The 56458-nt window shown below is 51.4% G+C and carries 65 protein-coding genes and 1 riboswitch (1 of these 66 cut by a window edge); of the genes, 14 read left to right on the top strand and 51 right to left on the bottom strand.

Annotation, left to right across the window (positions count from 1 at the left end; genetic code table 11):
* Window positions 1-341: 341 nt before the first annotated feature.
* Genes DP091_RS20460 through DP091_RS20505 form a run of 10 tightly spaced genes read right to left on the bottom strand, consistent with a single transcriptional unit; the run spans window position 342 to window position 9604 of the window.
* Window positions 342-479 (bottom strand): XkdX family protein, encoded by a 138-nt coding sequence (locus tag DP091_RS20460; RefSeq protein WP_113060019.1) that lies wholly within the window; start codon window positions 477-479, stop codon window positions 342-344.
* Window positions 480-498: 19 nt separating this feature from the next.
* Window positions 499-1083, bottom strand: a complete 585-nt coding sequence (locus DP091_RS20465; protein ID WP_113060020.1) for a hypothetical protein — start codon at window positions 1081-1083, stop codon at window positions 499-501.
* 13 nt (window positions 1084-1096) lie between these two features.
* Entirely contained in the window at window positions 1097-3679 is a 2583-nt protein-coding gene (locus DP091_RS20470) for a hypothetical protein (RefSeq protein ID WP_113060021.1), read from the bottom strand.
* On the bottom strand, window positions 3680-4225 hold the full coding sequence (locus DP091_RS20475; protein ID WP_113060022.1) for a YmfQ family protein: 546 nt from the start codon (window positions 4223-4225) through the stop codon (window positions 3680-3682).
* On the bottom strand, window positions 4222-5280 hold the full coding sequence (locus DP091_RS20480) for a baseplate J/gp47 family protein (protein ID WP_113060023.1): 1059 nt from the start codon (window positions 5278-5280) through the stop codon (window positions 4222-4224). The genes DP091_RS20475 and DP091_RS20480 overlap by 4 nt, the downstream gene beginning before the upstream one ends.
* The gene (locus tag DP091_RS20485; protein ID WP_113060024.1) at window positions 5273-5686 is read right to left on the bottom strand and encodes a DUF2634 domain-containing protein; all 414 of its coding nucleotides are present in this window, start codon (window positions 5684-5686) and stop codon (window positions 5273-5275) included. Before DP091_RS20485 ends, DP091_RS20480 begins: the two co-directional genes overlap by 8 nt.
* The gene (locus tag DP091_RS20490; RefSeq protein WP_113060025.1) at window positions 5683-5979 is read right to left on the bottom strand and encodes a DUF2577 domain-containing protein; all 297 of its coding nucleotides are present in this window, start codon (window positions 5977-5979) and stop codon (window positions 5683-5685) included. The genes DP091_RS20485 and DP091_RS20490 overlap by 4 nt, the downstream gene beginning before the upstream one ends.
* Window positions 5980-5985: 6 nt before the next feature.
* The gene (locus tag DP091_RS20495) at window positions 5986-6951 is read right to left on the bottom strand and encodes an XkdQ/YqbQ family protein (protein ID WP_113060026.1); all 966 of its coding nucleotides are present in this window, start codon (window positions 6949-6951) and stop codon (window positions 5986-5988) included.
* A 12-nt stretch (window positions 6952-6963) separates the two neighbouring features.
* A complete protein-coding gene (locus DP091_RS20500) occupies window positions 6964-7683 on the bottom strand; it encodes a LysM peptidoglycan-binding domain-containing protein (RefSeq protein ID WP_113060027.1) in 720 nt (239 codons plus the stop codon).
* Window position 7684: 1 nt separating this feature from the next.
* On the bottom strand, window positions 7685-9604 hold the full coding sequence (locus DP091_RS20505; protein WP_113060028.1) for a phage tail tape measure protein: 1920 nt from the start codon (window positions 9602-9604) through the stop codon (window positions 7685-7687).
* Between DP091_RS20505 and DP091_RS31440 the strand changes: the two genes are divergently transcribed.
* Window positions 9590-9802: a hypothetical protein gene (locus DP091_RS31440; RefSeq protein WP_181469888.1), complete on the top strand. Its 213-nt coding sequence runs from the start codon at window positions 9590-9592 to the stop codon at window positions 9800-9802. The two genes, DP091_RS20505 and DP091_RS31440, sit on opposite strands and share 15 nt — an antisense overlap.
* On the opposite strand, the gene DP091_RS20510 is transcribed toward DP091_RS31440, so the two are convergent.
* The 21 genes from DP091_RS20510 to DP091_RS20600 form a co-directional block, all read right to left on the bottom strand.
* The gene (locus DP091_RS20510; RefSeq protein ID WP_113060029.1) at window positions 9799-10221 is read right to left on the bottom strand and encodes a phage tail assembly chaperone; all 423 of its coding nucleotides are present in this window, start codon (window positions 10219-10221) and stop codon (window positions 9799-9801) included. The two genes, DP091_RS31440 and DP091_RS20510, sit on opposite strands and share 4 nt — an antisense overlap.
* A gap of 29 nt (window positions 10222-10250) precedes the next feature.
* Window positions 10251-10709: a phage tail tube protein gene (locus DP091_RS20515; RefSeq protein WP_006212529.1), complete on the bottom strand. Its 459-nt coding sequence runs from the start codon at window positions 10707-10709 to the stop codon at window positions 10251-10253.
* A gap of 1 nt (window position 10710) precedes the next feature.
* Window positions 10711-12030 (bottom strand): phage tail sheath family protein, encoded by a 1320-nt coding sequence (locus DP091_RS20520; protein ID WP_113060030.1) that lies wholly within the window; start codon window positions 12028-12030, stop codon window positions 10711-10713.
* Window positions 12031-12204 carry a hypothetical protein gene (locus DP091_RS31445; RefSeq protein WP_181469889.1) on the bottom strand — a complete coding sequence of 58 codons (174 nt, stop codon included), beginning with the start codon at window positions 12202-12204 and terminating at the stop codon, window positions 12031-12033.
* Window positions 12201-12638, bottom strand: a complete 438-nt coding sequence (locus DP091_RS20525; protein WP_113060031.1) for a phage tail terminator family protein — start codon at window positions 12636-12638, stop codon at window positions 12201-12203. Before DP091_RS20525 ends, DP091_RS31445 begins: the two co-directional genes overlap by 4 nt.
* Before the next feature lie 86 nt (window positions 12639-12724).
* A complete protein-coding gene (locus DP091_RS20530; protein WP_113060032.1) occupies window positions 12725-12865 on the bottom strand; it encodes an XkdX family protein in 141 nt (46 codons plus the stop codon).
* Between the two features lie 376 nt (window positions 12866-13241).
* Window positions 13242-14684, bottom strand: a complete 1443-nt coding sequence (locus tag DP091_RS20535; protein WP_113060033.1) for a hypothetical protein — start codon at window positions 14682-14684, stop codon at window positions 13242-13244.
* A 1-nt stretch (window position 14685) separates the two neighbouring features.
* Entirely contained in the window at window positions 14686-15252 is a 567-nt protein-coding gene (locus DP091_RS20540; protein ID WP_181469890.1) for a YmfQ family protein, read from the bottom strand.
* Window positions 15245-16399, bottom strand: a complete 1155-nt coding sequence (locus tag DP091_RS20545; protein ID WP_113060035.1) for a baseplate J/gp47 family protein — start codon at window positions 16397-16399, stop codon at window positions 15245-15247. Before DP091_RS20545 ends, DP091_RS20540 begins: the two co-directional genes overlap by 8 nt.
* On the bottom strand, window positions 16399-16857 hold the full coding sequence (locus DP091_RS20550) for a DUF2634 domain-containing protein (protein ID WP_113060036.1): 459 nt from the start codon (window positions 16855-16857) through the stop codon (window positions 16399-16401). The genes DP091_RS20545 and DP091_RS20550 overlap by 1 nt, the downstream gene beginning before the upstream one ends.
* Entirely contained in the window at window positions 16850-17239 is a 390-nt protein-coding gene (locus tag DP091_RS20555) for a hypothetical protein (RefSeq protein ID WP_113060037.1), read from the bottom strand. Before DP091_RS20555 ends, DP091_RS20550 begins: the two co-directional genes overlap by 8 nt.
* Window positions 17232-18209, bottom strand: coding sequence for an XkdQ/YqbQ family protein (locus DP091_RS20560; RefSeq protein WP_113060038.1), 978 nt, complete (start codon window positions 18207-18209; stop codon window positions 17232-17234). Before DP091_RS20560 ends, DP091_RS20555 begins: the two co-directional genes overlap by 8 nt.
* The gene (locus tag DP091_RS20565) at window positions 18206-18850 is read right to left on the bottom strand and encodes a LysM peptidoglycan-binding domain-containing protein (RefSeq protein WP_113060039.1); all 645 of its coding nucleotides are present in this window, start codon (window positions 18848-18850) and stop codon (window positions 18206-18208) included. Before DP091_RS20565 ends, DP091_RS20560 begins: the two co-directional genes overlap by 4 nt.
* Before the next feature lie 66 nt (window positions 18851-18916).
* Window positions 18917-20692, bottom strand: a complete 1776-nt coding sequence (locus DP091_RS20570) for a hypothetical protein (protein WP_113060040.1) — start codon at window positions 20690-20692, stop codon at window positions 18917-18919.
* Window positions 20693-20709: 17 nt separating this feature from the next.
* Window positions 20710-20844 (bottom strand): hypothetical protein, encoded by a 135-nt coding sequence (locus DP091_RS31985; RefSeq protein WP_015737373.1) that lies wholly within the window; start codon window positions 20842-20844, stop codon window positions 20710-20712.
* A 23-nt stretch (window positions 20845-20867) separates the two neighbouring features.
* Window positions 20868-21302: a phage tail assembly chaperone gene (locus DP091_RS20575; RefSeq protein WP_113060041.1), complete on the bottom strand. Its 435-nt coding sequence runs from the start codon at window positions 21300-21302 to the stop codon at window positions 20868-20870.
* Between the two features lie 135 nt (window positions 21303-21437).
* Window positions 21438-21845: a phage tail tube protein gene (locus DP091_RS20580; RefSeq protein WP_006212545.1), complete on the bottom strand. Its 408-nt coding sequence runs from the start codon at window positions 21843-21845 to the stop codon at window positions 21438-21440.
* A gap of 60 nt (window positions 21846-21905) precedes the next feature.
* Entirely contained in the window at window positions 21906-23369 is a 1464-nt protein-coding gene (locus tag DP091_RS20585) for a phage tail sheath family protein (RefSeq protein WP_113060042.1), read from the bottom strand.
* A gap of 2 nt (window positions 23370-23371) precedes the next feature.
* Window positions 23372-23581, bottom strand: coding sequence for a YqzN/YkzM domain-containing protein (locus tag DP091_RS20590; protein ID WP_113060043.1), 210 nt, complete (start codon window positions 23579-23581; stop codon window positions 23372-23374).
* A gap of 10 nt (window positions 23582-23591) precedes the next feature.
* Complete coding sequence (locus DP091_RS20595; protein ID WP_113060044.1) at window positions 23592-24431, bottom strand: hypothetical protein; 840 nt, start codon at window positions 24429-24431, stop codon at window positions 23592-23594.
* A gap of 464 nt (window positions 24432-24895) precedes the next feature.
* Window positions 24896-25372, bottom strand: a complete 477-nt coding sequence (locus tag DP091_RS20600; RefSeq protein ID WP_113060045.1) for an ArpU family phage packaging/lysis transcriptional regulator — start codon at window positions 25370-25372, stop codon at window positions 24896-24898.
* A 297-nt stretch (window positions 25373-25669) separates the two neighbouring features.
* On the opposite strand from DP091_RS20600, the gene DP091_RS20605 reads away from it, so the two are divergent.
* The gene (locus tag DP091_RS20605) at window positions 25670-26089 is read left to right on the top strand and encodes a helix-turn-helix domain-containing protein (RefSeq protein ID WP_113060046.1); all 420 of its coding nucleotides are present in this window, start codon (window positions 25670-25672) and stop codon (window positions 26087-26089) included.
* Between the two features lie 71 nt (window positions 26090-26160).
* Complete coding sequence (locus DP091_RS20610) at window positions 26161-26586, top strand: ImmA/IrrE family metallo-endopeptidase (RefSeq protein WP_076324780.1); 426 nt, start codon at window positions 26161-26163, stop codon at window positions 26584-26586.
* A 189-nt stretch (window positions 26587-26775) separates the two neighbouring features.
* On the opposite strand, the gene DP091_RS20615 is transcribed toward DP091_RS20610, so the two are convergent.
* Window positions 26776-27561 carry a hypothetical protein gene (locus DP091_RS20615; protein WP_258394636.1) on the bottom strand — a complete coding sequence of 262 codons (786 nt, stop codon included), beginning with the start codon at window positions 27559-27561 and terminating at the stop codon, window positions 26776-26778.
* Between the two features lie 61 nt (window positions 27562-27622).
* On the opposite strand from DP091_RS20615, the gene DP091_RS32400 reads away from it, so the two are divergent.
* The gene (locus DP091_RS32400; RefSeq protein ID WP_113060047.1) at window positions 27623-27823 is read left to right on the top strand and encodes a putative holin-like toxin; all 201 of its coding nucleotides are present in this window, start codon (window positions 27623-27625) and stop codon (window positions 27821-27823) included.
* 194 nt (window positions 27824-28017) lie between these two features.
* Here the strand turns inward: DP091_RS32400 and DP091_RS20625 are convergent, their stop codons facing one another.
* From DP091_RS20625 to DP091_RS20655, 7 genes are all read right to left on the bottom strand, one after another.
* The gene (locus DP091_RS20625) at window positions 28018-28797 is read right to left on the bottom strand and encodes an AraC family transcriptional regulator (RefSeq protein WP_113060048.1); all 780 of its coding nucleotides are present in this window, start codon (window positions 28795-28797) and stop codon (window positions 28018-28020) included.
* Window positions 28798-28803: 6 nt separating this feature from the next.
* On the bottom strand, window positions 28804-29400 hold the full coding sequence (locus DP091_RS20630) for a LysE family translocator (RefSeq protein ID WP_113060049.1): 597 nt from the start codon (window positions 29398-29400) through the stop codon (window positions 28804-28806).
* Between the two features lie 136 nt (window positions 29401-29536).
* Entirely contained in the window at window positions 29537-29896 is a 360-nt protein-coding gene (locus tag DP091_RS20635; RefSeq protein ID WP_113060050.1) for a DMT family transporter, read from the bottom strand.
* Between the two features lie 4 nt (window positions 29897-29900).
* Complete coding sequence (locus DP091_RS20640; RefSeq protein ID WP_113060051.1) at window positions 29901-30470, bottom strand: TetR/AcrR family transcriptional regulator; 570 nt, start codon at window positions 30468-30470, stop codon at window positions 29901-29903.
* A 192-nt stretch (window positions 30471-30662) separates the two neighbouring features.
* Window positions 30663-31469, bottom strand: a complete 807-nt coding sequence (locus DP091_RS20645) for an energy-coupling factor transporter transmembrane component T family protein (RefSeq protein WP_113060052.1) — start codon at window positions 31467-31469, stop codon at window positions 30663-30665.
* Complete coding sequence (locus tag DP091_RS20650; RefSeq protein ID WP_373456940.1) at window positions 31466-33148, bottom strand: ABC transporter ATP-binding protein; 1683 nt, start codon at window positions 33146-33148, stop codon at window positions 31466-31468. The genes DP091_RS20645 and DP091_RS20650 overlap by 4 nt, the downstream gene beginning before the upstream one ends.
* On the bottom strand, window positions 33141-33770 hold the full coding sequence (locus DP091_RS20655; RefSeq protein ID WP_113060053.1) for an ECF transporter S component: 630 nt from the start codon (window positions 33768-33770) through the stop codon (window positions 33141-33143). Before DP091_RS20655 ends, DP091_RS20650 begins: the two co-directional genes overlap by 8 nt.
* 90 nt (window positions 33771-33860) lie before the next feature.
* Window positions 33861-33973, bottom strand: a riboswitch (TPP riboswitch).
* A gap of 164 nt (window positions 33974-34137) precedes the next feature.
* On the opposite strand from DP091_RS20655, the gene asd reads away from it, so the two are divergent.
* Entirely contained in the window at window positions 34138-34941 is an 804-nt protein-coding gene (asd, locus tag DP091_RS20660) for an archaetidylserine decarboxylase (RefSeq protein WP_113060054.1), read from the top strand.
* Between the two features lie 75 nt (window positions 34942-35016).
* On the opposite strand, the gene DP091_RS20665 is transcribed toward asd, so the two are convergent.
* The 3 genes from DP091_RS20665 to pdxR all read right to left on the bottom strand — a co-directional run bounded on the left by DP091_RS20665 (window position 35017) and on the right by pdxR (window position 38806).
* A complete protein-coding gene (locus tag DP091_RS20665) occupies window positions 35017-35871 on the bottom strand; it encodes an SDR family oxidoreductase (protein ID WP_113060055.1) in 855 nt (284 codons plus the stop codon).
* Between the two features lie 623 nt (window positions 35872-36494).
* A complete protein-coding gene (locus tag DP091_RS20670) occupies window positions 36495-37280 on the bottom strand; it encodes a helix-turn-helix domain-containing protein (protein WP_113060056.1) in 786 nt (261 codons plus the stop codon).
* 59 nt (window positions 37281-37339) lie between these two features.
* Window positions 37340-38806, bottom strand: coding sequence for a MocR-like pyridoxine biosynthesis transcription factor PdxR (gene pdxR, locus DP091_RS20675; protein ID WP_113060057.1), 1467 nt, complete (start codon window positions 38804-38806; stop codon window positions 37340-37342).
* Window positions 38807-38930: 124 nt separating this feature from the next.
* Between pdxR and DP091_RS20680 the strand changes: the two genes are divergently transcribed.
* Together DP091_RS20680 and DP091_RS20685 are read left to right on the top strand one after the other, a co-directional pair.
* On the top strand, window positions 38931-39545 hold the full coding sequence (locus DP091_RS20680; RefSeq protein WP_113060058.1) for a pyridoxamine 5'-phosphate oxidase family protein: 615 nt from the start codon (window positions 38931-38933) through the stop codon (window positions 39543-39545).
* Window positions 39546-39670: 125 nt separating this feature from the next.
* Window positions 39671-40969, top strand: a complete 1299-nt coding sequence (locus tag DP091_RS20685; protein WP_113060059.1) for an aminotransferase class I/II-fold pyridoxal phosphate-dependent enzyme — start codon at window positions 39671-39673, stop codon at window positions 40967-40969.
* A 79-nt stretch (window positions 40970-41048) separates the two neighbouring features.
* Here the strand turns inward: DP091_RS20685 and DP091_RS20690 are convergent, their stop codons facing one another.
* Entirely contained in the window at window positions 41049-41720 is a 672-nt protein-coding gene (locus tag DP091_RS20690; RefSeq protein WP_113060060.1) for a hypothetical protein, read from the bottom strand.
* Between the two features lie 244 nt (window positions 41721-41964).
* Between DP091_RS20690 and DP091_RS20695 the strand changes: the two genes are divergently transcribed.
* On the top strand, window positions 41965-42093 hold the full coding sequence (locus tag DP091_RS20695; protein ID WP_113060061.1) for a sporulation protein YjcZ: 129 nt from the start codon (window positions 41965-41967) through the stop codon (window positions 42091-42093).
* A 130-nt stretch (window positions 42094-42223) separates the two neighbouring features.
* Here the strand turns inward: DP091_RS20695 and DP091_RS20700 are convergent, their stop codons facing one another.
* The 4 genes from DP091_RS20700 to DP091_RS20715 all read right to left on the bottom strand — a co-directional run bounded on the left by DP091_RS20700 (window position 42224) and on the right by DP091_RS20715 (window position 46799).
* Window positions 42224-43444 carry an ABC transporter permease gene (locus DP091_RS20700; RefSeq protein ID WP_113060062.1) on the bottom strand — a complete coding sequence of 407 codons (1221 nt, stop codon included), beginning with the start codon at window positions 43442-43444 and terminating at the stop codon, window positions 42224-42226.
* Window positions 43441-44193: an ABC transporter ATP-binding protein gene (locus DP091_RS20705; RefSeq protein WP_113060063.1), complete on the bottom strand. Its 753-nt coding sequence runs from the start codon at window positions 44191-44193 to the stop codon at window positions 43441-43443. The genes DP091_RS20700 and DP091_RS20705 overlap by 4 nt, the downstream gene beginning before the upstream one ends.
* Before the next feature lie 119 nt (window positions 44194-44312).
* On the bottom strand, window positions 44313-45659 hold the full coding sequence (locus DP091_RS20710) for a DEAD/DEAH box helicase (RefSeq protein WP_113060064.1): 1347 nt from the start codon (window positions 45657-45659) through the stop codon (window positions 44313-44315).
* Between the two features lie 255 nt (window positions 45660-45914).
* Window positions 45915-46799 carry a LysR family transcriptional regulator gene (locus tag DP091_RS20715; RefSeq protein ID WP_113060065.1) on the bottom strand — a complete coding sequence of 295 codons (885 nt, stop codon included), beginning with the start codon at window positions 46797-46799 and terminating at the stop codon, window positions 45915-45917.
* Between the two features lie 207 nt (window positions 46800-47006).
* On the opposite strand from DP091_RS20715, the gene DP091_RS20720 reads away from it, so the two are divergent.
* Window positions 47007-48287 (top strand): adenylosuccinate synthase, encoded by a 1281-nt coding sequence (locus DP091_RS20720; protein ID WP_113060066.1) that lies wholly within the window; start codon window positions 47007-47009, stop codon window positions 48285-48287.
* Here the strand turns inward: DP091_RS20720 and DP091_RS20725 are convergent.
* Complete coding sequence (locus DP091_RS20725; RefSeq protein ID WP_113060067.1) at window positions 48274-49026, bottom strand: alpha/beta fold hydrolase; 753 nt, start codon at window positions 49024-49026, stop codon at window positions 48274-48276. The two genes, DP091_RS20720 and DP091_RS20725, sit on opposite strands and share 14 nt — an antisense overlap.
* Window positions 49027-49173: 147 nt before the next feature.
* Between DP091_RS20725 and DP091_RS20730 the strand changes: the two genes are divergently transcribed.
* On the top strand, window positions 49174-50115 hold the full coding sequence (locus tag DP091_RS20730; protein WP_113060068.1) for a helix-turn-helix transcriptional regulator: 942 nt from the start codon (window positions 49174-49176) through the stop codon (window positions 50113-50115).
* Window positions 50116-50159: 44 nt separating this feature from the next.
* Window positions 50160-50993: a nucleotidyltransferase domain-containing protein gene (locus tag DP091_RS20735; RefSeq protein ID WP_113060069.1), complete on the top strand. Its 834-nt coding sequence runs from the start codon at window positions 50160-50162 to the stop codon at window positions 50991-50993.
* An 11-nt stretch (window positions 50994-51004) separates the two neighbouring features.
* On the opposite strand, the gene DP091_RS20740 is transcribed toward DP091_RS20735, so the two are convergent.
* Together DP091_RS20740 and DP091_RS20745 are read right to left on the bottom strand one after the other, a co-directional pair.
* Window positions 51005-51778 (bottom strand): SDR family NAD(P)-dependent oxidoreductase, encoded by a 774-nt coding sequence (locus DP091_RS20740; protein WP_181469891.1) that lies wholly within the window; start codon window positions 51776-51778, stop codon window positions 51005-51007.
* A gap of 94 nt (window positions 51779-51872) precedes the next feature.
* The gene (locus tag DP091_RS20745) at window positions 51873-52331 is read right to left on the bottom strand and encodes a chemotaxis protein CheX (RefSeq protein WP_113060071.1); all 459 of its coding nucleotides are present in this window, start codon (window positions 52329-52331) and stop codon (window positions 51873-51875) included.
* A 417-nt stretch (window positions 52332-52748) separates the two neighbouring features.
* On the opposite strand from DP091_RS20745, the gene DP091_RS20750 reads away from it, so the two are divergent.
* Window positions 52749-53651 carry a LysR family transcriptional regulator gene (locus DP091_RS20750; protein WP_071222421.1) on the top strand — a complete coding sequence of 301 codons (903 nt, stop codon included), beginning with the start codon at window positions 52749-52751 and terminating at the stop codon, window positions 53649-53651.
* Between the two features lie 58 nt (window positions 53652-53709).
* Window positions 53710-54519, top strand: a complete 810-nt coding sequence (locus DP091_RS20755; protein WP_113060072.1) for a histidinol-phosphatase — start codon at window positions 53710-53712, stop codon at window positions 54517-54519.
* 237 nt (window positions 54520-54756) lie between these two features.
* Here the strand turns inward: DP091_RS20755 and DP091_RS20760 are convergent, their stop codons facing one another.
* Window positions 54757-55674: a metallophosphoesterase gene (locus DP091_RS20760; protein ID WP_113060073.1), complete on the bottom strand. Its 918-nt coding sequence runs from the start codon at window positions 55672-55674 to the stop codon at window positions 54757-54759.
* A 96-nt stretch (window positions 55675-55770) separates the two neighbouring features.
* Here DP091_RS20760 and DP091_RS20765 point away from each other — a divergent pair, with 96 nt between their 5' ends.
* On the top strand, window positions 55771-56458 hold the 5' end (the start) of the coding sequence (locus tag DP091_RS20765; RefSeq protein ID WP_113060074.1) for an aldehyde dehydrogenase. 692 nt of this gene lie beyond the right edge of the window; only the first 688 of its 1380 coding nucleotides appear in the window; its start codon is at window positions 55771-55773; its stop codon lies beyond the right edge, outside the window.

Here is a 56458-nt window from a genome sequence, read left to right on the forward strand (position 1 = left end):
GACGTACCCTGTCACGGCCCCCGTCCCCGCCACCAGCATCTTAAACAGTTGACCGATGTGCTCATACATAATTGTTCCTCCTTTTATATGGTTTTGAAGGTGTGAAAAAGCCCTCGGAGGAGCCGAGGGCTTTTGTTGTTGATTGACTTGGTCGTTCTGTGCATGCTATCTCATAACTAAACATCACTCCGCATGCGGATCATTCTTCCGATCGCTGTTGCCCCCAGATTTTCTTGTAACTTTATAGATAAGGTTAAAATCCGGGGACAAAGGCGAACGCTCCGCTTCTCCAGCATGATTCCGCCTTCTCTTTTACACTAGGAGGCATACAACAGCAGCGTTTAGTATGCCTCGCCAGTGATGACTTCATATTCTTTCGAGGTAATCACGCCAAACGCGACATACTGTCTCAATTGAGGCTTCTGCGCCCACTTCTTTTCATAGTAGTACTTCAATCGTTCAAAATCGTTCTCGAACATCGTCTACCGCTCCTTTCGCTCAGCTATTTTCTAATGACAACAACCGCAATTCAAGCCCTACAATTTGAGCGCCCTGTGCCTCATTCTGTTGGCGCAGCTCCAAGGCCTCCAATTCCCGTGTTACCATCTCGTTACCTAAGCGATCCACTTCATTAGGCACTATTGGTTGAGGTCTGGTTAGCTCCTCGATTTCTTTCTGGGTTAGGCCTTCGATCCAAAGTTCTGGTTGTGGCGGAGAGACGAGGATCGGCATGTCACCCCGTTGCTCTTTTGGGAGTGCATGCCATTCCGATAGAGCTTCGTGATAAGAATTCTGAGCAGCGCTTACGGCAGATTCGTATGCATTCCATGCTGCGAGATCAAATCGTGGGTGGAATAAGCCGGGAGTCACCGGGATGCCGATGATGTAGCCGGAGATGTTGGATTCTGATTCGTTGGGTGACTCACCTTCTGGTTGTGCACCATCATCAACTGTTTGAAGTAGTAAATCTGCTGTTCCTTGCCCCAAGTGGGAATTAAAAGGGACGACACCGGTAAAGGTATCGTCCACGAGTGTGTCCTCTAAATAGAGGCCTTCATTAGTTACTTTAGGCATGGCTTTCATGGGATACCTCCTTTTAGTCTATTGTGAAGGGTGGTAAATTTAAGGACAACCAAGATGCTTCAGCGGATATTGTAGGGCCTACTACATAAGAGACAGAACCATCCGATGAAATTCTAATTCTGGTTACTTGTTCAGTAGACCCGTCGTAGCAAATTGTTACAAAAGTAATACTTTGCTTTGGCCGATATCCTATTGGAAGGTAAAATATTGTGCTTGGGGAACCTTTTTTTATTAATCCTCTAAGGTATACAAAACCTTGGGAGTCTTTCATGTATTGAGCTGTAGTATATCCATAATAGTGCGTGCTATCTGCATAAGGAATCCATCCATTTATCAATGTCGGTGTTATCCAACCCGGTGTATCCCTATCCGCCTTCTTATTCATCAGCACCGATACAGCGGTCGCATTTTGCTGCACGGCGTCGGTCAGCTCTTGGAGTATCAACTTTTCGTTAGCTGCGTAAGATCCAGTAAATGAAGTGCTGGGCGATTTATCCAACATCAAGTATGTGACAGAATATGCAGCGGATGCGTCGTATCGCTCTTTGTTCAGACTGGCCCATGCAGGCCCATTAGATATCTCCAAAGCTGATGCCGGAGTCCGAAAGCCAGAACTATCAGGTGTAATTCTGATACTGTCTTTGTATAATCCGATAAATGCAGCCGCGCGATTTTTCAATGGATAGGTTGCACCGTTAAATGTGGCAACTCCATTACTCGCAACGGAAGCGGCGTTATTCTCCCGAATCACGATCCCCGATCCAACTACGATCTGGTTACCGCCTTCATTAAACGTCAGCATACCTTCAGAAACGATAGGCTCGACTGTTGGAGTTGCGAGTTGGTATACGAGTTGATACGGTTTGTAATCGGCTGCTAATGTAGTTGGGCTAAAATTAGTCGCATCTGCCCATACATTTGGACCAGACGGGCCTCTCCTAACCCACCACTTTTCTCCTGTTCCATTATATGGCCCCTTATTGGTTGGATTATCCCCTACTGCCATCCCCGGATACATTACCCAGCCCATAAAATACGCCTTAATCTCGTCGGCTGTCGGCGTGTAGTTGTCGCCCCATCCGCTGTCTGTGTTGGATACGGTTAGAAACAGGAAACTTTCTCCTGGCCCTTGCCTAAATTGATCCGCTCCGGTAACAGCATTGTATGAATAAGTAAGTTGCTTGCCGTCATACTTAGTGATATAAAACCCTGCTGAAAAATCGCGATCAACTTTAGGTAACCGAATCGTCTTATATCCCGAAGCGCTACTACCGTATGAAACATCCTCAGAGCCATTCATGATAGTTTTCTTCCACTTTGCCAGCTTGAAATACTGCCCGTCCTTCTCGAACACATGGTCAGCATTCGCACCTGTTAGCGGATCGGCGTATAAGTCCGTTTGCAGTGCGAGCATGGCGTATTCGCGTGGTTTGAACAGTTTAGGCGTGTAGCCAATTGTGAGCATAGGGTTATTTACCTGCCCCACAATACCAGCGTCGATATAAACACTTAGAGTTGTATTATCACCGCTGTTAAATGCACCTCCTGTATCTGTTAAATCCAAGAGGATAGAAAAAGGCGTTTTATTATCAGTGATTCTAATCCTAGCCCCACCCACACTTTCAAACGAAAGGGTATAGTCAGTGAACGGCTTACACGAAATAGTTATGTTGGTCCAAGTGCCTTGATCATATTCAGGTTGAAGATATGAATAGGGCAAAAGTATTTTTCCCTTGTTATTAATGTGGCCCCACTCATAAAACGGCGGCAGCAGATTCTCTCCATACCGAATCGCATACGGATTTCGTACAGGCTGAACGCTATCGACGTATGGGTACTTAGCGGCGACTTGTTCAGGGATCATAGTAACAAGGGTAGCGTATTCGGCTTGCGTAATTTCATATATTCTGATTCCGTCATAGTATGCATAATCGGTAGCTACGTTTGAACCTGTGTCGAATTTTAACCTGGCTGCCGTCGTCCCTGTTCCTATGTCGCTAGGGGAAAGGCTCATATACGACAATTCAAAATTACTCGCATTTGATATTTTATTACCGAATACATTCGCACCGTTTTTATTAAGGAACGTTAGCCCTGCGCCTGAACCTACTCCCAATTTAACAAATCCGGCGATTAAGTAATACTTATCGTTCGCAATTTCCGGAGTCATTCTATAAGCGCTTCCGTAAGTTCCAGATGTCGTATTAGTAACTTTAATAGATGAACTTCCAAACATTTTATTGGTAGTATCCAATACAACCGTTGCGGCGTTTGTGGGCCATTTGCTTACGTCCTCACAATCTCCATCCCGCCCCAACAAATTCACCAACGTCCGCCCCTTAATCCCGCTCAACTTAAAAGGTGCGCTCCGCTCCGCGTTCACGATCTGAAGCCCCGGCTGCAGCACGACTTCCCTGCGCTCCTCCGTGTCCAGACGCTTTTCTAAAGCGCCGATGAACTCGCTGGTTTCACCCGCGAACTGATCTATGGCATCCGCGTTCTGATCAATATACTTCTCCAGATCGAAATACGTCGTGGACGGCGAGGTTCGATCGATTTTGTTCAACCCGATATTCGGTGTAACCGGATTCGTCATTTAGGCTCCTCCTCCCAACAATCTGTCTTGTGTTGTTGCTGATATTTCCTCAAAGGTCATGCCCTCTACCTCGGCAATGGTGAGATAACGCAGGGCGTAATCGACCGCCATATGGGCGGGTTTGATCTCCTCAATGGCCGATTTCAAGTCACTTAAATTGGGCGGAATGCCCAGCGTATCTCGAAAATGAATCGTCACTTTATATTCCGCCGGCTGGACGGATACCTCGATGCTGCCCCGCTCATAGGCTTGCGCCACATTTTTGAGCATGCTGGCAGACACCTTCCCGCTCCCACGCATCTTCGAGATAATCACCGAGCGCCGCTGCTCGATCGGCTTGGAGAGGTTCACCGGAATGTTCAAGTCCTGCTCGAACCGGGATAGCGCCCACGTAGCGGTTTCGGGATAATACTGGTCCACCTGATCCTCCAGTTCCTGCGCTAACTTGTCCAATTCAGCCCCTTCTGCCCTGGCAATGGCTTTTATTTCTCGAACATCGTGATAATAGGACGGCAGGTAACCCAGCCAGGCTTCGGCTTTACTCATCGGACCGTCACCGTCCCCAGGACAGCCACGGCTTCCGGTTCGATCGGAATGCTGTCCGTTCCTCCGTTCACGGTCAATACCTCGTAGTCGATGACCGCCGGAATATCCAAAATCACGTTGGCGATCCGGTTATACCGGACCAACGGGTCGGACATAGCCAGATCTTTCAGATACTGGCGAACACCCTGCTCAATGGCTTCCTGCACACCGTCCATTCCGGCTCCATCGAGCAGCGTAACCTGTACTTCAATATTTACTGGCACTTCAACCGCACCAACAACGGTGACAACCGAACCTACAGGCGCTACCCCCTCCCCCATGCCATCCATGGTCGGATCGATGTACTGCTGCACCGATTCCACAACGGAAGGCGTCGGCGAACGCATCTCGTTATCCAGCAGCACCACCTTGACGGTGCCCGGACCGTCCCATAAAGGAAAAGCCTTGGCCTTACCGACCCCGGCTTTCTCCCTCGCCCACAGTTCATACTGATTCCGGTTTGCACTGGTCACGGGTCGGGAGATTTTTTCGCGGTATCGGTCATACAACGCTTCGTCCGACTCGGTATCTACGCCAGGTACCCAGAGCTCCACCAGCTCCGCCTTCACCAAACCTTCTAGGTATTCCAGCGGAAGCAGCGAACCGAATCGGCGGTTGCCTTCCTTCCCGCTTGTCTCGCACTCCAGAACAAATTGCCCTGCATCCAATCGGGTGATGACCTTGTAATTCAGCGGATTCAATGAAAAACGGCTCCCTAGAGGCACATCCACCGCGGCACCGTTATTGCCTGAGAAGTGCCCCAAGAGCTGTGCTTTTGTAGACTGCTTCCGGGTCAGCCCTGACCAGGCAATGCTCCGATCCAAAAATTCGTCCGATGCCGTCGCGGCAAATTTCAGGTTCATGGAGTACCCTAATTCCACGTACATCTGGGCAAGCTCAGCCGCAGAGGGGGCCAATGCATCGTAGATGATGCTGCCTTCCCTTTTATCCATACCATCCGGGATTCGATCCAGCATCCGCTGCAAGATTGCTTCGTACGTCTGTTCGTCAACCATCCTCTCTCACCTCCTTGATCATATTGAAAGCCCCATACACGCTTTGGACCGTAAATTCCGCAACCGCCTGCTCGCCCGTAAAAGTAATATTTATATCATCGACCGACAATAAGCGGTCATCCTGCAGCAGTGCTTCCTTGATATGCCGCTCAATTTCAGCATAGGCCCACAGCGGGTCGCGGCCAATGACGGAGTCTAGCTCCTGCCCATAGTTGCTGCTGTAGATCAGATGCTCAAATCGGCGAGTCTGAAGGATTTTGACGACAGCCTGTTTAACGGCCTCAAGACCGTCAATGTGACCTGATATCGTTCCTTCCTCTAGGTTCAAGTCATACGTCAGACTAGGCTGCTCCAGCGTTTCCACAATCTCGCTATCTGGCTCCAGCATTCCTCCCTGCGGAATCATGACGGCTTCACCAACCGATCCAGCACGAGATACGTTTGGCCGCCTTGGTAACGAATGAGCAGCACCGTATCACCGATCTCCAGCCCTTTTCGAATCACATATTCCGCGCCACCAATGTTCAGCTTGTACTCGGTCATTGATTCTCCGACAACTAAAAAATCCTCCGTCAGGCTAAAACGCTGATCCACGTTCACCTCCAGAGGATGGATTGATGTGACTGTGCCGTACAGCACCGCCATCGGGTTTGTGCTCCCCACGGCGCTAAGACTGGCTTTTTTGATAATATCCAGCATCCCTGCTTACACCACCTTCATATTTAGCGACATCGTGTGCGTACCGTCCGAGAATTTATGCGTACACTCATCGATGAGATACGGCTTCAAGCCTTCTTCCGGCAGATTCACATAAATCGTGTTTCCGGCACGGACCCGTAAATCCCCGATAGCCTCAATCGACAACGTCTGCTGCTCCCTGTTCTTCAGCTCCAGTAAATTTTGCGCTAACTGCTTCAACTGAGCTGGGTTCATGTTCTCGTCAGCAACCTCGTATAACTGGAGCAGGCCCCATTGGGCAATGTTTTGTCCGTGCTGGTAAAGGTAAACATCTCGCTTCCCCGTCTGCTTGTTGTCCCGCACGACTTTGACGCGGTTGTACGTCTCATTGTCGATGCTTTTTTTATATGAAAAATCCGTCATGAGGCTGTCTTCTCCTACCGCAAGCATGAGCAGCATGTCGTTGATGTTGGTCAACGTCAGCTCACCGTACTGGTCGTAAAACATATAGTACTGCTTGGTCGCGATCAGCGTAGAATCCAAGGCCTTGCAGATGATATCGATCAGTTTCTTGTCCGCTTCCAGCATGGCAGGGATGGTATGGCCGGTATCGGCCAGCGTCCCTGTTTTCAGATTAAAATCCTTGGCAATCTTGCGAATGATATCCTCCACCTTGGCATTCGTAAACCGGTAGGTGTCGTTGCTGGACAGGTAACGCAGCTGGTCGTAAGCCATCACTTTGACCTGGGCGTCCATGCCCCACTCCTTGGAAAAAACATAGCCATAAAACAGATCCTTGTTATCCTTGCGGAATCGCACAATGTCGCCGTTCTCCACTTCGAATGCCTTGCTCTGCGCAAGACCATTATTCACATAGTTGATATCCAGACTGGCCGGCTTCGCCTGACGGCTTGTTTTCCACGTGATGTCGGTTACGATCTGCCCCAGATCCCACACGCTTCCGTTCTTGCGGTCAATCATCAGTTCAATCACGGCGCCACCTCTTTAGGGAATCTTGAGAACCCGGCCGACGGCCAGCTTCCGGACCTCATGGTCCTTGATTCCGTTCAGTTTTTGGATGTCCGCATGACGGGAACCGCTGCCGAGCAGCTTTTGGGCAATGCTCCATAGGGAATCGCCTTTGGCAACCGTATAGGAGGTTGGTTTTTTGCGGTCATCCGGTCGGTCTTTCTTCTTCACTGCTGCCGCTTTTTTGTCTTTTACCGGTACCACCTTCCGAGCCCCATAAAACACGTAGCGTTTGAGCGTAATCGAGAACTCGATATCCTCCGGCGATCCGGACATCGTATTCCAGTTGAAGCTCTCGATGGAGGCCGCCATGTTGATGCCAAAAGACTTCATCGCCCGCACCACGTTCTTGCCATCCGTACCGCTCAGCGGATCGGGAACAAGCCCCGTCATGACAAAGCGAACAGGTCGGCGGGACTCCATCCAGCCTTTAATGGTATTTACGTAGTCAATCGGCAGCTTCGGCACCTGGTCAGATCCTAGATGGACAAAGGGGTACATCCTACCCGGAAAAAAGCTTTCAAACGAAATCTCCGTCAGCTTCGGATACAGAATTGCATTCACTTCACCAAGCCCCGCTACCGTATACGATTTGCCTTCGCCGCTATCCTTCACGTCAATCCGCTCGGGGTTCACCGGAAATCGAAAAACCTCCTCCTGGTTATTGAAGCTCAGAAAAAATCCATAATCGCTCATGCTACAGATACACCCCCTCGGCACTGGACACAAACTGCTCCTCCAGCGTTCGGTTAATTCTCGACATGATCGTATCCAGATCGGCCCCGGAGTTAATATCTCCTGTTGTCATCTGCACGGTCGGTGTCAGAGTAATCATATTGCTGATTGCATTCACTTCCGCCAAGTCGCGCATCACTTTTAGATCCTCGCTCGCAACGTCCACCGAGTTGTCCACTTTCCCGATGGAATCGATGCTGCCTCCAGCAGGGGCTACCGGGATTGGGGCCGTTGGCATGGCGGGCATAGCAGGCATGGACGGGGTCGGGGTTGTTTTTGGAAGAGCAACATCGTACCCGGTTTTCCCCGTGTTGTACTGTTTTAAAAGATCCTCGCTGTTCTTGCCCAGGTTCTTATCCGGCATGAATTTATCCTTAAATGTATCCATGGAGAAATCTTCTATGCCTTTCTGTCCGGTGTCTTTGAAATTCGTAAAGTCTGCCTTATACTCAATCTCTGCAATCTGCTTGGTATCCACACCAAGGACCTTTCCAAAAAAGCCCGCTACCGCGTTAACACCTTTAATGATGCCGTTAATGACGGAAATGACAGTGTTCACCGTGTTTTGCGCCAGGTCGACAATGAAGCCGAATACGTTGCTGAATATTTGCTTAAGGCCAAGCGTCACCACTTTCCAAGCCCCGAATGCGGCCATTGCAGCGATAATTAATGAAATTAATAGCATAAGAGGATTAGCTTTGATAACCATATTAAATATTCTCATCGCTCCTGCAGCGATGTTCGTAATCGTGGCCATCACGGATTGAGCTGTCGCAAACGCGTAAGCCGATATTCTCCCCATGATCAAACTTGCATTTAACATCGCGAAAAAAACACCCACTAAAGCAATAACAGGAAGCAACCCCATAAATATAGTGATCAGATTCCAAATGGTGTTACCGACTCCCGCGATCGTTGCTTTAATGAATTCCCAGGCTGGAGGGATCATTTCAGCAATCCATAAGAATCCTTGTGCTAATAAAGATAGTCCTGAATTCAACATGCTAAAAAACGGTTCAAATGCCCCTGATTCAAACGCAGAGTTAATAATATCAAGAATAGGTATTATAGATTCAAGCGCCCCGCTCCCTATTTGAATAAAGGCATTGTTCACATATCCCAACATCTTTTGCCACTTGCTCACAGGAGAGTCCATCATTTTTTGAAGAGCTTCTTCCGTCATCCCCGATTTCTGCAGGAGTTGATCCATTGACGCTAAAAATGCTCCGAAATTGCCCTTGGATGAAACCACTTCCTTGGAAAATTGTTTGATGTTGGTTTCAGGTATCTTAAACTCTTTCGCAAGTGAACTGGTGTCGCCTTGCATCGCACTCATAATGGCAGCAGCGGCATCTCCCGAACTCTTCCCTGTAGATGAAAGCTTGCTTAAACGCTCAGCAAAACCATTTAACGTAGAAATTTCATCCGAGTTTTTGGTCATGTTCATAAAAGATATTGAGTTTCCGAGAGTTTTGTTGACATCTGCTCCAGATTTCAATGCATCCTGCTTAAATTTTTCAAACATAGCCGAGCCAACCTGTGGATCTCCTATTTTGCTCTGGATTACATTTTCCAAGTTCTGTTGTTTTGCTGCCGGTATAATGGAGACATTGGCAATGAATTTCATTTCCTTATACGCAGCTTTAATTGAACCAAGCGCACTGCCAAATTTACTTGATGCCTTCTCTCCCTTTTTCACTTCAGCATTCAGATTTTGTTGAGCTGCTGCCGCATCATTTATTTTAGCCTCAGCTTCTTTTATTTTTTTGGTCGCATGATCAAAACTCAAACCGAATATAAACGACTGCTCAAAAACGAGTTTATCCCAGTTGCTTAATGCCTTCAGGATCTTTGGTGGAACAAGTATTTGAGTGTTCGCCATTCCTTCACCCCCTTCTTCTACAACCTATCTCCGCTTCCGGACTCGCTCACGCTTCTCCTTCTCCACCCGCATCGAAATCATGGCATAGATGGCGGCCCGTTCCCGGACCGACATCGCCATAAGCTGGTGAGGAAGGATGTGCAATTCATGGAGGGCGTAGTACGCATAGTTCGCATCACCGTCGCCCTCTTTGATTAGTTTTTTACGTCATCTACCAGTTCGTTCATATCCCGGTCAAAACCGTTCAGCGCTTGCACCCGCTCTCCAAGCGCAGCGAACTCGCCGGGCAGCAGCATTTTGCGGAGCAAGGATTCTGCACCGAGAACGCCGTAGGATTTTTGCAGCTCGCTGTTTTTCAAATCCGGATAAATGACGCTCGATACCATCAGCTTCGCCATATAATCATTCGGGTCGATTTCCGGCGTGAAGACGCCATTCTTCCCCTTGACCTTACGCGTAGCCGCTTTTCGGCACTCCTGGTTCTCTTCCTCCGTGATGCTGCGCAGCTTCCAAGGCACAGGACTCCCTTCAGGATCCTTAAAACGAACAGAGACCACGAATTCCTCCGTAATCTCCGCAGACGACTGCCCAGCAAAAAACATACTAAAATCGCTCATATTCCTTCCTCCTCATTCAATGTTGAATATTAGGCCAATGGGTTAAACGGCGTCTCAATCCGCACATTCTCAAACGTGAAAGCTACTTCTTCCTCCAGCGCCTCCGCTTCGGTGTCGAGAGATGCCATAATCACGCTGTCCAGGTTGACTCCTTCCAAAATCACCGTCTGACGTCCCGTCGACGAACCCGGATCCTCATTACGTACTTCAATCATGAAGTACGCATCTTTGCCTGTTTGAATGTATTCCATCATCAACTCGCGGAACAGTGAGGTCACATAATAAATGGTCATCGTGCCGCTGCCCTTCCAGCCAATGGCTTTGTGCTGTACGGCGCGTTGGCCCATCGTTTTCAGCTCGGCTTTTTCCTTCTCTACCGTAGCTTCCAGTGTTTTAATGTAGAACATTTCCTCCATACGCTCGCCAATTTTGACGAATGCCTTGCCCTCTTGCCCGGAAATCGTGTCGTTCGCCCGCAAAAATGCCATCTTAGACCACCTTCACTTTCATGTATACTTTTTCAATTGCATCCACTGGCTGTACCTTGATATCCACAAACAGCACATCGCCTTCTGTACCCGGCGTCACCACAATATCTTCGTTCGCATCGAAATTTTGAATAGCCCCGATATTCTGCAAAGATGCAAAATACGCCGCGCATTCCGCCCAAAACAGCGTCCGGCCATCCACATTGTTGTCTACCTTCCCGATGTAGGACTTCTCAAAAATCAGCTTCAAATCATTCGCAATGCCATCCAGCACACGGACCACACGGTTTTTGGAAAAATGGCGCGCTTTGGCCGGCTCAATCGATGTAAAGCTGTTAATATCCTGCTCTACCACGGCTTTGCCGCCGCTGTAGCTGAACAGGAACTCGCCCTTCGTCAGCGCTTCTTCAATCTCTGTATGGCTTAAACGAACATCGGTATCCACCGCTTCATCGTAAGCTGCGTACGTTAGGGATTCGTTAACAGCTGCCGCAGCCGTGGCGCCAGTGACCCAGGCAACTGCCTTGACCTTGTCCACGACGGAGCCGTCAGTGAGAACAACGCCATTTTTCACGGAGATGACGCCTTCATAATCCGCAGCCGGATAGTCAGACAATACAGCTTGAACCTTTTTGCCTTCCTGCTCGCGAAGCCGCTTGACGAATGCGGTATACAGGGACTTGAGGGTTGGGTCCGCAGACAACAGACCTACAGTCTGGAAGTCTTGGACCTCAAGCGCGGCAAGGAAGTCCACATGCTCTTGGTTCGTCACGGTGCCGTTCGCGCCACCTGTCAGAGCGAATCCTGCCGTGGCCGCCAAATCGCCTGTATCCGGTGCGAAGGTCACGTACAAGTTAGGTTCCAGTTCGGCTCCACTAGCTACAAGCTGCTTGTCCACAGCTTTGCCGCTCAGCAGCGTGCTGACCACAAACTTTCCGGGATCATCCACCGCGTTCTCAACAACGATCTGGAGATCATTACCGCGTTCTCCACCATAAAGTGCGGTTGCTTTGAGACCGGCAACAGAAGCTGCAGCCTGGGCCCCGCTGTTCAAGCGGTAAAGCAAAAGCGTGCCTGCGCGCTTGAGCACTTCTTTTACCGAGAGCAACTGTGGTGATGTGATATCATATCCCAGCACCTCCACCAGATTGGTACCTGGCTGAATCGTCAGGATTTTATGAGGCTCTCCCCATGGAAGGGACAAGCCCAGTGCAGCAATCCCCCTTTCACCTACGCGCCCGATCGGCTGCTCCTGCGATGAGATTTGGGTATACACGCCTGGTCTTACTTTGTTGGGTGTTGTCCATGTTCCTCCGGCCATTTAGATGACCTCCTTTTTCAAAAATGTGGTTAACTGGTCTTTCGCTTGCTGAATGGTGTACGTCTTGCCCTCTTCGAGAATGGCGCTCAGCACATCCTTCTTGCGATTACTGAATTGATTGGATTGTGCCAACTGTTGCTTGTTGAACGCCGGTGCTGTTTCTTTTTTACTCATTTCAATCCGCCTCCCTGTTTCAATGTTTGCATCTTCATGTCGGTCTCTTCCTGATCCGTTGTCATCTGAATGACATACTCTGCGCGAAAATATCCTTCCCCCGCTGCCCCATCCTTCCCAGTTGGCCGCTCCCACGCCACTGATGAGGCACGACATGGTCGGCCTTCGACTTCAAGGGATGTTAGGGTCTCCAGCATCTCGTCCATGATCGTTGCCACTGACTTCCCTTCCACTGGTACGTAAGAGATACGGAAATGAAAACGAGCCGCATATCGATTGGTCGATATCGGCTCGAACTCGGTTAGGGTTAGTTCAGTTAGGAAGTATGGGGCTGGTGGTAGTGGTTCGGCCTCCTCTTTGGAGATGGAGGAGATGTCTTTAAATTTCGTTTGCAAGGCGCTTTTCAGAGAAGTTTGCATTTCATGAACAATCATATTTATTGTTCCTCTCTTTAACCGGATGTCTACTATTTCAAGAAGCCCCGGATAACCGAGGGCATAAAAATACGCCTCACGGCGCATTATGCTGCATAATCAACATTTGTGATTTGCTCGTTTTCTTCTGGAGTGATCATCTTTGCCACAACAAAAGTCTTTAGGCTGTCAGTGTTGTAGAACGGATGTTGGTTATCATAATAACGCTTGACGATCGAATACCACATCTACTCTGTACCTCCTTTCAATGCGGCCACTTCGAAGAGTAACGTTCTACCGTATCCTCCTGGGATGCAATTGTTGCCTTGTCGTTAGCACTTTCCATTAACAGTGTTCTGATGGTTGTGTTCAGCTCAAAATTTACTTGTTGTAAGTCGGACACCTTGATTGCAATTGTTTCCGGAGCGTAATACAGTTCATTTTTCTCTAAGTCCACCCGGTGTCAAATCTGGGATGATCTTGGAATAAATCATTGGTGCATCAATTTCTATGCCTTCCCGGTTTTATCTGGGGAACGCGGGATTAATTATGACTTCCTGAACCTGCCCCGTCTTCTCAGATGTTTTTTGGTATATGATGTACATATTCATAACCTCCGTAATTTTAAGTTGTTAGAACCACTAAATCTCTGGCCCATCCTTCAGCCACCGGTTTACTATCGCTGCCCTGATACATAGATGCGCTGCAGAAACGCAACGTTCCCGTAAGTTTAAAGTTGGCTGGGATCGAGGGCATCGGTATCTTGCTAGGCAAACTCATCCCGGCTTCATACATGATTCCAGTGCGTTGTCTTCGATCAAGAGCAAAACCTGTAAGTTGGGCCATCACCTCTGCCCCTGTAGCTGTCCTTGTTTTTAGTGTGTACACGACTCCAGCATCGTCAATAAGAACTAGTGCAGCCGTCTTTGTAGTGATGAATTCATTCGTCATCGTCAGAGCCTGCATTTTAACAATATTATTATTCTCAGCTGTGTACACATCTATATAGCTCTCACTCGGTGGGATTATAAACAAGTCATGATATACCCAAGTGTTAGGGGCTGATATATTCTTCGGCATTGGGTTATTGTGTACCAAACTTCGCCCACCTGGTGATAATGTCCCCACCAAACCTCTCACTTCTATTCCGGCGCGCAGGTTATTTGCCGTCAGCCCCGGTACCGCTGCCGTCACCCATGTAGCTCCGTTATAATAACCGTGTGGTGGTTTGATAAAAAATCGATCCCCCGGCCAAACCGTCGATTCAAGACCAGGCATGTGGTTATTCTCGGCGCTTCGGTTCGGCATCTGACCAGCTTTTTTAACTCCATCGTCGTACCCTGAGTATCCCGCGACAAGCATATTCGGATCGAGCACAGCGTCGGCCGTATCAACAACAGTGGACTTGCCTGGTACCCCAAAAATATTTACACCAGATCGAATATTGCCTGATAAAAGATCAGGATCATGTGCTTGGATTGTAACCTGCGAGCCTGGTGGGTAAAATCCGCTATCGATATTGACGTACGTATCAACATACGCATCCCCATCTGGGTTCGACCATAATCCAGACTTAAACTGATTCCCTTGTGTCGGTATGGTTCCGGTTACTATTCCGTTGTCGGTTCCAATCGTTTTAGGTGCTAACACATCGGCTGCTGTCGCTGTTCCTACCTCACCCCCTTCACCCTGTAAAATAAAAGCCTGACCATCATATACCAATGTGTAGACGCCATCCTGCTTAAAACTGGCAGAACTGCCGCTTGTTTTAAGCACTGGCTTGGATCCCAAACCATTAACGTTGAGCATTGGGGCTCCAGTGCTTGCAACGTTGATTTTTACGGTAACCCGAATCCCAGCTGTAAGGCTCGCCGGGGCAGGCTTTAGATTAACTTCATATTCGTTCGCTTTAGGCTGAGTCGTTACTCCGTATCCTCCTGTTCTCCCCACAGCCTCATCAACCTTATCCCAATTCTCATTCAGCATCGTCTCGATGTTAAAGGTCTCATTGCCATCCACCATCGGGTCTTTCTTCAATAATCCTAAATTCGGTGTGTTACTGGACAACTCAAACACCTCCTGCAAATTTGTTTAACGGCGTCTGCCCCAGCTCGCCCAATGTCATCACGTCATGAATATCGCGTATGAGCAAGTAGTTGAACGCATACGCCACCGCCAGATGCGCCGGCTTGATCTCCTCGATCGCGGACTTCAAGTCCTCCAGATTCGGCGGGATGCCGAGCGTATCGACGAATCTAACCGTAAATCCCCATTCCTCGGGCTGAAAAGAAACCTCGACCGTGCCGCCATCGTAAGCCTCGGCCACATTTTTCACAAGCGCACCGGAGAAGGTTCCCGCTCCGCGCAGCTTGGACTCCAGCACCGCCCGCCGCTGCTCGATCGGCTTGTTTCGGTCGGTGGGAATGCCAAGCTCCATCTCCCATCGCTCTAGGCCCCAGGTTGCTGTTCGAACAAAGAACTGGTCTGCAGCTGAGTTCAGCGCCTGGTAGAGCGCGTCCAACTCGCTTCCCTTAGCCTCCATGTCGGATTGCATAACGCGGGAAGTCTCGTAATAGGCCGGTAGATAAGAAAACAGCTCGCGACCTCGCAAGCTGTTCATTCGGACATTATTCACTTACGCTCACCGTCCCGAGCACCGCGACCTGACCGGAGCCAATTTCGATATTTTGCTGCTCGGTATGGCCGTTAATCGTCAAATCCGAGTAGTCGACGATAATCGGGATATCCAGCAATACGGCGGCAATCCGCGTATACCTCACCAAAGGGTCTTTCCGGTTAAAAGCGATCTGCTGTAAATACGTCCGGACACCGTCCTCGATCAGCTTCCGGATTTCTTCCATCGTCGAAGGCTGCTCCTGCGTACGCTGCACTTTGACGGAGATCTCAATCGCCACTTCCGCCGCAGGCATCACCGTGATTACCGGACCGGCCGGAGCAACGCCTTCACCCTGTCCATCCTGGGACGGGTCAATGTACTGCTGAACGGCATTCACGATATCCTGGCTTGCCGCACGCTTGTCTGTATCTATGAGATACAGTCCAACGGTACCGGGTCCTTTCCACAACGGCGCCACTTCCACGCCGCCAACGCCGGCAATCTCATTGGCCCACTGCATGTACTGCGCTTTGTTACCACTCGTTCCCTGACTTCGGACTTTCGCGTAAAAACGCTCCAGGAGCGACTGATCGCTTTCGGTATCCGTCCCGCTCCGCGTGGGCTCCGGGTTCGTAACCGATGTTACGCCGCTGACCGACGTCATCATAAGCTGAATGACGCCTGCGGGAACATTGCCGTTACTGCCCGGCGTGACGGCTCGGATCGGGGCCGCGCCGGTACCCAAATCACCCAGCGTAACGCCTGATGTGGTCACATACTCCACTGAGGATTCCCCGGAGCCCTCATCGGCTGGCGTAGCCACATAGGTTCCGGCAGGCACCGTCGTCCCCGGCTTCCCCGTAAACGCAACGCTCCCGGACGAAGCGACCGCTTCCCGCCTAGTAATCCCATGCTCTGCCGTCCTCAGATCGAGTTCGGCGGAACGGATATCCGGATGATCGCTTGCCACGGTGCTCGCAAAGCCTCGACGCAGCAGCTCCTGTGCCCACAAGGCGGCTTCGGACAACATAAACGCGACCGGCGCCTGCGCATCCCAAATAAAAGAGCCCTCCGACTTGTCGATGTCCGAAGGCACTTTGTTCAGCATGCGGTTCATAATGTTTTCTTCCGTCTGATCCAACAAATATAACGGCAAATCTGCCATCAGATCACCACGCTTTCTATAATTTCCGTCTCATCCCGGATACTCGTAATGCGGCAGCTGAAACGGCAAGCTTCTCCTTCCCAGGCAAAAAGGAACTGATCCACGCTCTCCGTCCGCGCGTCTGCCAGCAGCGTCTCGGTGACCATGCGCTGAATCTCGCTCTCTTGCAGAGATCGGTCGTAGCCTTTGCCGACCAGCTCCTCCAGCTCGCTGCCGTAATCGCGCGTATAGATCAAATGACGGTAACGCGGCGTGCGAATCGCTTTTTCACACCAAATAACCCAGGCTTCCTTCTCGTCCGCAACCGGAATCTTCCGGGTCGGGGACATCACGAACTCGCCGGCTTCAAAATCATACCGCCAGCTCCGTCCAAAAACAGCCCCGTCTCCTTCCAGTACCTCCGGATCGGTCGTATCCGTCCAGATCATGTCATCGTCTTCCGGGAATAAATTAGCCACCGCTGCTCACCACCTTGCATACAACAACCACATCATTGCCGCTGTTAACCCGAACGGCGAGCACGCGGTCTCCCGGTTTCAAACCTTTTCCCAATTCAAAAAGGGTATCTTCAACTTCGTTCTCTTCGGCATCAAATGTCATATCTTGCTGCTGGCCCCCCAAAGTCACGGTGCCCTTTGCCGTATAATGGGGCAAGGACAGCATTCCCGGCAGCTCCGCTACCATATAGTCCTGCAGCTCATGCTTGAAATCATCCAGCTTGAGCCCCGTCGAGGTTATCGTGCCGAGTACGGCCCCTACGCCGCCCATGGCTTGACGGGTTTGCTTGTTCATTGAAGCGTATAGGGAGGACGCCAATTGTCCATAGGGGTCTTTATTCAAGGTAAAACCTCCTTTTTACATCGTCATAACTCCCCAGCTCCAGCATCATGCTTCCGGGACTGCCCAGCTCCCGGCTGACGGAAATCACGAGCAGCTTCATCGAGCCCAGCATGACCGCATCTCCGGCACGGATCGTATTGACATCGGGTGCATTCAGGGAGATGGTCTCCCGAATCCCTCTCAGTTTGCTCCGGGCCAGCTGGCGAGCAGCCGCAGGCGACTTCACTTCATCATCCTGAATAATCGCTTGGAGCTGGCCGTATTTGGCGATATCCTTCTCCTCGATGGCCATCACCTTGGAAGGAACCTCTTTTCCGGTCTCGCTTGCGGCTGTCGCCAGGACCTTGACCTTGGTCGCCGCGCCCTCCAACGTCCGCGATTGCGTAGTATCCGTGATGGCCTCCAGGATGTAAACCTCTTTGTTCGTTCCTAACTCATACAGCTCAAGCCCTGAAGCGATCATCCGCGGATGATACAGCTTGCCGCCGGCTTTGGCCGTCTCACGCAGATCAGCGAACATGCTCGCGTAAATCGACTGCGTCCGGTAAACGGAACGCCCCAGTTGCTTCTCGGTATCGGGCAAAACCGCAATTTTCAGGTTCCAGTCCGCCGCGTACTTTTTGAATCGCTGGGTAGCGGTCTGCTTCGCAGGGAACAGATATTCATCCTCCGATTTGTCCAGATATACCGTCCGATCGTACAATGTGAGGGTCATCCGCTTCACCCCATTATTCGAGGTTTCCACTTCCCACACGACAGCCGGGTGCAGCAGGGGGACATAATCCTTTTTACCATAAGGAATCCCGCTGATCCGGATTGCCATTCCCGGCGAGATCGGCGGCGTATCCGGCGTTACGACCAGATTGACGGTTCCCTGATAAGCGACTTGTTCAAGCGAATCTCGTAGACTGATCGCTTCCACCAAAGGAGATAAATCGTATTGATCCTGCAAAATCACCTTGTAACTCATGACAGCACCAGCTTTTGGCCAGGCTTGATGGCATTCGGATCTTTACCGATCATTTTCTGATTCAGCTTGTAGATCTGGTTCCATTTCGAGCTGTCCCCGAGCTCCAGCTTGGCGATTTTGGAGAGTGAGTCCCCTGACTTCACGGTGTACGTCTTGTTCTTTTCCTTCATGTCGGCCCGGGGCTTTTTATTCGTTCCAGATGCCCCGCTGCTGCCAGCCGTTTTGGCCACCTTCATTTCGCTCCATGTCCGAAGCGTGATGTCAAAATACACATCCCCGAGCTCCCCGCCACGGAACGTGGACTGATGGGAGGCGACATACACCGGCACATTCACCGCCGTCTCGGTAATGACGAATTGCAGGGGCGTTTTATACGTCAAAAACTCGTTAAGTTTATTCATCGCAGTTTGCGGTTTAATATGATCTTTCTCTTCTCCTTTGCAATAAGCTGCATTATAATCTTGTGGAAAAAATGAAGAGAACGATATCTCCTTGATCCGATGGCCTTGCGGAAAATCAAACTCCCCAAAGTTGAGAATCGTAGCCGTTTCCAGTCCCTTTTGGCGTGAAATGGTCACCTCTTCGGGGTTGACCGGGAATAGGAACGTCATGCCTTTTCCGTTCTTCAAAAGAAACTCCACCTTGGCTCCCTCCTTTCTGTATGGATGCCTTCAGATCGATTTCATGCCTGCTGTTAACCATCATCTTCAATAGGCCATCGGAGTCGGCTTCCGGTTCTGCGCCGCTTTGCTGAATTCGGCTCTTAGCCGCTGGCCGATCAGAAGAATCAATCCTTCCACATCGATCGGGTGTTCCTCATGCACTGTTACCTGCACCGCGCCTGGAGGAAGATTGTAATTCACGGTTGTCTCCGTTTTGAAATCCATCAGCAAGCCGGATATCGTGCTCATCTGCTCCGGGCTGATCTGAACGGATTGCGGGGAGGTTGGCTTCCCTGTTAAAGCTTGGTTTTGCGCTGCACTCGCGGGTGGACCAAAAGATCCACTGCTTGAAGAATGACTAGGCGGCACATACGGGCCGTATGTCGGGTTCAATGCTGGATTCGGCAGCAGCGGCTTGCTGAAATCAGCCGGCGCTGGTTTCGGAATGATGGGAGCCGGAAGGGCAGTCGCACTAGAGGGCGGTGCCTTCGGAACATCCTTCGGTTGAGCAGCTTCCTTGTCTTTTTTCCCGAAGGAAAACGTACTGGAGAACCACTTCGATACCTTCTCCTTACCTTCGTTGAACTTGTCACCAATCCCGGAAATGGCGCCGCCCACCTTCTCGCCAATAAAGCTTCCTACGGTGCCGCCAAGCGTTGAGCCGATCATCGTACCTGCAACCGGGATCACGGAGCCAACGATGCCGCCGATCGTGCTTCCAATACCTCCGCCGACGGCAGAGCCTATGGCTTGGTTTCGTTCTTTCCCCGGCTTGGCTGAGGCAATTGCGGTCGCATCGGCTATATATCCCAAAGGGCCGAGGGCACGTTTGCCAAGCCCCTTCATCAAGCCGGAGCCTAGGCCGCTTTCGCCCGCATTTTTGACCGCATTCGCTCCTGCGCTACCTCCAGCGGCCTGCTTAACTGCATCAGATCCTGTACCAGATATGGCAGCACTCGCCAGGCCTCCGGAAACGAAGCCGCTGGCACCACCGCCACCAAACATCCCCTTGGTCAAATCCATGGCACCCTTGACCAAATCTAGCGGTCCTTTTGCAAGCGTACCAGCGGTTTCTATTAAGTCACCCCCTTTATCAGATATGTTACGAAATTTGCCCCACTTCGTTAAAGGCTTTTCCACCTGTTCAGTCTTGGCGGTAGCCGTATTTTGATTGGCTTTTTTGCCTCTTTGTCCAGGGCGAACGATTCGACCTTTGTTGACCTCGGCGGGCTTATTCTCGACAGGTTTATTTCCAGAAAAAGCCTCTTTAGCGCCTTTGAATTTACCTTTCAATTGGCCGCCGCTTCGAAAAGTTGCGCCAAAGGCGGTTACAAGTCCTAAAGCACCTATAGCCATATCCAAACCAGATTTTTTACCGTTCCCGCCGCTTCCAGGCTGAAGCGATCCAAGCGCAGCCGTAAGCTTGTCCACCGCAGCCGTATTCGCTGTCAACGCATCGGTCAACGGAGAAAAATCAAGCCCTGCCGCCCGCACATCCACCTTGACGCTCGCCTCGATCTGCTTCTGCACGCTCAGGTTTAGATTCGTATCGATCTGCTTCTGCACATTCAGCTTCACATTCGCCGAGGCCTGGATCACTTGGGACTTCACCCGCTGCATTTTGGCAAGCAGGTTGTCCAGCCCCTTCGAGGCGCTGTCCTTCAGCACGATTTCAGGTGCCATGCGGGTACGGCCAATTCGGAGAACCCGTCCCTGGATCCGCTCAAAATAACGCTCCATCGCCCGCAGCTCGCGGTTGGCCTTGATCACGTTTTTCGGATCTATGACCAGATTCATGCGATAGTTCATGGCTTCAGCCATTTCATTTCACCTCCTGTTCACTTCAAACTCTGACCGGCCATGCCCTCGATCTCCTCCTGGGAGAAAGCGAGCAGCAGCAGGCGCTCGCCTCGCGGGAGCCGCCAAAAATCTCCGGGACGAAGGTGATGCCGGACCCACAGATGATACAGCATCGTCGTCATTCCCCCGGAGCCGATCAGTTTTTTAGGTCAGCAATCTCAACTCCGAAGCCGGACAACTCCAGCACTTTATCGCCTACGGCATCCAGCTCTCCGGCCAGCAGCATGCGGCGGACCGCCTGCTCCCCGCCCGACAGCTTCAAGCGGCTTGTAATCCGCGGATCGCCCCAGCCGCTAAGCGTCAAACCCTTTACCGACAGACTGCTCGTGGCCTCGGAAATTAGCAACGCATTAAACGTCTCCGTATCCACCTTCTCATCCACCGCACCCTTTATCGTACGGCGAACGGTACAGCGCTCGCGGATGCTGTCCACCTTGCTTGAAGTCAAGCCCTGCAGCACCATCTGCATATCCAAACGCTTAATGCGCACTGTTTCCTCCGGCAGCTTCTCGGCTGCCTCAAACAGACTGTCCAAAATTTGCTCTTCGCTCATGTTCTCGTGCAAGCTCATGCGTGTATCTCCTTTACTCATAAAATAATAGATTTCATCTTCCTATTGAAGCGGGCGACGATCGCCCGAATCAGGCATTCCTTACCGGGCGATCCCCGCTTTGTGACGCACTTGACCTTGATAACAAGAAACCTCTTAATCCCCCTGAATCGGATCCAACAGCTCGTACCCCTCAAAGGTAAATGAAGTTTCCTCCTGCACTTCTTCACCGGCTGTCCAGTTGGCCAGCTGGATTTTGTCCGGCATGCAGCGGATCAGACGAACACGCTCATGGCCGTAGGATTCGGGATCATCCAGCTTGGAGATGATATCGAATTTGGTGAAGCCGCGAGAGATCATATCGGAAGTAACTTTGTAACCAGTCATCGTGCCGGTTCCTTTTTTGCTGCCGTTTTTGTGCACCGTCCAGTCGTTGCCGACCAGCTTCAGCTCGCGCTTCTCCAATTCTACGCTGGCTTCCAGCTTGTTGATGTGTGTCTGCCAAACCCCGTCAATATACGCCTGGCCGTATGTCCCCATAATGACTCTTGAAGCATCCAACATATTAAGTTCCTCCTCGATTTCTTTAAGTTTTTATAAGAAAAATGTTGATCGGCGTTCTAGTTATTGCACGTAAAATGTGCCGAAAAGTTGCTCCATCACGTCGGTCAGTTTCACGTTCCACTGCAGGAAGACCTGATCCGGCTCCGGCGTGTTCACGGCGGAATCGCCATAGTACGCTGGATCGAGAATGACGTCATAGCCGTCCGGCTCGATGACATTGCTCAGCGACAACGAAGCGAGATATTCCTTTACGGCACCGATCAGCGCCAGACGGCCTTCCTCCGTATTGTTCACCTTGCCGATGTAGGTCTGCTCCGCGGCCAGCTGCAAATCCGCATGGATCGCGTCCATCACGCGGATGGAACGGATTTTTTTCCAGGCATTGTTTTGGCCTTCCGCCGGATTCACCAACGTGTTAATGCCGCGCAGCGCCTTCACCTGACGTCCGTCGTAGAAAAGCACGAACACGCCATTGCGTACAGCCTGCTCCTGCTCGGAACGCGTCCAGCGGCGGGTCACATCCTCGAATGGCGTTACCGCGTATGTAGCGGATTGGTTCAAGCGTTGACCCGCGATAAGCCCGGCCACATAAGCAGCCGTCTGGGCAGAACAGTAGTTCACGCCGGACAGACGCACGCCCGTACCTACATTGATAATCCCTTCATGGTTCAATGCAAGCGAACGGGCCGCCGCCAGTTTGGCTGCATCCTTGGAGATGTCGTCCGCAGCGCTTCCGCCGAATACGGCCATCACGCCGCGTCCTTCTTGACGAAGACGCTTCACCCAGGCCGCAAAGCTCTGCAGCAGAGCCATATCCGCAGCATAATCCAGGGCCAGTACGTTGAATTCCTGGCCTTCGACCGCATCCTGCATCTCGATATAATCTGCATTCGTCAGTCCGGTGTTGCCGCTCTTGCCTCCGGACAGAACAGCTCCGTTCACATCGGCAGGAACGCCGGCCGCTTCCAGTACGGTAGCCGTAACCCAGAGGTTCTCGTCTTCATTGATTTGCGCCGCAATCGACGCTGCTGTGCCATCCAGGCTTGTATAGGTACCAAGCAGCTTGGCGCCTTCATAGAGACGAAGCTCGCGTGCTGCCGGGTCGATCAGCGACGGCTGCACGGTTACGGAGAAGCCGTTGCCACGACTGCCCGGATATTTCGCCTGCAGCTTCAGCACGTCCGAAGGCGTAGCTTCCGCATTTTGCAGCGTTACGCTAGCCGCTGCCGCGGTGTTATCTGCCAGGCGATAAGCCAGCAGCTTCTTTGGCCCGCCAAGCAAGGCCAGATAGAGCGTTTCGTAAGCCGTAGCCCCATCCTCGCTATCCGCGGAATACAGCTCGGAAATCGCGGACTCGCTGCCGATTTCCACGAACTCGCGCACCGGTCCCCAGTTGGCTTTAACCGGCACGACGACCGTGCCGCGGGATCCGCCTTGGATAGCCGACGCGGCGGCCGCCTTGAAATTCATATACAAACCCGGAAGTACCGGTTTATTTGTGCTTTCCCATGTTCCACCTGCCATGATTAGACCACCTTCGCTTTCATAAATTGTTGGATTCTTTCTTTGACTTCGGTTACCGTGAACAGCTCTCCGTCTGCCTCATACATGGCACCTGCGAGCACTTCCGCCCGAACCTCGAACAGTTCCTTGGCGTGCGTTACGAGCTCATCTAGCGCATATCGCGGAGCGCTGATACTGCGAGCTTCTGTCTTGAGTGTTTTTTTTACAGCCATTGTGACCACCTCACTTTAAAATTGGATGAACGTTAATGCGCCTGATCAATGCAGCTTCCTCCGGTGAACGCATCTTCCGCTGCGCCAGAGTCAGCTTCAGCTGCCCGTCCAGAATGGGATCGGCCTGCATATCGGAGGAAATCTCCGCAACGGATAAATAGCGGCGATTCTGTGAATCCAGCATCAGCTGGACCTGGGTACCAAGCTCCTCCACCAGCCTTGAAACCGTGAGCTGCTCGTCCACGGAATCAAGAGCGGCAATATGCCCGGTAAAGGTTTTGCGAACCTCGAACATCGAAGCTCCCGCCATCTTGGTCTCGCAGCCCGTCATCCGCCATAATACGGCGTAATCATCCCGTCCCGCCGGCCATGCCGTATGATAGATGCGCCATGGATCGCCCAGTACTTCTCCTGTCCAGGCTGTCAACGTATGCAGCCACTCGTCGGGTTGTCCGATGGAGCCTGCCCCGGATGCTTGCGGCATATAGATGCCGAATCGCAAGACCCGGATCATTTTGCCTGAAACAGAATCGAACTTGTCGGCTTCCGGCACACCCAAATAATGAAGCTTGAATGCTTTCCCATCGGCTCCGATCACCCGCTTGCGATGTAGTCCCGGGATTAGAAGTTCCACCCAGCGATCCAACGGAAGCAATTCGGAACGATCCGCATACAGCTTCAATCGCACCACCTGCCGGTATCCTGCCCATGAGGATTTCCAAACGTCCTCTCCCAGCGTAATGACGCCAAAGAAAGGCTCGCTAACCCCATCCGGCGGATGTACGTCATATATTCGGCCTTCAAGCTCGGGGACGATATCTAGAGTGGCCTGCTTGACCGCCCCTCTCATTCCGCATATGGCCGGGTGGCTTCCGGTCGGTTGTGGGATAACCAGCTTCTTGCGGCTTTCACATGCTTGCGCAACACGGCCCCCTCCTTTCCTTCATATATAGAGCATCGAAAATGAAGCAACCGAAGCCTAAGGCCGCAGCAAAAAACCGGTCCTTCATAAGGCCGGCTCACATCTACACAGTGTGTGTTCGGTATGCTCTGTTTAACTTCATTTCCGATAATACAATCTTACACCCCTAAATTGGATGCGCTGACGCCTTATGGGACGGATAATGCGGAACTTAAAGTGGAATGTCGGCGGAAAATAGTACGAACTTACGTTCGTATTTATTGCTGTTTTCCCCATTTCATTTTAGGTTCTGCCTCATGGTGCGGTATCTTCATCTTGATATAGAAAAAACCGGAGGGCCTCATTGAGGTCCTCCGGTTTAGGCTCGGTTTAATTATCCATCTCGGCGATGATCAGTTCATTTTGCTCTTTACGGACTTGTCCAACTCTTGCAGCTTCAGCAGCCCCCTGTCCGCTAAAGCCAGCGCCAGTTTATAGAAGGCCCGGGTGCGGATCTTGGTATACGTATCCTTGCTGACCGGCGGTTCGAGGATATGGTTGTACACCTTGTAATCGAATACGTCGTCCTGCTTCATGTAACGTTCCCGAATCAAGGTCTGTTCTCTCTCGCCAAGCCGTTCCACGATCGACTCGATGATCTCGCAATACTGCTTCCTGGCCGCAGGCATATCTACATTATATATGGCAACCGATGCCGTTTGGTCCGAGGTGACGTTGGTCGGTCCATGAAATCGTTCCGTGTAGGATGCCGTGACGCTCGCCTCCCTGACTTCGAATGTAATGGTTTTATAGATACGATATTTCTCGAATATCGCTTCAACAGCACTTTGGGTCTTTCTGCGATCCAATTCCGGCAAAAATGGATTCATTCGAAAAACACTCCCTTTTGATTGTCGTTGTCGAGGTTGGCTTTGCCATTTGGCAGAAGTTAGTCTCACCTCGAGTGTTCGTATTCTGTTCGTATTTTTCATTAATATACCACTATTTGGAGACCCGCGTAAACCTTCAAAAGGTTGAACTATTCGCGGGAAATTGGAGCGTACCTTTCATATTCTTGCCTTTTGGCAATAATACTCCCTTTTATTTTACCTGTTGGCAAAGGTGGTGGATGTGTTTATACTATAAGTAGATGTTTCAGATGGACTATGGTGAGGAGTGGCCGGAACGTGGATCACATATTTGGATCATACTTGAAAGAGATAAGGGAGAACAAAGGCTGGAGCATCAATCAGCTGGCCCAAGCCGCCGATATCAGCGGATCGCAAATCTCCCGGATCGAGAATGGGCTGAGGGGCATCCCCAAGCCGCAAACACTTCGCAAAATGGCAGAGGCACTCGAAGTTCCCTATGAAGAGCTGATGAATAAGGCGGGTTATCTGCAGCAGGATGCTGCCAAGCATGAAGACATCTCGGCTCCCGCTTGGGCAACCTCCAGGGATAAACGGGATTTCAAGAAAATGCTTGAAGATGACGGTGAGCTCATGTTTGACGGCGTCCCTCTGAACGAGGAGGACAAGCAGCGCATCAAGGACGTTCTGACCGGACTCTTCTGGGAAGCCAAGCAAATGAACAAACGCAAGAAATAAATCTACATGGATAAGGAGATACATACCGATTACAACGATTCAACCAATCCCAATATTGCAGGTGAACCGGCATGGATGATCATTTACAACCCTTAATCCGTCAGCTGATCAAAAAACATCATACTAACTGCCCATTTGAAATCGCGACTTCCTTGGGCATACATATTCGATTCGCAGATTTAGGCCAAACGACCAAAGGGCTGTATTTCCGTAAGCTGAGGCGGAGATTCATCGTCATCCACAATCAGCTGCCGCCGCCATGGCAGCGCTTCGTATGCGCGCATGAGCTCGGGCATGACCGGCTCCATAAGGGAATCAGCCGCTTTTTTCTGGAGGAGCATTCCTATTTCAGTCCGGGCAAACTGGAGCGGCAAGCGAACCGCTTTGCCATTGCCCTATTGACGGCGGGTTTGGCTCCCGGACCGGGTGAGTCCTTACACGAGTTCTATTTACGAGCTGGCATTCCACAAGAAATGCTATATTTTTTTAGATTCTGAATGAACATATGTTCCTTTTTTGAGTGAAGGATTCCAGATGGCTAACTCCCTCCTGCGAGCAAAAAAGCAACCCGCTCTTGACATGACATCAAAAGCGGGTTGTTATAGAAGCCAACGCCTCCCTTGGACAAGAGGTTAGCAGCTGAGGATGGCAGCAGGTTATTCTATATGCCGTCCGTTTTATTCCGTTCAAATCGGTTCAAAGATGGCTACCTGCCGTTTGCCCACCTTCATATGCTGAATCCTTTGAAACCGGTCATGCTTTAATTTTTGCCCTTTGTCGGATATGACCGCAACCACGGAGCGGCCAGGATCCAGGATGGAATGAATGCCGTTAAAGAAATCCTTCACCGGTTCATCGCTTCCGCCGCCCCAGCTAACCAGGTCGCCATAAGGGAGATCGGTCATGACGATATGGGTTCCCTTGCAGGAGACGGCCAAGCTTTTCTCCGGTTGGGTTATATCGGCTTGAAAACAGACCTTCTCTGCCACACGGGACGACCTTAACAGCTCCCTCAATCGGCCAGCGCTTTGCAGCGCATCCTGGTGAGACGGCTTCTGATACAACGCCAATAGTTCTTTCAACTGTTCGGTGCGTTGTTCCAGCCCCTCTTCGCGGAGCAGCGACAGGTTTTTCGCGGCTATACCGAGCACCTCTGCGTTAATGTCAGAGCCGATGATGCGATGAATGCGCTGCCCGTGCAGCAGCCCAACCACCGTCAACAGATACGCCCCGCCGCAGCAGGGGTCGAACAAGGCATACGGCCCCTGTACCCCTTTTTTCTCCAATAGTTGAAAGCACCGCTGCACAATCTCGCTGGCTAGTCTGACAGGGAACGAAGTCGTTCCCTGCGCATTATACAGAACCCGGCCGCTGGCGAAATCCTCGTAGCTGCGCTGGGCTGATTCATAGATATATTCCATTCGAATGATTCCTTCCATCCGGCTAAGCCTGAGTAATTTCAAATAATCCAAATACAGATTAACATCCCTTGGCCCTATCTCAAAATCCGGTTCCGGCTTGGGAGGTGATGCCATGGAAGTATACCAAACATTGACGCTAATGATTTCATTCGCGACGCTGGTGGTGTTAATACTTTCGTTCCATAAGAAAAACCGTCTATCGACGTACATTCACAGAAGACAGACCGCGTATAGAGGACGTTTTTCTTGCGATTATCGAATGAGTTCAGCTTCGCTGAAAACTTATAAATTCTATAATCTTAAAAAGAAATAGACCGCCCTTGGTCAGGATCACGGTCTATTTCTGATCGGATTTCCTACAGCCGGCCGCTCTTATAGCGGTACGTTGTACGCCGGGATCGTGTTCGCGCACGGCCCCTTTTACATTCTATACACATTATAACGGAGTTTATTCACAAATGCCAAGCCTGGCTTGAAAAATCGCGCGAATGATCGGCACCTGCCGCCTCACTTATCCAGATGGGACATATAATCAAACGCCGTCGTGCCGTACACATTCTTGAAATGCCGATTCAAGTGGGCAAGATCCGTGAAGCCGCACTGGGTAACCGCCTGATATACATCCCGGCTGTCCTCGATCAGATGTTTGGCGCGCTCCACTTTGCAGTTCAGATAATACTGATAAGGCGACAGCCCCGTATTTGCTTTAAAGTAACGGATGAATTGATACTTCGACATCCCGAACTCCCCGCTTACTTCGTCCAGACGGAGAACATGATCCAGATGGTCGTGCATCATTTCTTTGGCCTTCCGCATAAATACGCTGTCCTTCCGACTATCCGGGTTCAGAATATCCTCGTTAAAATGCCCCGCCAGACCCAGCAGCAGCTCGCTGCTTCTTGCCTCCGGCTGACCCGTGAAGATCGACCTCGTCACATCCAGAATGCTCTTCCGCAGCCCGGCGTGATATACAATCGGGGATTGGAACCGGACGATATCCTTTTTCTGAATCAATTCCAGAAATAGCTCCGGATGAATATAGATCATCACATAATCGATGCCCGTTCGTTCCTGGGACCAGCCATCATGATTCTGCTCCGGATGGAACAGCATAACCCCGCTTTGGTAAGAAGCCTGCTGACTGCCGTCCAGCGAGTACTTCTGAATGCCGCGCAGCGTGACGCCGAGGGCATACTCCTCGTGATAATGCTTTTTATATTTGAAATCCGTCAGGCTCGCGGACAGCGCCGTAATGCCCACCGCTTTTTTATAGATAAACTGCTCCATCTTCCATCACCCCTTTATGAGCTCCGGTATGCCCGATACGACGATTGCCGAGTACAGCAGAAACAAAGCCAGGATCGTGTTGGTCGTTCTCCGATATTTTTGCATAATTCCTTGAAAAAGGCTACCACACATGGCCCAGGTCATATACGCGGACAGACCGATTAACGATACCGCCACAACAAACGCCGAGATGACAGGACCTGCCGTATAATACGGCATGACGTAGCTCGGAATGACCGTCAGCGTAAACAATACCACCTTCGGATTGAGAAACTGCATCAGAAAGCCGGACGTGAAGGACGCCGTTTGATTCGTGCCGGACTTGGATACGTCCATGGTATACACCTGATACGTGAGATACAGCATGAACAGGCAGCCTACGATCCGCAAGATGGGCAGTACGATTGGCATGCCTGTAGACAGCAGCTGGCCCAATACCACGGAAGCAGCGATTAATAAGAAAAAAGCGATGGAGGCTCCGGCAATGTAGCGCAAGGTCTTCTTCATGCCGGAATGCTGAACTGAAGACAAAATGACGATGTTGGATGGTCCCGGCGAGAAAGCCACGATAAAACAGTAAATAAAAAAAGAAGACAGGTTCATGATGATAGCTCCTAACAAAGGAATTTCCTTTGTCATTATAGAGCTGGAGGCGAAGCGGGGCATAGTACATTATTGCAGCGGAACAAGAGCCGCATGAATGCGGCTCTTCCGCAGATTCCAGTTCCTTCTATCGCCCTTAGTGATCGGACTGGTACGTCTTCGGTTGTTCCTGCGCATGCGCGCTGCCGGATAGATTCAGCAGAACGACCCCTGCGATGATCAGCAGGATCGAGAATATTTTCAGACCATTCAACTGCTCCGCAAAGAACATATAACCGATTACGGTAATGATCATGATGCCAAGCCCCGACCAGATCGCGTATGCCACGGATATTTCAATCTGCTTCAAGCTCAGCGTCAGGAAGCTCAAGCTGCAAATATAGAATACCACCAGCAGCACGCTGGGCAGCGGTTTGCTGAACCCCTCCGACAGCTTCATGTTCAGCGTCCCCGCCACTTCAAACAGAATAGCCAAACTTAAATAGAACCAATGCATAATCTCAAGACTCCTCCCGTTTCTCTGCGGCAATCCCGAACAGCAGGATGTCCATAACGGACTGCAGCAGCTCCCCTAGCGGCAATTGATGCTTCACCGTTGCCCTCGAATCGTAAATCTGATGGAGCGACCCCAGATACAGATCGATGAACAGCCGCATATGAATTCGTTTGATGCTTCCCTCGGCCATGCCCCGCTCCATCAGCTCGGTGACAATGCCCCATTCCTCTCGGAAAAAGGTGTCCAGCTTCTCCCATTGCGCATAATGCGTGCGCTTCAGATCCGGCAGCATCCCCAAATCCATCTGCTCCATCTCCTGGGGCAGACAGATTAGAATCTGGTGAATCTTCTCCAGAACGGTAAGCCCCTCATCCGCCGCAATTTCACGTTCGCGCTGCTGGATGTGCCGGATCATCCCGTCAATGATATGTTCAACAATCTCTTCCTTGGATGAGAAGTGCTCATAGATCGTCCGTTTACTAATCGCAAGGCTGCGGGCCAGGTCACTGACCGTAAACGTAAATCCTTGCCGCTGTATCAAGCGGATCGTTTCATTCAATATTCGCTCGCGCAAGTGAACTAACTCCCCTTCTGGTACCATAAATACTATTCTGGTACCATCAGTATTATAACGCCTCGATCAGCATGAAATCCAGACATGATTTTTTAAATATAACGGGGCAGAAGATAGCTTAACTTTGAATCTCATAACAAAAAAAGCCCGCTTACGTAACGTAAGCCGACTCTTTTCGCTTTCACCAACCCTTTAATCAAACCGCACGTCACCAATGCCGAACCATGGAAAATATCCGGCTGCGGCATAAGCGAAAGCGGCCGCAACTGCGAGTAATCCGATAACCAGAAGGTCATAACGCGAATAACGAGACGGATAATAATACGTCCGGGACTTCGCCTGATCGCCGTCGAATTGCTTGGCCTCCATCGCAGCGGCCACCCGATGGGCCCGGCGGATGCTCTGTGCCAGCAGCGGCACCACATACAGTCCTGCGCGGTTCACCATGCCGCGAATTCCGCGAATCGGGCGGACTCCTCGTACCTTCAAGGCTTGGCGGCGGATCACATATTCCTCCCATACCATCGGCAGCAGCCGGATTGAAGCCATGAAGCTGTATGCATACTTGGGCGCAAGCTTCAGCTTCTGCATCAGGCTATAAAATAAATCCACCGAGGACGTTGTCGTCACGAGCAGCAGCCCCTCCGAAGCAAAGGCAATTCCCTTAAAGCCCAAATGCAGCCCCCGGTAGAAGCTTTCTTCCGACACCCGGAACAACCCCCACTCCCACCAGATCGTCTCTCCCTTACCGAACAGCATCATGGAAGAGGCGGACGATATGAAGGCAAGCAGAAACGGAATGAAGAACAACAGCATTTTCCACGGCTTCACCCCGCTGAGCACCACGAGACAGACCATAAAGATGAACGCCTGGTACAAAACAAAATCAAGATCATGGGTTAACACCGTCATGAAAAAAAGCGCACAGATTAGACCCAGCTTCACCACCGGATTCGCCCGGTGCAGCCAAGTGATCCGCACGGGGTTCCATATGTTCATGCGTTCACCCCCGTGAGGCGATGATCGGCCGCGGCTGAGGTACCTTGAGGGCCTGCAGCGCCGTTTACTCCCTTAGCCGTCTGCCCGGATGCAATCCGGCCAGACCAGCGCGGAGAAGGCATGCTCGAGGTCAGCTGTCCCTCCCGGATTTCCCATACATGCGTGGCGACCCGCTGCGCGACCTCCATTTCATGCGTCACCATGAGAATGGCGGTTCCCCCGCGGCGGAGCTGCTCGCACATCTCCAGGATCGCGAACGTATTCCGTGCATCCTGTCCGAAGGTCGGCTCATCCAGGAGCAGGACGGACGGATGCCTCGCCATGGCCGTAGCCACGCTCAAGCGGCGCTTTTGGCCTGTCGACAGCTGATACGGATGCCTGGCCTCCAAGCCTTTCAATCCAAAGCGTTCAAGACAGCGGTCGGCCTGCGCCTTCGCTTCCTCCGGCGGCACATGATCCACCAGCAGCGAGTACACCACCTCATCGCCGATGCGCTCCGTCAGGAATTGAAGCTCCGGATTCTGAAACACGAACCCGATTTGACGCAGCTGCTGCTCTCTCTTCTTCCGCAGCTTCCTGCGCTTGCCCTGAATGACCTCTTCCCCGCAGAGCATATAGGTCCCTTCGGCGCGAAGCAGCCCCATCAAACTGAGCAGCAGCGAGCTTTTGCCTGCTCCGTTCGGGCCTACGACCGCAATAAACTGTCCCGGAAACACCTCGGCCGAAGGGAGGCTGATGACCGGTTTATCCCATCTCATTCCCCTGAAATTCGCCAATTGAATGACAGGCTCCCCACATTGAGCGTACGGCGGAGCAGCCTCATGCAGGAGATTACGATTACCCTGCTCATCGCCAAGTGCATCGACCGGAGCAAACAGCTCTCTGCCCGCCCGGGTCTGCGCATAATCTTCCCATACGCCGGGATACCAGATTCCATAGGCTTGGAGTTCCCGCTGATATTCTGCGAATATCGCTGCTGGAGGTCCTTCGCCCAGAATCACGCCATCCGGGCTGAACAGTACGACACGATCCACGTATTTGGCCATTTCTTCGATCCGGTGCTCCACGATGATCAGCGTCCGCCCTTCCGATACGGCCTTCACCGCGGACCAGATTTGCTCCCTTCCTTCCGGGTCGAGCAAGGCAGATGGCTCGTCAAGGAACAGCACCTCCGGCTCCAGCAGCAGAGCCGAAGCCAGCGCTAACCTTTGCTTCATGCCTTGGGACAAATGCCCGATCGGCATATGAAGCTCCTCAAGATCAAGACCCACCTCGCGGAGCGCCGCTTGCATCCGATCCTTCATCTGGTCGCGGGGGACACTTAGGTTTTCCAATACGAAAGCCAGCTCTTCATCCACGTACGGCATGCAGAACTGGGTATCCGGATCTTGGAATACATAACCCCAAGAGCGAGGAATCAGCTGCGACTCGCATTTCATCGGCACCTCCGTTGCGCGGGGAATCATCCCGCTAAGCACCTGCAGCAGCGTGGACTTGCCGCAGCCGCTAGGACCGAGCAGCAGCACCTTCTCCCCGCGGACAGCCGAGAAGGAAAGGTCTTTGAACATCAGCCGCTCCTCGCCCGGATACTTCAGACGCAATCCCTCCACATACATGGCCGGTTCCGGAACCATCTCAGCGGACTGAGCCGAAACCGGGCTAACCGCGGCATTAGACATGGCGCGGATCATCCAGTGCTTCGTAATCCTTCTTCGACGCAGGACGCAGCAGGGATGTGACGCCCGTGCGGTCCAAGGCTTTGGCCAGCAAGAGCATGAGCAGGCCTGCAATGACGGCGCCGCTGAGTACCCGCATACCGTATTTGGCCAGGAACATCCACGTCTGCAGGTCATCGGTATAGCTGTAATAGAAGTCCATCATCATCGATCCGATGGCTGCGCCTGCTCCGGCAATCGCCAGCGTCCACGCCGAGGTGCTCCGATAACGGAACGCCGCGAATACCAATTCTGCCCCAAGTCCTTGAATGAGGCCATATAGCAGCAGAGTCAATCCCCAGCCGCTGCCAAACAGCACTTCCACGTGGGCAGCCGCCACTTCCGCAATGATGGCCACTCCCGGCTTTCGGATTAGCAAGTAAGCAAGCGTGGCTGCAGCGAACCACATTCCGTATAACAACTCATCCGCTTCAAAGAACAGCGGTTTTAACAGATTATAAACCGAACCCCAGAAGTGATAAATGACGCCAAGCACCAGCGATACCAGCACCGTCACCAAAATATTGCTTAACCGCAGCCCTTTTCGAGGCTGAACCCCCAACTTCTCTTGCACAGATGTTCCCATAACCACACATTCCCCTCTCCACCTCTATTTTTGTGTAAACACAACAAAAAACCGTCTGGAAAACGCGCAGACGGAAAAATAGGCCCTATGTAGGCAGGGTCGGATATTCTCTACGCTGGCATTACCCAGTTCAGATTAACGGTCAACAGCGGATAACAGCTGCAATCTCAGCCTGATTCACTCAAGCCCCCGTATTCCCTATTCGGTTTCATGTTAATCTTAAAATACACATTCGTTCTCCAATTAGCAAGAACCTTTTTTCAAAAATGGCTATTTATTGATTTCCAGCTCATTCTATGTCAATATCAGAGTGATTGGCTTTTCCACCAACGTTTATTGCTGACACCTATGCACAAAGGAGAATGACATGGCTAAACAATTGCTGCGTCTGATGACTGAGCTGTCCTCCCGCAAGTGGCTGTCCCGAATCATGGGGCATTGTTCCCACAGCCGGCTGAGCCGTCATCTAATACCTGCATTCATACGAATTTATCAAATCCCGGCGCATGAAGCGGAGAAAGAAATCCACGAATACCGCTCACTGAACGAATTCTTTTCCCGCCGGTTAAAAATAGGCCTGCGCGCCATAGACGACACCGCCGATGCCATGGTAAGCCCCGTCGATGCCACGATTTCGGCGATGTGCGCCGTTAATGCCGGCACCATTCTGAGCGTCAAGGGACAGGATTATACCCTGAGCGAGCTGCTCGCCAAGTCACCGAGAATGGAAAACTACATCAACGGTTATGCATTTGTATTGTATTTAAGCCCAACCGATTATCATCGCATTCATTCCCCGGTAACCGGTGTTCAGGCGGAAAGCGAGCATCTAAAGGGACGCGTTTACCCCGTGAACGATTTTGCGATGACCCATATCCGGCGTGTGCTCAGCCGTAATGAGCGCCTCATTACCTATATTGCGCATGAGTTCGGCGAAGTTGCCGTCGTGAAGGTCGGAGCCATGAACGTAAGCAGCATCCGTTATGCGGACGAGAACGTGAAGAAATACGAGATCGGCGATGAACTCGCGTACTTTGAATTTGGCTCTACCGTCGTGCTTTTGACAGAGAACGGCACGTTTACTCCGCGCGGTGACCTGGGACCCGGATCCAAGGTAAAAATGGGAGAGCTGCTCGGTTTGCTCCACCCGTCCCCGACCAGAAAAGGGTAACTCCATTCACCTTATCAAGCCTCACCAAGCATCACACGACAAGTTAAGGCCATGAACCATTCGCTTCATGAATGATTAACGCCGGTCCAGCATCCGATAAACGATCCGCTGAAACAGCCGATCCGGCAGTACGCCCTTGATCCATGCGGTCAGCCGCGTACCTCGGGGCAGCCTATAGCGGAACTTCGGTTTGGACATGGACGCAATGTTTGCCACAAGCCTGGCTACCTCCTGCGGATCCCCGCTCCCCCTGGCTGTCCGCTCGGAATAGTCCAGCACGCCCTTCAGCAGACCGCTGTAGGGTGATCCTTCCTTTACCGTAAGCTCCCCAAAGCTTTTATTCCAGATCGGCGTGCCATAGGCACCGGGCTGGATCAGTACGACATCGATGCCAAAGGGCATCAACTCCATGGACAGGCTCTCGCCGAACCCCTCCAGCGCAAATTTGGATGCCGCATAGGGACCATAACCCGGAAAGCCGACCACGCCGCTAATGCTGCTCATGAGAATGACTTTGGATCGTCCCGTCTTGCGCAGCAGCGGGAGCATATGCTGCGTCACCGATACGGTCCCGAAAAAATTCGTCTCCATCTGCTTTCGCCAGCCGCTGAGCGGTACTTCCTCCACCATGCCGCCTACCGCTTCGCCGGCATTGTTTACCAGCACGTCCAAGCGGCCGAACTTCTGCTCTAACTCCCAAGCAGCAGCCTTGACTTGCTCCTCCATGCATATATCCAGCTGAAATACGTGAATGCGTTCGGCAACGTCTGCTTGCTCGGCTCGGGTCAACAGCTCTGCAGCCGCCTCCGGCCTGCGCAGACCCGCTGCCACGTCATAACCCGCTTGTGCCAGCTCCAAGCTGATGAGCAGTCCGAACCCGCTCGACGCGCCCGTGATCAGCACAACCTTTCCTGCTCCAGCCGTTACCACCGAATCACCGCTTGGTCCGCCCTTGCCACTTTACCCTTCACACCCGTCACCCTTCCGTTATCCGTAATGCCTGTCCGTCCATTAAAAATCCTGCGATTAGCGCAGCGCTTTATGCATATCCCTAATATAACAAATATTCGCAATCTCAACAGAGTCCCTATTCGTATATGCATCCTGTTATAACGTAATCAGACGGCCCCTATTCCCATGCGCGTCCATTAAATAGCACCACAAAGTGGAGCCTATGCTTCGATGCTTATTCCAAATACTTTGCGGGGACCCCAAAAACATATCAAAAAAGGGAGCCATTTAGCTCCCTTTTGCGTTCATCCAGAAAAAAACGTATATGATAACGGGATTCTACGTCCCCGTATGTAGGGCAAGTCTCATTAAAACCACACGTTCTGATGATCCTGAGTCGTTGTCTTCATGCGGCGCAAGCGATTTCTGAATATAGCGCAGCCACCGCGACTGAAGAAGCGTCCACGCACCCGTCTTCTTGGGCTCATTCCTCTCTCCCCCCTTCATATATTTGAAACTGTACGTCGTTTTTACCCTAAAGCGCTTGCTATGAAACCCATTTGCCCTTCGACTTGCCAGGTAAGTTATGGAAGGGCGGGAAATCACCGAATCTCGGATGGGCTCTTGCCCGTATACTGCTTAAATTGCCGGCTGAAAAAAAATATATCCCGGTAACCCAGCGCGTCGGCTACCTCCGTTACGTTCATCCCCTGATGCAGCAGCAGATGCTGCGCCCGCTCGATCCGCATCTGAATGATGTAGGATTGTACCGGCGTGCCGATCAGCTCCTTGAACTTGATCGAGAAGTAACGGGGGGACAACCCCGCTCTGGCCGCCAAATCCTCGACCCGATGGGGAACACCCGGGTGCTGGCGGACGTAATTCGCGATTTCATGGATCGCTTCGGACAGCTGATTGCTTGCTTTTTTGACCACCGGCTCAGCAAGATCCGAACGCAGCAGATGAATCATCAGCTGTTTCAGAATCAGTTGCCCCTCCTCCAATGATCCATAGGGCTTGTCCAGATACAAACGCACGTAGCGCGCGAGCAAATATTCGAAATCCATCGTTTCCGTCAGCTTGCGATAGGATGCAGGGATATGCTGAACCGGGTCGGCCACGTCAAAATGGATATATGTCAATACGAGCGGTTTCTGCGGATTATGCGTCGCGCTCGTATGATCTCCTGGTCGGAACAGGAAGCAGCTTCCTTTTCCCACGGCAAAGGGCTCGTCATTGAGCTCGACCGTGCCTTCACCGCTCCATACATAGAACAAATCATAATTCTGCATGGGTCTTTCGCGTTTTTGCCATTTCCAGCCCGGCTCACATACGATTTTGGCAAGCGCAGGCATGATTATAAAAGAAGACGGCGATGCATTCAGCATCACGTCATAACCCCCTCATCTCATTCAAAAATTAACCTCTTTTCCATCATACCCGTTTTTTATGTTTTTTGCATGTCCCGCCATGCCTGCGCCATCCGGGCAACCCCTTCTTCGATGCTGGATAAACCGAGATGCGAGAAGCCGAAGCAGGCGGCAGGCGGCCCGGGCGTACGATGATAGGCCGCTGCATCCCGAAACATGACGCCGCGCTTTCGGGCAGCCTCCTGGAACAGGACATACTCTTCCCCGGAGCGCAGCCAATTCGCATAAACGTGGAGCCCGGCATCACCGGGGTGAAGACGAAACAGTTCGGAGGCATGGGTATCCATCGCCTGGCGAAGCGCCCCATACCGTGCGCCGTACAGCCGGATCATTCTTCTAAGATGCCGACCGTACCCCCCTCGCACAATAAAGCGCGCCAGCGCGCGCTGCTCCAATACGGCAGGCGAGATCGGCTCGTACAGAGCCTTGGCCTGCACGACCGCCTCAACCAGGCTTGGGGGCAGCACGGCATACCCGATGCGGAGCCCGGTAAACATCGTTTTCGAGAACGAACCGACGAAGATGACACGTCCCTCGTTATCCAGCATCCGCAAGGGCTCAATCGGCTTGCCGCCCCAGCGGAACTCGCTGTCGTAATCATCCTCGATAATAAAGGCCTGGCGGCTTCGTGCCCAAGTCAGCAGCGCCCTTCTCCGCTCGAGCGGCAGGACCGCGCCCGTCGGGTATTGACGGCTGGGGCTTACGACAAGCAGGCCGGCGTCCCAGTTACGCGGTATCAATCCGGCATCGTCGACGGGGGACGGCAGCGGAATCCCGCCGCTCAGGCTTATGCCCCGGTGGATTCCCTGATATCCCGGATCCTCCATCACCACGTGATCGCCGGGATCAACCAGCAGCTGAAACATCAAGACAAGCCCCTGCATGGAACCGCTGAAGATCACGATATGCTCGGGATCTGCCTGTATGCCCCGCGTAAAGCGCAGGTGCCCGGCTATCGCCTGACGCAGTTCGATATCCCCTTCCGGCGGCGCGCCGTTCCGCAGTTCGGCTCCCCCGCTTCCGCCTGCGTAGGATAACGCGCTCCGCCACTCCGAATAGGGGAAATCCTCCATGGGCATCCTCGCATTCGCGAAAGAGATCGTACCCGGGGGTGGCTCCTCCAGCAGCTGCTGAGCCGAGACATATTCCCCGCTTTGGCCCATCAGGCGTTGTCCCCAAGCGGAGAGCACCGGCGCCCGCTCGGCCAACGGCGGCTGGTCTGCCATGGCAGCAATCCCTTCGGCCACGTAAGTTCCGCTGCCCTGCCGGGATACAACGTAACCCTCGGCCATCAGCATGTCATAACACTGCGCGGCCGATCCCCTGGACACGCCATACAGCTTTGCAAGCTCACGTGTTGCGGGAAGTCGGGTTCCTTCCGGCAGCTTGCCGCTATGAATGGCCGCGCGAATTGCGTGGTATAGAGCCAAATATTTATATCGATATTGTTCCACATAGGTCTCGAATGGCAATCCCAGCTCCATAATGACGACTCCTCTATTGTTATTCTTTAAAATTGGACTATATAAATTACTCTAAATTGGCGCTTTTTCCTTGTCAATGTTCATCGTATGCTGTTAATCAAAATGATAGGGGGAGCGTTTAACCATGAGAAGAGACGAATTTACGATGGAGGATCAACAAGAAATCGAGGACTTCCTTAGCGGCATGAACTTTGGTTTCCTTGGAACGGCCGATGAAGAGGGAATTCCGCGTGTAACGCCATTGAACTACGCCTATGTTAACGGCGCGTTCTATTTTCATGGCAGCCGGATGGGGGAAAAAATGGACCATCTGCGCCGGACGCCTGCCGTGTGCTTTACCATCGCCGATGAATATGCCCTGATCCCTTCCTATTTCTCCGATCCGGAGATGGCCTGCCCGGCAACGGCCTACTTCAAAAGCGTAACGGCTGTCGGCGAAGTGGTAATCGTGGATGATCTGGAGGAAAAAGCGCTTGCGATGGAGGCCCTAATGACTAAACTGCAGCCTGAAGGCGGATACCGTGCCATCGACGCGAATGACCGGGCTTATATCCCCAGACTGAAAGGGGTAGCCGTCATCAAGCTCGCTCCGCAGCGAATGAGCGCCAAATTCAAGTTCGGCCAGAACCTGAAGCCGGATCGGCTCCAGGCCGTAGTCGAAGGGCTTGAATGCCGCGGTAAGGAGCGGGATGAGGAAACCGCCGGACTGATATGCAAATATCACACTGGACCGCGTTAAAGCATTGCAATTATCCGTGACGGTTCCTGGGGTAGGTGGTATAATGTTAGGCAATGAAAACGTAAAGGCAACTTGTCACCTGCACTTACCTTAACCAAAAGTATTCGGAAGGAAGGAATCAGTTCATGAACCCATTGGTTGGTCAATTGAATGGAAAAATGCAAGCCGGCAATCCGCATGTGTACGACATGCTCTCCACACTCGGCAAAGAAATCTACTTCCCGAAAGAAGGCATATTGAGCCAATCTGCGGAAGCAACGAGCCATGCGAAAAAATATAACGCAACGATCGGTATTGCAACCGAAGGCGGAGTCCCGATGCATCTGGGCGTCATCCAGGACAAACTTTCGGCTTACCAGCCGAAGGACCTGTACCCGTATGCCCCTCCGGCAGGCAAGCCGGAGCTCCGCTCCGTATGGCGAAACAAGATGATTCAGGAGAACCCTTCGCTTGAAGGCAAGAGCTTCAGCAATCCGATCGTCACGAATGCGCTGACGCACGGACTTAGCATCGTAGCCGATTTGTTCGTGGATGAAGGGGACGCCGTTATTTATCCCGATAAGAATTGGGAAAATTATGAGCTGACATTCGGCATTCGCCGCCATGGCATTCATGTAACCTATCCTCTCTTCACAGACGATATGAAATTTAACGCCGAAGGACTTCGTCAGGCTCTGCTGAGCCAGAAGGATAAAGGCAAAGCGGTCGTTCTGCTGAACTTCCCGAACAATCCGACGGGTTATACGCCTGGCGCTCAAGAAGGGGCCGCCATCGTGTCCGCGATCCAGGAAGCAGCCGAAGCCGGCATGAATATTGTGGTTGTTACGGATGATGCGTATTTCGGATTGTTCTTTGAAGACTCGCTGAAGGAATCGCTCTTTGGACGTCTGGCAGGCCTTCACCCTCGCGTGCTTTCTGTGAAGGTTGACGGAGCGACCAAGGAAGAATTCGTATGGGGATTCCGTGTTGGCTTTATCACGTATGCGGCAGAAGATAAAGACGTGCTGGACGCACTGGAGCAGAAGACGCTCGGTATTATTCGCGCTACGATATCCAGCGCCTCCCACCCTTCGCAAACCTTTGTGCTGGAGGCGCTGAAGGCGCCGGAATTCCATGAACAGAAGGAAGAGAAATTCGCCATCATGAAAGGCCGCGCCAATAAAGTGAAGTCCATTCTCGACAGCGGCAAATACGGCGATGCATGGGAATACTATCCTTTCAACTCCGGCTACTTCATGTGCCTGAAGCTGAACTCGGTAAACGCCGAGGAGCTTCGTTCCCATCTCATCCATGAGTATGGCGTGGGAACCATCGCCCTTGGCGAGCATGATCTCCGGATCGCCTTCTCTTGTATTGACGAGGAGTATTTGGAGGATCTGTTCGACCTGGTCTATAAAGGGATTCAAGACCTGCAGAAGGCTTGATGATCCGCAAGCAAACTCTTGAGCCCTCTCACTTTCCTGTTGGAAGCTGGGAGGGCATTATTTATGTTCAGCGACACTCCTACAATACACCGTTCATTCCGCCAAATATCCGACCTAAAACATTAAAATATATCATGATCAAAGACAATATAAGTGCTATTGGCAGAACGACTATAAATTGTATTTTATTTTTAGGAATAAGCAATAAAACCAAGACCATGATGAGATATATCCCCATAAGCCAAGGAATTAAATAGTAATGAGTGTGAATGGGTAAGTAAGCGTGACGTAATTCAAACCCTTCCGACAGCAAGACGGTGATTGGTAGCGCCGCAACAATATAAGAAAACAATCCATTTCCACGCGCATACCACATAATATAAGCGCACACGGGAGATACCACTGCGCACATTCCCCAAAACACAATTTCTCTCATTGGGAAGAAATCTAGAAAAAGCACGGTGTAAGCATAATTCACGGTAAGCATCGATCCAAAAAAGACGAATATTTTTACAGCTGCTACTTTGGGCGAATAGCTGAAAACTGATAAAAGTGTTGCTACAAATACCCAAATACCAAGACGTCCACCGATATCGTCAAATATGGGGTTGATACCCGGGTTATCCACAAGTTTTGCTGCTAAACCCAAAATAACTCCGATCATCATTGCACTTACTATTGAAAAGACTTTTTGTTTTGTAGTTGATTTGTACCCTACTCTAATTTGATTCAACCTATGAAGCATTTCCATTTCATTCCTCCAACTCCCGTGGTTATTTTACATCCTAACACAAGTAGTTTGAGATTAGGTGACCTATCCGACTGCACCCGCCTCAAATGGCGCACATGCTAAGCGCACTAATAAAGACCGGGGAGAATCATCCCCGGTCTTTATTTTTTCTTCTGCCACAAATAAACGCTCGCCCATACACATAGACCATTAGCTACATACAATACCGTGTACTACAAATCAACGAACTGAAAGGGGAATGAACATGGGTGCAGTTGAAGAAGTAAGATACGGCGGCGGATACGGCGGCGGATACGGCGGTGGATACGGAGTTGGAGCAATCCTGGTTCTCTTTATCCTGCTCGTTATCATCACTCGTTCTTTCTGGGTGTAACGACAACTAGATAACAACCTAACAGAAATCGCAGGTCGCCACACCACGTACTGCGATTTCTGCAACCGGAATAACCCATACTATAATTACAATAGAAGGCCGGGACGTTAACGTCCCGGCCTCTTCCCATTTATTCGTCATCATCGTCTTCACGTCGGCTCTTCCGGGCAGCGGCGCTTCGGAATAGAAATACCAGCACGATCCCCGCAGCCAGTGTACCCAATATGCGTCCGGGGGCACTCAGGATGCCCGGAATGAGTGGGAGCCACAGGAGGACAGCCCAAAACAGCTGCACCTGGAAGATCAGTTTCCCTTCATTGGCGCGGCGCGTACCTTCCGGAAGCGGGTAGACATGCAGCCAGAACGATTCCGGGTGAAGCTTTCGCAGTGCAGACAGTTGGAGTCCGATAATCATCAGGCTGACCAGATACACCATCGCCGATACCATACTCTCCCGGGTTGCCCACACAAGAAAGGCACCCAACAGTCCGACCCGAATCAGTATGCCGAGAATATCACTCCGTGTCAGGCTCTTAATGAGAAGAAATCGATAGGCGCTTTCCTTCTTCCACGCCAATCCCTTGCCCCATCCGGACAGCCATTTTCGCGCGTGGACACGCTGCCCGCGCTGAGGCACATTCACGAACCAGCTCAGCACCATCATCACCCGGCTCGCCTGTCTCTCCTCAACGGCGATGAATCGTTCCCAAGCGACCAGGTGCTTGACGGGTACTGACAAGGCGGCAATATACGTGAGGCCGAGCAGCCCCATAAACAGGAGGGCGCGGCCTGTTGGATGCCATAACCAGGCGGCTAAACTCAGCGCCGGAACGATCCAGCGGAGTATCCGGTAGGCTGCCGCCGCGTTCCTTGACACCATGAGCTGCTCCTTCCAGCTGCCGAAGCTGGACAGCAGTTTAAACAGCGTCAAAACAACAAACGTTGCCAGGAGCGGTTTTGGCGAAACATCACTGCGTATGTATAGAGGCCATAGGATTAACGTCACCAGTCCTAAACCGATGATTTTATAAATGACGCCGCTGAACCATGCTTTACTGAAGTATTCCTTCATCCGGGATTCCTGCGGAATGAGGAACACCGTATCCGCCGGACGGAGATACGTCCGAATACTGCTGTTGATCATGAGGGGCACAAGGAAAATCATCATGATCCAGCGAATCGGCAGATCTGCCGGAATCTGCTGCAGTAGTGCAGTGTACCAGGCAGCGAATGCAATCAGAAGAAACAGAAATACGACGGCTACCCCGCTCTGTATGACATAACCCAGATAGGGGAGAATTTCACCCCAGAACTGCCCGCGTCGTTTGACATACAGCTCACGCAGATTCATTCGCCTTTACCGTCCTGAATCAGCACATTAAACAGCTCCTCCAGCGACATCCCCGGTCTTCCGGCTTGATCCTGGATTTCCTTCAGCGTTCCCTGAGCAATGATGCTGCCGCGGTGCAGCACGATGAACCGGTCGCAATAATTCTCAATCGTGGAGAGAATATGGGAGCTGAGCAATACCGAAGCGCCGGACGCCTTCAGCTCCAGCATGAAGTCAAGCAGCGAACGTATCCCGAGCGGATCAAGCCCAAGGAAGGGCTCGTCAATAATGTACAGCGACGGTCTGGCGACAAACGCGCACATGATCATCACTTTTTGGCGCATACCCTTGGATAAATGCGTGGACAGGCTGTCCATCTTTTCTTCCATACGGAACATCTTGGACAGCTGCTCCGAACGCAACTCATACTCTTCACGGGATACGCCATAGGATCGCGCCGTAAATTCCAGATGCTCGCGTACCGTCATCTCCTCATACAGCAGCGGGGATTCGGGAACAAATGCCAAGGAGCCATGATATGCTTCCGAATGCTCTGCCCGGCTCTTCCCTTGAACCTGAATGCTCCCTTTTTGCGGGTTCATCAGTCCGAGAATATGCTTCATCGTGGTGCTCTTGCCCGCGCCGTTCAGGCCGATCAAACCTACCATCTCACCCGGAGAAACCTGAAAGGTTATATCATGCAGAACCGGTCGATTCACGCTATACCCGCCGCTTAATCCTTGAACAGACAATACCGGCTGTTCACTCATTATCGATCACCTCTTATTCTGAAAAGTCCGGTCCCCATGGATGTCGATCACTTCCGTTGAATCGGACCCAAAAAACAACATACCGGCTGCAAGCTCCGCATGGACGGAGCTTGCAGCCATTAACTCCGTGGAGGCTTATTCTTCAGCCATTTCGGAGCGCCCTTGTTCTTGCGGTCCCGCTCCCTTTCACTCTGACGCTCTCCCGAAGCCTTGCCGCTTCCCGCCTTGCCATTGGCGCTGGTGGAGGCAGGCTTTCGGGCCGGCTTCTCTTTTCGAGCAGGACCTCCGGCTGACCCACGTGGACCATGTCCTCGATCGGCCGGTGTAACACGAGGAGATCTAACCTTTCCGCCATACAGAGCGCGTTCTTCAATCGATATGCCCAGCTCGCGATTGAACTTGCGCATGATGAACGTCTGACGGTCCGTTACGAGCGTTATCGCCATGCCGCTCCGGCCCATGCGTCCAGTACGTCCTGCGCGGTGTGTATAATGCTCGGCGTCAATAGGCGGATCGTAATTGATGACCATGCCGAGTCCTTCGATATCAAGTCCGCGGGCAGCGACATCGCTAGCCACCAAGAGCTTGGTACGCCCTTCTCTAAACGCATTCAAAACCCGGCTTCTAGTCATCTTGTCGGCATCACCATAGATGGCAGCCGCATTTAAGCCGAGGTAGTTCAGCTTCGCTTCTACCTCTGCCAAATCCTCAGTGGCATTGACGAAGACAATCGCACGGTCGGGATTGTAATGCCGGACCACGCGGCGCAGCATGTCCAACTTGTCGCGCTCTTCGGTCACAAAATAATAATGCTCCAGCGCGGACGGCGTCCGCTGCTCGGGATCAATCCCGATCTCGACCGGCTGATCCATCTCCTTCTTGACGATCTCTGCCGTCTCCGGACTCACCGTGGCGGATAAGAATACCAATTGACGATCGCGTAATGCACTGCGCAGAATGCGATCCACATCGCCGGCGCCGCCCAGATTAAACACCTGGTCCACCTCGTCCACTACGATCGTGCTTACTTGGTGCATCTTCAATTTCCGGATTTCGATCAGCTCCCGAACACGTCCCGGCGTCCCTACGATCAACTGCGGATGCAGCTTCAGCTTCTCAATCTGACGCTTGGCCGCGGCGCCCCCGATGAGACCGAGCACACCGATTCCGCGAACTTCCCCGTAACGTTCGCTCTCTCTCACAATCTGTACGGCAAGCTCTTGTGTCGGAGCAAGAATCAATTTCTGGGCTCCCTTGATCTCCGGATCGATCCCTTGAAGCACAGGCAGCAAATAGGCAAGCGTCTTGCCCGTGCCTGTCTGGGAAGTCGCAAGCACGTCCTTGCCTTCGAGTATGGGCGGTATAGCCTCGGCCTGAACGGGAGAAGGCGTGACAATGCCGAACTCCGTTAATCTGGAGGACAAATCCTCGGCTATTCCTAATGTATGAAATGTAGTTGCAGTCATATGTTAGTCCATCCTTTTTTTAGATATCAGAAGTCTATAATTCCAAAGCGCGTCTGCCTGATATCGCTAGAAAAAATCTTCCGATACATGTGGTTTGTTTACTTCATACGGTGGTAGCAGGCGTGTTTCCTACCAAGTTTTGATCACTCTTTTTCATTATATGCCAAAACAGGAGTCCTCACCAAATCAAACATACTAAACGGCAGTGAACAGCACTTCAAACATGGCCATTCGAATGGCTCGATCGCGACCGGTTTAAGGCAAAAGAGAAAGAAATGACTTGGCGGCAGCGGATAGCGGAATACCTCGAAGCGTTGCAATTCCTATGCTGCGCTCGGGAATCGGCGGATGGAGCGGCACTTCGATCAGCTGTCCTCCTTGCAATTCCTCGTTAGCATAGTCGCGAATGACAAAAGCCAGTCCAAAGCCGCTCCGGGCAAACTGTACCAGCAGCTCAATGCTGCCAAGCTCGAACTCGGGTTTCAGTGTCACTCCCTGCCTCTTGGCATATTGATCGACGTAGTTTCTTGTGCTCCCGCCTCTCTCGAGCATAAGCAGGGGATAGTTCCCGATATCGCGAAGGGACAAGGTGTGCTGTAGCTGTGCCCGCTCCACAAATGACTTGCCGGCAACTAAACAATCGTGAATCGGCGAACTCGCGCGAAAATCGATCTGTTTATCGGAGGCCGGTAAATGAACAATGCCAAAATCAATCTTCCCTTCCTTGAGGAGGGACAGCGTTTCCGGGGTTGTGCGGTTGGAGATGCGGATGCGTATATCCGGATAGGTGGCGTGGAAATACTCCAAATGCGGCAGCAAATAATACTTGCACAGCGTATCGCTTGCTCCAATATTGATTTCGCCGCTATGCAAGTTATGCATGTCCGCAATCGCCTTTTCGCCGATCTCGATGAAGCTGAAGGCCTGCTCGATATAGCGAAACAGCACATCTCCCTCCGACGTGAGTTTAACCCCCTTGGTTGTCCGAAAGAACAGCGGTCCTCCGATCGTTCCCTCCAAATGCTTAATGGTATGGCTGACGGCCGGCTGGGTGATATGCAGATGCTCCGCTGCCCGCGATAAACTGCCAAGCCGGGCGGTCCAATAAAAGACACGATACCACTCCATATTGATTTCCATTATGATTACCTCGATTTTATCCTATGATAACGGGAACTCTTACCCAAAGACCAGCTTAGAATTCGCCGTTATCCGTATTCTTCTCTACAGAATCGTATAACATAAATGAAACTAATGTCTACTATTACTAATATCAATTTTATTTATGACGATGCAACTCATATAATGAGCCCTGTAAAGAAAAAGACCGTAGGAGGCGAATATGCTTTGACAGTTACAGCCATAGTAGGAGCCAATTGGGGAGATGAAGGCAAAGGAAAAATGACGGATGTCCTTGCGGCGCAATCGTCGTATGTCGTCCGATTTCAGGGAGGGAGCAATGCAGGACATACCATTATTAACGATTATGGGAAGTTTTCGCTGCATATGCTGCCGTCAGGTGTATTCTATCCAAACGTAGCGAATATCATCGGTCCGGGAACGGCTTTGGATATGGAGGTATTGATCAAGGAACTGCAGGAGCTGGAAGCAAGGAACGTACCCGCCCCCAAACTGTTTATATCGGAGCGCGCCCAAGTCGTGCTTCCTATTCATCGGCTGCTGGATGAACTGGAAGAAGAACGGCTCGGCGCCCGTGGATTCGGTTCTACGAAACGAGGGATCGCGCCATTCTATGCTGATAAATATGCAAAGCTGGGCATTCAGGTAGCTGATCTGTTCCATCCCCAGCGACTTCGTGAACGGCTCGAGCAGATGCTTGCCATCAAGAACGTGCAGCTGCAGCATCTGTACGGGAGAGATCCGCTAAGCGTTGATGAGATGGCCAAACAACTGCTGGAGTCCTTCCAGTTCCTGTCTTCATATATCAAGGATACCACCACGATGCTGCAGCAAGCTTATATGAAAGGCGACCCTATCCTCGTGGAGGGTCAATTAGGGGCACTGCGGGACCCGGATCACGGGATCTACCCGTTCTCCACCTCCTCCTCCACGCTGGCAGGTTATGCACCGGTCGGAGCTGGACTGCCGCCGTACGCCATCAGCCAAGTCATTGCGGTGGTTAAGGCTTATTCAAGCTGTGTCGGCGCCGGTCCCTTCGTGACTGAGCTGCATGGGGATGAAGCCGATGAGCTCCGCCGCCGTGGCGGCGATGCAGGCGAATACGGGGCAACGACCGGCCGGCCAAGACGAATGGGATGGTTTGATACGGTAGCCACCCGTTACGGCTGCATGGTGCAGGGAGCTACCGAGGCCGTTCTCACCAACCTTGACGTCCTGGGGTACCTGGATGACATTCCCGTATGCGTTGGCTACGAGTTAGAGGACGGAAGCATCATTGACCATTTTCCGGTAACAGCCGATCTCCAGTCTGCAAAGCCTGTTCTGAGAACACTGAAGGGCTGGAAATGCGACCTCTCGCATATCCGATCCTTTGACGAGCTCCCGGAAGCCGCACAGCAATATGTGCAGTTCATTGAGTCGTCCATTGGCGTTCCTATCAAGACGATATCGGTCGGTCCGAGACGGGATCAGATTATGATGAGATGACCGGGTGACGGCTTATGTTCACTTGATTTGCGAAGCCATCCAGAATCCGCTGGACTCCACGGGGATCGCTCAGCATTGGCAAATGGCCGGTGCTGAGGCTCTCCACCCCATTCGCAGACAGATTGGCTATCATGTTTTCCTGTATGGATAATCCGAACTCTTTGTCTTGGGTGAGCTTCACATAAAGCTTTGGCACATCGGGAACAGACGCTTGAACGCGATCCGTATAGACTCTTCGGGATTCCGGAACAAACTCCGCTACGATTCGGGAGGCCTGCTCCTCCGGCAGATCACTGCACAGCCCGTTACGGATTGCGAATTCAGGCGGCTTCGTGCCAGCCGTTTTTAGGATGATCGGCATGATGACCCTCTGAGGAAACGGAAGCACCGAAACAAATGAACCTCCCCGCTTAGGAATAGCCGCACCGAGGGCTACAAAACCGGCAACACGGCCTGTGAACCTGGAGGCCAGCTCCATAGCCAATACCCCGCCCAGGGAATGCGCCACAATGACAAACTTGTTCATCCCCCACGTTCTCACCTGCTCCGCCATATGGTCTACGTACTCCGCCAGCCCCAAATGATGTCCGGATATCACATTCCGATCCCGCAACGGGTATTCCACTTTCAAACACGGATGACCCAGCCCTTCCACAACGCGATCCCATACTCCTCCGTTCAAACCTGCTCCGTATATAAAAACAAATCCCAGCTCTTCTTTAGTCATGTCTTGTTTCATTCTATATTCTCCTCCCTTAATGGACCCTGCTCCAAGGATTCAGCGTGAACCCTTGCTTCTTGAGAACATCATACCTTTTAAATAAGACAAATATTGTCTTATTTAAAGAATAAGATAAAATAAATGATATGAGACGGAGGTATTCCTATGCAGAAATCCCAGCGCCTGATTCAATTAATGATGATGATCAATGCAAAAAAATCGTTTACGGTAAAAGAGCTGGCCGATGAATTCGGGCTCTCCGTCAGAACCCTCTCAAGAGATTTGGATGAGCTGAGCGGGCTCGGCGTTCCCATTTACTCCGTGCAAGGCCGAGGGGGCGGATACAGATTGCTGCAGGAGCGGATGCTGCCGCCGATCAGTTTCACCGAAAGCGAGGCGACCGCTATCTTTTTTGCGTGCCAATCCTTAAGCTATTTCAGCACGCTCCCGTTCGGTGACGGAGCCGCCACGGCCCTCCACAAGTTCTATCATTATTTGCCGGCAGATACCAAGGAGCAGATCGACCGGCTTAAGGATCGTGTTATGATTCACAGTCCATTCCGTGCGATGTCCAGCGAGATTTTACAAACGCTAATGGAAGCCATCATGGTTCGGCAAGCGGTCACCATCTCCTATCGTTCATCCGCAGGAAGCAGCCAGCGGCATATTCAGCCTATCGGCTTGTATGCAAGCTCGGGCTACTGGTATTGTCCGGCTTACTGTTTTACTCAAGAGGATATCAGACAGTTCAGAGTCGACCGGATCATTGCTGCCAGCCCCAATGAGTCCATAACGATCCGTGAAGATATTGCCTGTCAAACGCTGCGTGACATACCGGAAACCAAGGATGGGGAATTGAAGCCGTTTGAGGTACAATTAACTTCCAAAGGGGTTTGGCTGCTTGAAACGGATACTCGCCTCGGCCCCCATATCCTTAAGAACAAGGATGGCAGCGGAATTATTCAGCTTGAAATACCAGCGGCCGACATCTTCTTCTATTCGGACTATATGTGGCGTCTCGGAGAGGAAGCTACCATCATCTCCCCAGCTGAAGCCGTTCAATGGACCCGCGAAAAAATTGAATCCATGAGGCAAAGGTATACATAAGGATAGATCAATTCCCTATAAAACATTTAAGGAGGAGAACATGCATGAGTGCAGAAGTTGATTCTTTGATCCAGCGGATAACGGAAGAACTTCGGGAGGTGCCCGGCGTTATAGGGATCGTACTCGGGGGGTCCAGAGCCAAAGGAACCGCCAAACCGGATTCCGATATCGATATCGGCATTTATTACGATGAATCACAAGGATTCAAGGTAGAGAACATCGCTAAGGTGGCAAAGAAATTAGATGACGAGCATCGGGAGGGGATTATCACTTCATTGGGTGAATGGGGCGCCTGGGTTAACGGGGGCGGATGGTTAATGATCGAGGGCTATCATGTGGATTTCTTGTTCCGTGATATACACCGCGTGTCCGGCATCATCGACGACTGTTCCGCAGGCTCAGTATCCGCGCATTACCAAACCGGACATCCGCATGCTTATCTCAATGTGATGTATATGGGGGAAATCGCGATTTGCCGCATACTGTGGGATTCGGATAACCGTATACAGACGCTGAAAGCCAAAACGGTTCCTTATCCAAAAGCATTAAAGGATGCAATCGTCGGCTTCTTTACCTTCGAAGCTTCCTTCTCCTTGATGTTTGCGGATAAAACAGCTGCCAGCGATGATATCAGCTATGTAACCGGCCACTGCTTCCGCTGCATTTCGAGCTTGAATCAAGTGCTGTTTGCCAAAAATGAGTTGTACTGCATTAATGAGAAGCGTGCGGTGGCCATGATCGAAACCTTTCCCATCAAGCCGGCCAATTACAAGTTGCGCTTGGACCAAGTAATCACACTGCTCTCATCAGATGCAGAAAAAACAAAACAAGCCACTGCGCTGCTTCAGGAGCTTGTTGCCGAAACGGAAGCGTTGTAGCGCCGCAGCCGTTATTTCTTATTCATCCATTTGTAAGACACGCGGTCTGCAAATCTCGGAAACAGCTGGTACAGCCTGATGCCCAGTGAGGCCAGCCTCGGAAGATTGAGTTCTTCCGTGCGCTTTCTCACCAGCTTCACGACCTGATCCGCAACATATTCGGCTTTCATCATAAACCAGCTCACATTTTGGACATAACCGCCTGTCGGATCGGCCAAGGAAAAAAACGGGGTATCGATGGGGCCGGGGTTTACAGTAGACACGGTGATGCCCGTGTTCCTCAGCTCTTGCCGGAGTGAATTGCTGAACCCAAGCACCGCATGCTTCGTGGCCGAATAGGCGGTGGATTTGGCCGTTCCGATTTTTCCGGCCATGGATGCAATGTTTACGATTTGGCCGTCACCCCGCTCCAGCATCCCCGGCAACACGGCTTGCGTACAGCGCACGATGCCCATATAATTGACGTCCATCATGTCCTGAAACTCTTCTTGGCGCATGTCCATAACAGCTTCGAACTTGCCGTAGCCGGCATTGTTAATCAGCACGTCAATTCTGCCATGGCGACGAAGAAGGCCCTCCATGACAGATTGCACCTGCTCGGAGCTCTGAACATCCATGGTGGCAAGCTCATGGGGGCCCGGCATTCGCGCACCCACCTCCTGCAGACGTTCAACCGAACGGGCGCACAGCACCACATATGCTCCTTCCGCAGAAAGCTTCTCCGCGATCAATGCGCCGATTCCGCTGGATGCTCCCGTTACGACGACAACTTTATGTTTTAACATGATTTCATTATCCCTTTCTTCGCCGGCACAGCTCTTGATACCTCATTATTGACAGAGACTTGCATACACGGCTATTGGGTTCATTACTCCTATTTTATGAAATCATGACTTGAATATCCAGCTCCCCGATTCCTTCCATTCTCAACGGAATACAAAGTGCTTTCTTCTGAATAAGATTGGACGTGATATCCGATTTCATTACCTTGGGAGGCGTAATATCCACGCTGACGCCCTGGTTCGATAAAATGGTGCTGGCATTGCCGCTAATCATGTTTCCGAGCTCTGAAATCGCGCTTTGCCCCATCTCATCCATCTCGGTAATGACATAACCGCCCATCATCACCGATACCATCTGCAGGGCTACCTGCTCCTGAATTCCAAATACAATGTCACCGTTCATTTGGCCTGTCATGCCAATTTGGATCCAGATATGATTCTCCAAATATCCGATCTCTTTGACCCCAAGATTCCCCGTGGAAGGTGAAACCTGTATGACTTGTTCGATCACGTGTCGTGCGGACTCTAAAAAAGGATTGATGACTTCCGCTTTCATTCCTCATTACGCCCCTTTCACTGGGTTGTTGGTCAGGGTCCCAAAGTCCCACCTATATATTTAAACATTATAATGGATACCTTGTAATAAATCATCACAAAATAGCGACAGTCCTCATTCCAACAACGGTATTGCCATGTCAGCTATCACTTGAAACGCTTTAGTACGAAGATATTCCTTTCGCTTAAACGGGCCTTTGGTCTTACCTTTTTTCTATGTCTACTTTACTATTATCGGAAGGTTTCCCCATCTTTTAATAATAATTAAATGGAAATTAAAATGTTTTTCATTTTTTCGGCCGAAAACGACCAGTTTGCTGCCTTCATTGCTCCACCGGGAAGAATAACCTATAATTTAAATAATGCAGATTGCACGCGATAGATGAGCGGAAGAATATATCAAGTAAGGAGGAAGGCTATGAACATCAGCCAATTGGAAACGCTTATTACCATCTCCAAAACGATGAGCTTTCGCAAAGCGGGAGAGCTTCTTAATCTGACACAACCGGCGGTATCCGCCCAGATCAAGAGCCTGGAAGAAGAATTTAAAACGGTGCTGGTGGACCGAAGTCAGCCCGTAACGTTAACCGACCGGGGACAGGTCTTCGTGGACCATGCCGAACAGATCCTCGGGATCGTCGATGAGCTGAAGCAGCGGCTGTCCGACCTTGATCAAACTCCCCAGGGTCATATTCAGCTGGGTACAACCACTTCCATAGCTATTCAGATCCTGCCACGGGTACTTTCTTACTTTCAGGATCAATTTCCTCATATTAAAACAACCATTCAATCCATGGCCTCTTCACAAATCTACCACAGCGTGGAGAACGGGCTCATCGACATCGGGATCGGCTATCTGATCGAGCGCAATCCCAACTTAAGCACATCCATTCTGTACTACGATACTTTTGAACTTGTCGTATCTCCTCAGCATCCGCTAGCCAAACTCTCCACGGCAAGCATGGATGTGCTCGGCGGTACCCCCCTTATTCTGCTAACGCGCGATACCGTTGGCCGCCGCTTCGCAGACGACGTAATGAAGAAGCACGGCATTGAGCCGCAGGTTGTCATGGAACTGTCAAGCAGCGAAGAAATTAAACGGATGGTCGAGATCAATTTGGGCGCAGCGATTATATCGAAGCAGTCGGTTGCGACGGAGCTGCGCAACGGCACCCTGCAGATTGTTCCCCTAAGCGAGCTTGAAGTCAGCCACCCTGTCGGCGTAATCTATAAGAGCGGACGATATGTCAGCTCCGCTATGCGTCAATTCCTCAGTGACCTGAAAGGCATGCCCGAAACACAGTTCATCAGCAGCGAATAACAAAAAAACGCATCAAACCTAGAACAATAACCAATCAAGCGTTATAAAGGAGGTCAACATGAAATTTGATCTGCACACCCATCATTTCCGCTGCGGTCACGCAGACGGCAACATTCGAGATTATATCGAGGCTGCGATTGCGGCAGATTTACAGGTAATCGGAATCTCAGACCACACTCCATACTTCGGGAGCCCGGAAGAGCAGCCTTTTCCGGCCATCTCCATGGCAAAAGCGGACTTTGCGGGGTACGTACAAGAAGTACTGGACTTAAAACGGGAGTATGAAGGTAAAATTAAAGTCCTCCTGGGCATTGAATCCGATTATTTTCCGAATCATGCCCAGGTTTATCAGCAGGCATTAACGGCCTACCCTTTTGACTATATCATCGGCTCCATCCATCACGTCAGAGATGTCAGCATCTTCAACAAAAACCGCTGGAAGAAACTGACCCCGCAGCAGCAGATTGCGGATAAAGAGGAATATTTCAATCTGATCCGCCAGTCCGCGCGAAGCGGCATGTTCCAGATCATCGCCCATATGGATGCCATGAAGGGGAATTATCCGCTGTTCTCCGAAATCAAGGCCGACGAAGCGATCGAGGAAACGTTGAAAGTCATCGCGGAATCGGGCCTTGCCATCGAGATCAACACGTCCGGCAAAACCAAGCTGTGCGGCGGCTGGTATCCATCGGACGCCATCTTGGAGGTCGCGCACCATCACGGCGTTGACGTCACCTTCGGCTCCGACGCTCACAAGCCGTCAAGGGTCGGAGATGAATTTGACGAAGTCGCTAAAGTGCTCAAAGAAATCGGATACACGGAATGGGTATATTTCGAACAAAAGCAGAAGGTGACCGTACCTCTTTAATGGGGTACATCTCCATCTGTTTTTTTGTATGTATTTATAGTGGAAGCACAACAAAATAGGCAAAAAAAAGTGGACCCGTTACCGGGTCCAAAACATAATATATATTCTCAAAAGGGGGTCATGTGATAAGTTTAACCCGCGGCTGTTAGAGTTTGATAACAGGTATATTTCATTTGTGTAACAAATTCCAAGTGATCCTTTCATCTTGACATGTTCAGATCACATATTTCAGTCCCTTTATGCCATGGAGCGCAGGGTAAGCACCGTAAGCTCCGGTTTGCACAAGAAACGAAAAGGAAGCTGCGTCGTTCCGATTCCCCTGTTTACATAGAGCAGCATTCCTTGCGAACCGGTGGTATATAGTCCTTGCACATAACGCTTTGCCCCGGGCGGCGTGATCACCTCGCCAATCCAGGGCAAACGGATCTGGCCCCCATGGCTGTGCCCCGACAGCTGGAGATGGAATGAATAGGCCGCAGTCGTGTCTGCATAATCCGGCTCGTGCATTAAGAGCAGCTTGAACATCCCCTCGGGTAAATCTTGAATGGCCGCCGCAGGATCCGGCTGCCCCCAGAATACATCGTCCAAACCTGCCACGGCGATAACGGCCCCCTCCCGCCTCAGCTTCACGGCCGTGTTCCGCAGCACGTGAAATCCGGCCTCTTCCTCCATAGAGATCAGAGTCTCTACGTCTTCGTAATCATCGTAATCATGGTTACCCAATATGGAAAAAAGGCCGAGAGGAGCTTTCAGCTCGGTAAACGGTTGAATGGCAGCCCTCATGTCCTCTATATTGCCGTCCACCATATCCCCCGTGAAACAGATCATGTCCGGTTTCTCTTGTTGAATGGCTTGTACCAAGCGTGCCACATCTTTTGCCCCGGTGTGAAAGCCCAGGTGCAAATCGCTAAACTGAACGACCTTTATCCCGTCAAAAGCCTTGGGCAGTGATGGAAGCGCCAAAGTCAGTCTTGTAATGTCCAATTGATGAGGCTCCCATAAAGATGCGTATGCCCCGCCTGCAGCGCCAACGCCAACCACGGCGGAAACACCAATCTTCAGAAATTGGCGGCGCGACATCTTCGTCTGCATGACTTCTCGCTTTCCCCCTTCATGGGCTGTGCCATGGGGAGCTCCCGAGGATGGATTTCTCATAGATGGACATCCTCCTATATAATAATAAAGAGTACAGACTTTATCGTCCTTATGGTTATTCATATACATAGAATAGCAACGGAAAGGGGTTTACATATGACTGTTAACGATTCGATCGCAGCACTAGTTTCAGCTCAGCGGCGTTTTTTTCATAAAGACATCACCAAGGAAGTGGATTTCCGTCTGCAGCAGCTGACCAAGCTGCGCCAGGTTCTGATTGCCAGGGAAAACGATATCATGGAGGCCCTTCGCAATGACTTGAACAAAAGTGAACAGGAGGCCTTCACGACGGAGATCGGCATTGTCTATAAGGAGCTTTCCTTCATCATAAAGAATCTGAAGCGCTGGGCTAAGCCGCAGCGAGTCAAAACCGCACTGACGCATGTAGGCAGCAAGGGAATGGTCTACCCTGAGCCCTACGGTACGGTACTGATTATTGCTCCCTGGAATTATCCTTGGCAATTGGCCATCTCTCCGCTGATCGGAGCTTTGGCCGCCGGGAATACCGCGATTATAAAGCCCTCCGAGCTGACGCCTAACGTATCCGGACTCATTACGTCCATCATCAAGGAGACGTTTGACCCGCAATACGTGGTTTCGGTGGAGGGGGGACCCGAGGTAAGCACAAGTTTGCTGGAGCAGCCGATGGATTATATCTTTTTTACCGGCAGCACCCATGTCGGCAAAATCGTCATGCAAGCCGCCGCCAAGCAGTTGATCCCGGTGACGCTGGAGCTTGGAGGCAAAAGCCCCTGTATCGTCCACGAGGATGCCCCTCTGGCCC

This window comes from Paenibacillus sp. MDMC362, assembly GCF_003269305.1.
Lineage (GTDB): Bacteria > Bacillota > Bacilli > Paenibacillales > Paenibacillaceae > Paenibacillus_AQ.

Coding starts and splice junctions, on each gene's coding strand:
- DP091_RS20700 (WP_113060062.1), bottom strand. CDS start 43,444: ATGAATCTGCGTGAGCTGTATGTCAAACGACGCGGGCAGTTCTGGGGT.
- DP091_RS20680 (WP_113060058.1), top strand. CDS start 38,931: ATGAGAAGAGACGAATTTACGATGGAGGATCAACAAGAAATCGAGGAC.
- DP091_RS20710 (WP_113060064.1), bottom strand. CDS start 45,659: ATGACTGCAACTACATTTCATACATTAGGAATAGCCGAGGATTTGTCC.
- DP091_RS20725 (WP_113060067.1), bottom strand. CDS start 49,026: ATGAAACAAGACATGACTAAAGAAGAGCTGGGATTTGTTTTTATATAC.
- DP091_RS20670 (WP_113060056.1), bottom strand. CDS start 37,280: ATGCTGAATGCATCGCCGTCTTCTTTTATAATCATGCCTGCGCTTGCC.
- DP091_RS20715 (WP_113060065.1), bottom strand. CDS start 46,799: ATGGAAATCAATATGGAGTGGTATCGTGTCTTTTATTGGACCGCCCGG.
- DP091_RS20490 (WP_113060025.1), bottom strand. CDS start 5,979: ATGCTGGATATTATCAAAAAAGCCAGTCTTAGCGCCGTGGGGAGCACA.
- asd (WP_113060054.1), top strand. CDS start 34,138: ATGGCTAAACAATTGCTGCGTCTGATGACTGAGCTGTCCTCCCGCAAG.
- DP091_RS20625 (WP_113060048.1), bottom strand. CDS start 28,797: ATGGAGCAGTTTATCTATAAAAAAGCGGTGGGCATTACGGCGCTGTCC.
- DP091_RS20600 (WP_113060045.1), bottom strand. CDS start 25,372: ATGAATCCATTTTTGCCGGAATTGGATCGCAGAAAGACCCAAAGTGCT.
- DP091_RS20485 (WP_113060024.1), bottom strand. CDS start 5,686: ATGATTCCGCAGGGAGGAATGCTGGAGCCAGATAGCGAGATTGTGGAA.
- DP091_RS20760 (WP_113060073.1), bottom strand. CDS start 55,674: ATGAGAAATCCATCCTCGGGAGCTCCCCATGGCACAGCCCATGAAGGG.
- DP091_RS20500 (WP_113060027.1), bottom strand. CDS start 7,683: ATGAGCGATTATGGATTTTTTCTGAGCTTCAATAACCAGGAGGAGGTT.
- DP091_RS20545 (WP_113060035.1), bottom strand. CDS start 16,399: ATGGCAGATTTGCCGTTATATTTGTTGGATCAGACGGAAGAAAACATT.
- DP091_RS20460 (WP_113060019.1), bottom strand. CDS start 479: ATGTTCGAGAACGATTTTGAACGATTGAAGTACTACTATGAAAAGAAG.
- DP091_RS20560 (WP_113060038.1), bottom strand. CDS start 18,209: ATGAGTTACAAGGTGATTTTGCAGGATCAATACGATTTATCTCCTTTG.
- DP091_RS20475 (WP_113060022.1), bottom strand. CDS start 4,225: ATGAGTAAAGCCGAAGCCTGGCTGGGTTACCTGCCGTCCTATTATCAC.
- DP091_RS20740 (WP_181469891.1), bottom strand. CDS start 51,778: ATGTTAAAACATAAAGTTGTCGTCGTAACGGGAGCATCCAGCGGAATC.
- DP091_RS20465 (WP_113060020.1), bottom strand. CDS start 1,083: ATGAAAGCCATGCCTAAAGTAACTAATGAAGGCCTCTATTTAGAGGAC.
- DP091_RS20650 (WP_373456940.1), bottom strand. CDS start 33,148: ATGTCTAATGCCGCGGTTAGCCCGGTTTCGGCTCAGTCCGCTGAGATG.
- DP091_RS20470 (WP_113060021.1), bottom strand. CDS start 3,679: ATGACGAATCCGGTTACACCGAATATCGGGTTGAACAAAATCGATCGA.
- DP091_RS20730 (WP_113060068.1), top strand. CDS start 49,174: ATGCAGAAATCCCAGCGCCTGATTCAATTAATGATGATGATCAATGCA.
- DP091_RS20525 (WP_113060031.1), bottom strand. CDS start 12,638: ATGATTGTTCATGAAATGCAAACTTCTCTGAAAAGCGCCTTGCAAACG.
- DP091_RS20480 (WP_113060023.1), bottom strand. CDS start 5,280: ATGGTTGACGAACAGACGTACGAAGCAATCTTGCAGCGGATGCTGGAT.
- DP091_RS20570 (WP_113060040.1), bottom strand. CDS start 20,692: ATGGCTGAAGCCATGAACTATCGCATGAATCTGGTCATAGATCCGAAA.
- DP091_RS20630 (WP_113060049.1), bottom strand. CDS start 29,400: ATGAACCTGTCTTCTTTTTTTATTTACTGTTTTATCGTGGCTTTCTCG.
- DP091_RS31445 (WP_181469889.1), bottom strand. CDS start 12,204: ATGAGTAAAAAAGAAACAGCACCGGCGTTCAACAAGCAACAGTTGGCA.
- DP091_RS20705 (WP_113060063.1), bottom strand. CDS start 44,193: ATGAGTGAACAGCCGGTATTGTCTGTTCAAGGATTAAGCGGCGGGTAT.
- DP091_RS20590 (WP_113060043.1), bottom strand. CDS start 23,581: ATGGCTGTAAAAAAAACACTCAAGACAGAAGCTCGCAGTATCAGCGCT.
- DP091_RS20575 (WP_113060041.1), bottom strand. CDS start 21,302: ATGAGCTTGCACGAGAACATGAGCGAAGAGCAAATTTTGGACAGTCTG.
- DP091_RS31985 (WP_015737373.1), bottom strand. CDS start 20,844: ATGCTGTATCATCTGTGGGTCCGGCATCACCTTCGTCCCGGAGATTTT.
- DP091_RS32400 (WP_113060047.1), top strand. CDS start 27,623: ATGGAAGTATACCAAACATTGACGCTAATGATTTCATTCGCGACGCTG.
- DP091_RS20745 (WP_113060071.1), bottom strand. CDS start 52,331: ATGAAAGCGGAAGTCATCAATCCTTTTTTAGAGTCCGCACGACACGTG.
- DP091_RS20695 (WP_113060061.1), top strand. CDS start 41,965: ATGGGTGCAGTTGAAGAAGTAAGATACGGCGGCGGATACGGCGGCGGA.
- DP091_RS20505 (WP_113060028.1), bottom strand. CDS start 9,604: ATGGCGAACACTCAAATACTTGTTCCACCAAAGATCCTGAAGGCATTA.
- DP091_RS20685 (WP_113060059.1), top strand. CDS start 39,671: ATGAACCCATTGGTTGGTCAATTGAATGGAAAAATGCAAGCCGGCAAT.
- DP091_RS20735 (WP_113060069.1), top strand. CDS start 50,160: ATGAGTGCAGAAGTTGATTCTTTGATCCAGCGGATAACGGAAGAACTT.
- DP091_RS20520 (WP_113060030.1), bottom strand. CDS start 12,030: ATGGCCGGAGGAACATGGACAACACCCAACAAAGTAAGACCAGGCGTG.
- DP091_RS20580 (WP_006212545.1), bottom strand. CDS start 21,845: ATGTTGGATGCTTCAAGAGTCATTATGGGGACATACGGCCAGGCGTAT.
- DP091_RS20645 (WP_113060052.1), bottom strand. CDS start 31,469: ATGAACATATGGAACCCCGTGCGGATCACTTGGCTGCACCGGGCGAAT.
- DP091_RS20635 (WP_113060050.1), bottom strand. CDS start 29,896: ATGCATTGGTTCTATTTAAGTTTGGCTATTCTGTTTGAAGTGGCGGGG.
- DP091_RS20515 (WP_006212529.1), bottom strand. CDS start 10,709: ATGGCATTTTTGCGGGCGAACGACACGATTTCCGGGCAAGAGGGCAAG.
- DP091_RS20530 (WP_113060032.1), bottom strand. CDS start 12,865: ATGTGGTATTCGATCGTCAAGCGTTATTATGATAACCAACATCCGTTC.
- pdxR (WP_113060057.1), bottom strand. CDS start 38,806: ATGGAGCTGGGATTGCCATTCGAGACCTATGTGGAACAATATCGATAT.
- DP091_RS20595 (WP_113060044.1), bottom strand. CDS start 24,431: ATGAGAGGGGCGGTCAAGCAGGCCACTCTAGATATCGTCCCCGAGCTT.
- DP091_RS20585 (WP_113060042.1), bottom strand. CDS start 23,369: ATGGCAGGTGGAACATGGGAAAGCACAAATAAACCGGTACTTCCGGGT.
- DP091_RS20655 (WP_113060053.1), bottom strand. CDS start 33,770: ATGGGAACATCTGTGCAAGAGAAGTTGGGGGTTCAGCCTCGAAAAGGG.
- DP091_RS20750 (WP_071222421.1), top strand. CDS start 52,749: ATGAACATCAGCCAATTGGAAACGCTTATTACCATCTCCAAAACGATG.
- DP091_RS20610 (WP_076324780.1), top strand. CDS start 26,161: ATGGATGATCATTTACAACCCTTAATCCGTCAGCTGATCAAAAAACAT.
- DP091_RS20755 (WP_113060072.1), top strand. CDS start 53,710: ATGAAATTTGATCTGCACACCCATCATTTCCGCTGCGGTCACGCAGAC.
- DP091_RS20690 (WP_113060060.1), bottom strand. CDS start 41,720: ATGGAAATGCTTCATAGGTTGAATCAAATTAGAGTAGGGTACAAATCA.
- DP091_RS20510 (WP_113060029.1), bottom strand. CDS start 10,221: ATGAGCGATTTTAGTATGTTTTTTGCTGGGCAGTCGTCTGCGGAGATT.